We start from the raw sequence: 53,871 nt of genomic DNA, 5'->3' as shown, positions 1-53,871 counted from the left end.
GATTGTAAATATGACTACGGGGTCAACTTATACTCCTACTTCCGCATCGTGGACTATGGATGTGATGGATAAGGAAAACTGGAAGAGTTTGAAACATTCTACAACAAATTCTATATCTGTAACAACAACGGAAACTGACAGAAACGGGACTCAATATGATGTTGATGTTTTGGCAGAATGTCATTTTAATTAACATAAAAACAAAATAATATTATGGCAACTAAAGGATTAGGAAATGAAACATTGGTGACCTCCATTCTGCGTTCCAATACAGTATTGGTGGAAGTTGGTGGTAGTGTCAGACGCATTACCGTGGAAAACTTCATGAATGCTATTAATAATGGTGACGAACAAATGTTGAGGCAGGTGGCTTGGGGGATTCCAATCAAACAATCAACCCAAAGTAGCACGAACTATGGTGTGATAGGTAATACAGCCGCATGGACAGAATACAAGTTGTATTGTGGCCGTTATCTCGTAACGAATGATGGAAGGGCTGCTAAAATGTCCCCTACCAATAGTGCGGTGTTTGCTGATGGTACTGCGGTGGATGAAACCAAAGGGCATGTGATGTGGATAGGGCCACGTTTGTATTATCGTGTACAGACTGACAGTGTAAGTGGTGTACCAGTCTTATGGCTCTCGATGCTACCTATTGGCGGTGAGTTTATTGGTGGGGCAAATGGTGGAATGTATAACTGTATCGGTGCATACAAAGGCTCCATGTCAGGTAGCGCACTTGTTTCACGTTCAGGAGTTGCACCGGCAGGCAGCAAGACAATCAACGCATTTTGGAATGCTGCACAAGTGAACGGTAAGGAATGGGGACTGACCGATTACGATCAGAGAAAGCTTATTATGATGTTGGGGCTGTCCCAGTACGGAGATACCAATATTCAAGCCAAACTTGGTTATGGTGTGGGTGGTAGCTCCAGTAAAGACTTGTGGGCTGCTGCGGCAGCATTGCAAACTGGCGCAACAAAGAGTCTCGGTGACAATTGGGGCAAAATAGCTATTTCTGTGGTGAATGGAAGTAATACTGGAGTGGATTGTTCACGGGTGAACATGATGGGTATAGAAGATCCTTATGGGTGGCAGTGGGAATTTCTGCAAGGAGTATTTTGCGGTAGTTCCAACAATAGTGCTCAAAGTGGAACGGAAATTTTCATTTACAAAGGAAACCGTTTACCGACTACTGCTGAATTAGCTGCGCATCCAAATGGTGAATACAGACAAGCTACCCGTCAGACAGCTTCCGGTCAAGTGCAGGAAATAATTCTTGGGGAGCATTTTGATATTTTCCCGAAAAAGATTGGTGGAAACAGCACTTCTTATTGGGCTGATTATTCATGGGCAAACACTACTGGGCAGCTGGTTCTTTGGGGCGGTACTGCGAATACCGGTGCGGGTTGCGGCCTCGCTTGTGCGTACTCGTATCACGCTTGGTCGTCCTCGACTGCGAGTATCGGCTCTCGCCTTGCGTATTTTGGGAATTTAACATTTGTTAGCGGTGCATCTTTGATGGCTGCATAATAGATTTTGAAATATTAGTTCTTTGAATTTCAATTAATTAAAACCCGTCCACCTTCTCGTTTTACGGCAAAGGATAACGGGACGAAAGCCGAAAGGCGTGGACGGTTGGCAGAGGGGAACAAGAGCTGGTTCTTTGGGGCGGTAATGCGAATAACGGTGCGAATTGCGGCCTCGCTTATGCGAACTCGAATAACGATTGGTCGAACTCGAATGCGAATATCGGCTCTCGCCATACTTATTTATCGTAGAGTAATCTGCGAGTTCTCCGAGCCATGACCTTGCAGGATTTATATCGTTGCAACGTAGTAATCAATTGGTTACGATGTCAGAAAATCAAGAATGCGGAAAGGTTGCCCAATTTGCGAAAGGCAACAAGCGGTGTTAGTAGGTTGGTTCTCGAAAGCTCCGGGCGAATTATTCAAGCAAGTAAAAACAGCTTGCAGTTATCGGAATAATTAAAATAGTCTGAACAAGACAAAATTGGAAGTATGGTGTAAATTTTAAAACAAAGCAGCAGTGAATATTGGAAGAAGTGATATTGATTGGAAGAGTCTATCGCATAATGAAATTGATAGAATTATAGCGGAAAGGATAGAGGCTGACAATAAACGGATAGAAGCAGACGGTGGAAAGAAATCTAAAAGAGCCGGGTATATTCTTGAACGTATAGCAGAGATAAATAATTTACGTGAAGCGGACAAAGAAGCACAAGATGGGAAGGTTAAGAAAAACCGCTTTATCAGGCGGCATAATCTACACCCGGAAGAAGACCTCCGAGCTTTGCAGTTGATGATCCTGACATTGGATTTTCCGGCACCGGATTATAGCGTAATGAGAGTAAAAAGTGATGCAGGAAAGGTTCGAGATATTGTCAAACAGAAATATTTCCCGTGGCGTATATTACACCATGCAATTATGAGGGTGATTGAAGAAGATGTTTATAGAAATTTGATTTATGATACAAGTGCGTGTATCAAGGGAAAGGGATTACATTTTGGAGTAAGGAGAATGAAACGTTTTCTTCACCGGTACCCGGAATACAAATGGTTCGTAAAGACTGATTTCAAAAAGTTCTATCAAAGTATTCTTCATGAGCTTATTGTTGCTGCATTGAGAAGGAAATTCAAAGATGAACGATTTATTAAATTGATCGAGATAGCTGTTTTATCGTATGACAGCGGAACAGAGTTAGTTGACGTATTGGAGAATGAAGTTGAACGGAAGAAGAGGTGTTCCGATTGGAGCATTTACAAGCCAACCTATCGGGAATTTTGCGGCAAGCCGGATAGATCATACAATGAAGGAGAAATATCGTGTCAAATGCCTGCATAGATATTGCGATGATAATGTTATGCTGGCTCGTTCTAAGGCCGAAGCGTTGTTTCTTATTCGTGCGTATGAACGGGAAAGTGCAAAAGTTGGGTTGGTAGTTAAAGCAAACAGTTGTATTGCTCCGATAGGAACAGAAACAAAAAATGGGAACAAAAAGCATAGAAAGCGAAAACGTAGTAAGAGGAAGAAGGATTAACTTTTTGGGCTATTGCTTCACGAAAGATAATGTTCGGATGCGTAAAAATATGAAAAAGAACTTTGCCCGAAAGGTGAAACGAATAAAAAGCCGGAAACGTAACCGCGAGATACGAGCTTCATACTGGGGCTGGTGTAAGTGGGGAGATTGTAAGAATTTATGGAGAACAATAACAAATAATGATATGAGTTTTGCAGATAAAGGTATCAAACAGAGTGGTAGAACAAAGGACGGAAAGAAGTTCTTCGATGTAAAAGAGACAAGATTGATGGATATTCTCAATGTCCCTATAACAGTGGTGGACTTTGAAACGAATGTGAAGACAAAGCAAGGTGAAGGTAGATATTGTGTTCTTTTTGAACAGAACGGACAACGTAGCAAATTCATAACGAACTGTTACAATCTGAAAGATGTGTTGGATCAGGCTCGCGAAGCGGAGAATAACGGTCAGAAGATTTTTCCAGTGGAAAATGTGATTGTCAAGCGGCGTTCGTTAGGTGACGGGAAGAGTGCTTATTATTTTGAAGAATAATTATAAAAATGGAGGTAATTTATGAAAAGTTATGGAACTCTTGTAGGAGAACTGCCGACTGGTATTGAATTTGTAGTTGAAGGTGCGTTGCTACGCATTTACTTCGACTTTGAGAGAAGAGAAGCTGTTCAAAAGGCCGGTTCGGAAGATGTGGTGGTTGAAGACCAGTATGTCTGTGAAAACGTGGATGTTGAAGGGGAACATGATTATGACAGTATTGTAAGTGCCATTATCATGGAACGTTATGATGCGAATAAACGTGATGCCATTTTCGCCAACTTGGAAATGGCACGTGATATGGCTTCGGAACTTGACGAAGGTAAGCGTGCCGAATATCTGAAAGAATACACTGATTATCAGAGTTATCGTATCAAGGCTAAGGAGATCGCAAAAGAAGTATTAGCAAAATTGAAGTAATCCGGTATGGAGGCGCAAGGGCATATATTAATACGAAGAAAGGCCAAAAATGGAATTGACGGTACTAATGGGGAACCGGGGAAAAACGGGCTGCAAGGCTGTATTCTCCGGCAATCCGAATGGGCTAAAGGCATAGAGTATCGCAATGACGAGGCTTTGACTTCCGGTACCCGGTACTTGGATATTGTAATTGTGACTACCGGTGCTAATACGTTTAATGCGTATAAATGTCTGAAAACTCATACGTCCAGTGATTCCATTCCGGTGACAAATACAACTTATTGGCAGAAGTTTAATTCTTTGGTGCCAGTGTACACTCCGCTTATCATGGCTCAAAATGCTATTCTACGGTTCATGCAGGGTAATCAGCTTTTGATAATGAAGGGCGATAATAAAACGGTTGCAGCAGGTCTTGTTGGTGGTGACTATCCGTTATGGGTTGGAGCTACAACACCGACTGATGCGCCATATAAGGTGAGTATAGCAGGGAAACTCTATGCGGCTGGTGCGGTTATTTCAGGTGACAGCACTTTTGAAGGTACATTGAAAGGTGTATCAGGCTCTTTTACAAGGTTGAATTGCGTGAATGCTGCTGGTGATGCGGTTGGAGGAATCAGCTTTGGAAGTGATGGAAGAATGTGGTTTGATGGTGATATGTATCATCAAGGTACTAAGGATAACCGGTCATTACGTTTCTACACTTCTGACTTATGGTGTAGAGGCGTGTTTGGCGCAAGGGAAAGAAGCATTATGGTAGTTTACGGCTCCTATGCCTATGTGTACACAAAAGGTGCTGATAAAACCGGTACTTATATACCTTTGACTTCCGGGACTTCCTCTGCTAACGAAACTTATTATACAGTTCCTTGCTATTCGCCAAGATACGATTATAACGGTGAAACTTCGGGTTTTCCAGTTGATACGGTTATATTTAGAATAACATCGAATGTAACCTACCGTTATCTTTTGAGTCTTGCCGTCACCCAAAGGATATTCGTGGTTAATGCAAATGACAATTATAATAATGTTCAGATATATGCGAATGGAACAAAGCAAACATTGAATGGCGGTTCCATGCACCATTGTATGCAGTTGGTGGATTTTATGTATCCGTCACCGAACTCTGACTGGTTGGGAAGAGGACTGATGTTCGGTGCTTCAAATGATAATGATTGGAAGTGATTATGAAAAGGATAAATTTTGAAAGAATTGAGATATTTGTTGATATTGATAAGACGAGATGTTCCGTTGAGAACTACAAGAAGGATTTTGCCAATATCATTTATCAACTTGGCAGGGGAATAGAGGCTCATGCCCTCGCATTTAAAATATTCAACTCCAATGGAGAAATTGAGTATAACGATGAAGAGTGTAATATGATTAAGGAATACGCAAGTTTATGTTCCCCAGCCTTTATTGATGCTATCAACAAATTACTATTGGAATAAAAATAATAAACGCAAACACAAAAGGATATGAACGACATTATTGAAACATTCATTCACGACCATTTGTTTTTACATTTGGTTTTGATAGCGGTAAGTATGACAGCTATCATAATCGCAATGGGGATAGATTTTATTTCGGGGATTCAGAAGGCCAAACAGCGTGGGGAACTTCGTACCTCGAAGAAGTACAAAATGACAGCGACAAAAGCGAAGAAATATTTTAATCCGTTTCTGACACTGGTTATGATTGACCTTATATGTTGCATCGTCATTCCATTTCCAGTATTCGCTATGTTATGGGCGGTTTATTGCGTTTTCTGTGAGTTCAAATCGGTACGTGAGAAATCATGGGAAAAGGCCGAGCTTCGGAAAGCGGAAAAGACCATGAGTATAATCATTGAGAATAAGGACGATATAGCACGACTGGCCGCACAAATATTGTTTGAAACACAAAAAGAAAAGGAGGATAAAAATGACACGGGGACTACGGAATAATAATCCGTTAAATATACGGAGAAATAATACGAAATGGCAGGGGTTGTCTGCAACACAGACAGATAAAAGTTTCTTTCAGTTTAAAACTATGGCATACGGTTATCGTGCTGCTTTTAAAACTCTTCAAACTTATATTCTTAATAAGTATGATACTGACAAAGACGGCACGGCCAATGAACTTGAAGATGTTATTATGCGATGGGCACCGCCATGTGAGAACAATACTGAAGTGTATATTGCCACAGTCGAAAAGCGTTCAGGCATATCTCGTCATACAATTCTGAACAGAAACAACCGGGAACAACTTATTGCGGTGGTGGCTGCAATGAGTTATGTTGAGAATGGTGTTCCTGCAAACATGGATGAGGTAAGGAAAGGTTGGGAGTTGATATAGGAAACAAACATATAAACACATAGAAGATATGGCAAACTTGAATTTTACTCTTAAAGAAGAGGATTGGTACGAAAGCCAACCTATACAGTTATCTACTGGGAAATTTGCTATTAGCATCAATTTTGGAGATGCAGCAAACAACAGAGTTGTTGTGTACAAAAGTTCTAATGGAAAGGATTATGTACCTTACAAAACAGCACTTGGGGTTGGAGAGTTCTGTGATATGAATGTCGACGGGTTGATAGCCGGACAATATGTTATGGTAGGATGTAATGAACTTCCTATTTCATCTTCATTTTTGGAAAGTTCTGATGGTAGCAGCAGTGCGAGCAAATCGGATATTTTAGCAGAAAGCGGACGTGCTCAACTGGCAGAGTCCCAACTGGAACAGTCCATAAATGCGGTGAAGACCGCTTTGGATGAATTGGTTGGTACTGTTGATGCGACTACGGCCATTGACACCTTCAATGAAATTGAAACCTTCCTTGCAGGAGTAACCAATGAAAAAACTCTGACTGGAATGTTGGCTGTTACTGATGGAAAGGCCGTGACCGCACAAACAACGGCTGATGCTGCAAAAAGTACAGCTCAAACAGCTCTTAGCAAAGCCACTGCCAATGAAACAAAACTTAATACAATACCTGAAATGCCGGAGAATGACGGTAAGATATATGGTTTCTGTAATGGTGCATGGGTAGTTATTGCGGAAGTTGGTAAAAATGTATATACAGATTGATTATGAGATTGAAGATAGGTATAGGAGTAATCTTTGTGTTACTCCTTGCGGCAACCTTTTTGATGTACCGGTTGTGGCAGGAAGAGAAGAAGGAAAGTGCCCGACTTTCAGATAATATGAAAAGTCTCTGTACTGGGCTTGAAGAATATAAGATTAGGGATAGTCTAAATGTGGTTGAAAACCATGTTTTACGGCTTAACATAGAAGAATTGAAAGAGCTGCGGAGTGCGGATGCAAAACTAATAAAAGAATTGAATCTGCGTCCAAAAGAAGTCGAATATATCACAACCACAAAAGTTGTCACTAAAGACAGTATTGTATTTGTTCTGAAAGACAGCTGTTTCAATTATTCAGATAAATGGGTGGATTTTTATGCAAATATTCCTGACAGCACATTTACTTATGAAGTGAGAGACAGTCTTTCAAGTGCGATAAGCCGGATATATAAACACAGGTTCCTATGGTGGAGATGGGGGACAAAGGGGTATAAACAAACGATAGTCAATCATAACCCACGAAGCAAAATCGTTTATAATGAAATTGTAAAGGTGGAACATTAATTAATAAGAAGGGAGCCGAAATGCTCCCTTCTCCTTTTTCTTTAGAAAGGCAAATCGTCTTTTTGTTCCCCAAAATCCACTGGCGGTTGAGGTATGGCAGTTTGTACGGGTGCCGCGGTGGATGATGCCCCATGATAATAAGTTTGGGGCTGTTGCGCTGCGGTAGGCTGTCCTGGATTACGGAGTGTTGCTTTCCAGCAAGTAATGGAGTTAAACCATTTTCCTTGCCATTCATTCGCATTAATATCTATTTCAATATCAACGTCTTGCCCGACTGCTAATCCAAAATTCTGAATATTGCTATTCATTACTGAAAAAGCGACTTTTTTAGGGTATTGGCCGGGAATTTCCAAAACGAAATCTTGTCTTTGCCAGTTGTTACCATTTTTTGAGACACCCGATTGTATCGGTTGTGCCACAATAATTTTTCCTTCTAATTTCATTGTTCGCTTATAAATAGTTAAACACTATATGCCCGGCCTTTTCAAGTTTACGGGCATAATCTAACATTCTTTCTTTAGTGCTGAAACTTTCATCATTCCACCAAATGCCAAATCTTTTAATCTGACACTGATAGCGTTTGTCTCCTAATAGATTCTCGGATATTCCTATACGATATTTTGCCATTTTTATTCATCATCCCCAGCCGGATTTAACTTGTCTGACTCATTGATTGCGCGGCTGATAATATCACAATCAGTAAGTTTTCGTTGTATGATAGCCATCCCCCTTTTGCAATTATCACTTTGATTGAGGTCACAATACCCTCCCTTATATAAAATATCAGAAAGTTCGTCCAATACTTTAAGTGTGTCAGTGAGCCGGAGATATGTTATTCCGGTTACTTCTTTGTTGTATGGACGGACTTCTTCTATCCGTTTGTCAAGGGATAGACAAGCAAGCTCTGCCATACATCTTGTAAGTTCTACTTTGGCAAGTAAGGCACTGTTTTCAATCCGGCATTTGTCAAATTCCAGTTTAATGGAGTATTCCATTTTAAGCAGATCAGGTTGTACTTCATCTGCAATATACTGGTTAGCATCAGCCATGAAAAAAGCCCGGTGTCCAGCTATTTTATTGATTTTCTTTTCATATTGAAGCATCAACTGTTCCAGTTTATTTCCTTGCTGCTTTACGCGGAAACGACAAAGCCTTGATTTACGTAATTCACTTAACATTTCTACAATTAAGGAACAAACTATGTCATTGGTGAACAATATGTTATATATTGCTGCCAGTGTGATATTTTCAGCTTTTAACTTCTTGTCTTTTATATCACCTATTTTTCTTTCCATAAGTTCATGAAATCTTTATAGACACATGGTAGTGCAAAGATAAGGACAAACGTCTCAACAATCAACTTTATTAATTGTCCGGTTCCTATATCAATCCATTCTGTTTTTATTATAATTCATTTTGGCTTCAATGAGTGAATCAATGTCACATTTGAAATGATGTAGTGTACTTAGGGCAACAATGATTACATCTGCCAGTTCTTCTTCTACATCTAAATACTCTTTAATATGTGGAGATTTCTCACCCGTACACTCAAAGACTTCGGCAACTTCTTCAAGCAGATCGCGGTGAAGATTGTTGTTGCTATCATTGTCGGGATCAATCTTTCCACGTCTTACGGCACATTCATAAGCTTTCTGCGCGATCTCATTTAATTTTCCCATTATCAATATGTTTTATCCAGTTATTATCTTTCTCCAAAAACCATTGCCAGCCATTTTGGGGCTTGATTTTTCGTTTTATATACCGGCGAACTGTGGCATAATTCAGATTTAGCTTTTGGGCGGCTTGGGTTATTGAATCGAATCTATACCATTTGCCTTCGGGAGTGATTGCGATACACGCAAAGGCATGGGCGTTTCCATTAGACCAATATCTATGTCCTTTCAAAGCCTCGCTGTGTCTTTTTCTTATTTCAACAGCTCTCTCTTTGCCATAGTATTCTTCATAGGTTTTTCCTCTTAATCCGTGGTGATAGCCTTTATTGAAAACATTATGTCCGTTGACAACCCGTGTGACCGGTATTTCAGGGTCTAATCTTAATTCCATATTATTCCTTATTTTTGTAATTATCTCTTCTCATTTGGTGATAACGATAGTACATGGATAAGTCGAGTTTACGAATGAAATTATCATCCGCTTTCATGTCAGAAACTTTTTGGGCAGGCTTGACTACATCAAAGAAAATTCTCTTTACCGCATACCTTCCCTTTTCAAGAGAATAACATTGCACTGATCCTTCATAAGCATAAATAAGCCCGGCAAAATCAGGGACTTCATCGGGCTTTATCAAACTTTTTGGTACTATATAATAAAAATAATTGGTACGTTGGCCGGAAGTGACAACATCAAACTTGTTCTTGCCATATTTATCACTTTTCTTTTTATCCTTATGGAAATCACATCTGCTTACTTTTACTTCATATTCATAAGTCAGGCGTGACCGGGTAACTTCCAATAAGTCAGCTTCCCATTTCCCGACAAAAATATTGGGAAAGATGCGGTTTCCTTTTTTATCACGAAAAACATGATCGCAAAAGCCTTGTATAATATCAAGTGTTTTCATTTGATCTTTCCATGTTCCTTATCCAGTTCATACTCAAAAAATCCTTTTGCCTTATCATAAAGTCCGTCCTTTATATCAGAGAAATACATAGCGGCATTAAAGGCTTTCAATGCTGCCACACGAGCTTTCTTCTTATAATAGTCTGCCCGTTTGATCGTATTTTCTTCTTTTCTACGTTCTTGCTGTTCCAAATATCGGTCAACCGCTTCTCGTCCCCAACGGAACATGTCTTCTTTGTCGGCAAAGGTGGCAGATTCTTCACGGATCAGCCTTTTCTCCGAGGAAATGACATAAGCTGATATTCCTTTGTATCTACGAATGGAAACGGCTATGTCGAAACCTTTATAATTTTGCTGTTCAACATAGCCGCCAAGAGTATATGGGAAGTCTGTCTTTTCTATCATACAGCTTTGATATTGATTAGTGGCACAATTGTATCAATAATTTCTACCGTAGGTTCTATAAGCTCTTTTATTTCCTGAACATTTTTGTATGCCATAGGACTTTCATCCAATGTCCCTTCACATACGGAAGTGGAATACACTTTGCTCATTTGGGTTTTGAATGCGTCCATTGATAATCTTTCTTTAGCTTCGGAACGGGAGTATAAGCGTCCTGCACCATGTGGTGCAGAATAGTTCCAGTCTTTGTTTCCCTTACCACGACAAAGAAGAATACCGTCTGCCATATTCATAGGAATCACAACGTAATCATTGGCGTATGCGGCAATAGCCCCTTTACGGATTATCATATCATCAAAGCTGATATAGTTATGGACTGTCTCAACGGATATTGTAGCGTTCCAGCTCAAAGTTCTGATTATACGCTGTATAATCAACTTGCGGTTGAATGCGGCATATCCTTGTGCGATCACCATGTCACATAAATAGTGGAGCATTGCTTCATTTGTGAGATACCCGGAATATTCGGCAAATTTTTCCTTCAAACGTAGTATTTCAGTTTGCATGAATTGTGGCTCAACAGTGGACTTCAAGCGTTGAATTTCATTAGAAAAAGCCTTTTTATCAAATTTTGCTATTTCTGCATGGTATTTACAGACCTTCACACCAAAGTTGCGCGATCCGGTATGTATTGTAAGAAATATATTATTGGTTGACTCGGCACGCCCCAGTTCTATAAAGTGGTTTCCACCTCCCAATGTACCTAAAGAGTTGTAGAATGTGCCTTCATTTATCCCCACCTTCTTACAAAGTTGTGATACATATTCTTCATTAATAACTGGTTTGGTTAGTTGGTATTTAGAGCAGAACTGATCCATTCTGATAGATAAGAAGGTAAACAAATCTTCCTTTTCTTGTTTGGATAAGGGTTGTTGGTTAATCTCAAATCCCATAGGTATGATGGAACGGATTGCATGATTAATGTCCGGGAAAGACTCTTCTGTTATTGCATTTTCAATTTCTACACACAACATTCCACAACCAATATCCACTCCGATATGATTGGGGTTGACACGATCTGTAACTGGCATGGTGAATCCAATCACTATATCTACTCCCTGATGGGTATCAGGCATAATACGAACCGGAACACCAGTCGTAACCGGATTGTTCAAAATGTTTTGTATCGTTCCAATAGCTTCATTTTCTATTGCATTTGTAAATATTTTACAATCTTTGCCGAATTTTCCTTGTAATTCAATCATAATCAAATCTTTTCGTTAAGTTTTTCAAGAAGTTCATTCGCACAGTTCTTTGCGTATTCTTCATCTTCATCATGAAAGGACTTGACTGTTATCCAAATCCCTGCAAATTTAACTTGTACTTTGTAATCAAGAAGGAGGTATTTCTCTCTGTTTCCGCTGCAATTATCTTCTACGAAGGTAGTCGTTTTATTGATTCTGTACTGTTTCATCATTATTTATTTCTTTAGAGTGGCAATTTCTATCAAGTATCTTAATGCACTGTTTAATTCCAGTATCAAATCCTTCTTTATAGCCTTTGGTATGCTCACCTAAAACATATATAGTCATTGACAGCCAAAATAGAAGTATGCCAACGGATTTATACCAGCATGGTAAAGATACAGAAAAGGGTTTTAAGGTGATAGAGAAATCACCGATCCACAGAAGACCGGCAATGAGCATGAGTAAATATAAGACTTTCATCATTTATCATTGTTAAGTTCAACATATTTGCCTTGTAAAGAGCAGTTCCTTAAAATTTCGGCATTTTCCCGGCCAAATGCAATAAGAACACTACCGCAACCGGGGCTGTCCCCACGTGTTCCATCGGGACGGAAGAATTTTATTCGATTCCTCAAAAACATCATACCGGTTGCTTTCGTGAAGATGATGTCTTGAAACTTATTGCTGTCACACCGGTTAAAAAGTAGTGCTATACCATTGCCGTGTTCTGCCAATTTCTCTACAAACTGCCATATAAGCGGTTTGGAGTACGGAGGGTTAAGCCAAATTCGCCCCCCCAATTTTGTATAAGACCATTGTCCTGCTTGTTGTACATGGTTTTTGCGGTAGGCCAAAGAGGGTGCATGGGAGCACATGGATCAAGGTCAAATTCACCTAATGCTTCAATGATTTCTCGTGGTGTGTACCATTCATCGGAAGCGTTTGCAGATCGTTCAAAAGATGTATTCATGTATTACTTACATTTAGGATTTTACGAATTTCTATATGATCGCAATTTTCATCAGCCTTTTTCAGAATATAAGCAATTTCTTCTTCCTTACTCATGTTCTGTGGACGTTTCGTTGCTTCTGCTCTCAATTCAGAAATAATTTTATCTACTTCGGGATTAGGAGTTTCATATATTTTTTTAAATTCAGCGGCTCTACGTTTAATAAGTCGCTCTGTCTTTTTGTTTAATTTCATCTCACAATATTTTAAAGTATTCCTTACATAAAAAACCTTTTCTTGGTGAAAAGTCTTTGAAGTCGCAACTCATGTATATTTCCTTCCTATCAGCCCAATGTGCCATGTCTTTCTGCCACTGTGGAATAATTTGGTGTGGATTGTTCAGATCACGAAAGGGTTGACAATGTGGAAGAAAACGGCGGCTTTTAGATTTCCAGTAGTTGACGCGCGCAAACGATTCTTCAAAGTCCATAAGGATGCAATACAAGAAATATTCCCCTTTATATCCATACTTGTCTATTAAAGCGGAAGCACGTTCAACTTCTGCAATCTGTCCCGGTGTATCGCATCCAAAGCGAATACGTTTAATCCATTTTACTTTTGCAAGTAGCCGAGCGATTTCATCCGTGATTAAACGAGCATCCAGTCCTTGATTAAAATCCACTTTGATACCCAGTTTGATGATTTTCTCTATTTGCTGCAAGCCATAGTTTGAGGCCAGTATATTATTATCCATAAGGATAGCTTTCTTCCGTCCGGCTGTTATTTCCTCAATATCCATATAAGGTGAGATTTTTCCTTCTTTTTTAGGAACAACACACCATTTACACCGATTGGGACACCCACGTGTCAGAAATCCATAGGACAAATTGGAGTCAATATTGTAATCGAGTAATCAGGTTGAAGACGATCAACCTCAATTGGAAGAACTTTTTCAATATCATATCCAGTACCACCTTTTTCTATTTGGTTAGCATTGATATAATAGTTATAGTCGGGTGTGAAAGTGAAAACTTTAGCTGCATATACTTTATCATATTTACATAGTGGATTATACCATTCCACTTGATCGCCTCTTGCTTTGTGGTAAGCACTGATCTTCATAAGTGCTAAATTGGGGAAATTGCTATCAACGGCTAAAATTCCAATATTCATTATTCTTCAAATTTAGGTTTTGGCATCCATGCTATCGGTTCCCATGACGGAGGTATGCTACTCATTGAAGAGTAAATTGGGTTACCTTTGTACGTATCATAGATATAACCATCCATGCAAAACCATACATTGTTGCTATATGTACCGTTAAAAATCGCACCATGTTTACATAGAATGATGATGTCTTCATTTTCATCCGGCAACCGTTCTTTCACTGATACCCACGGAAGTTGTTTTGTCTGCCATCTGGCTCCTTCTTTAAATCCTATTCTAAAACAAGTTATTTTATCCCAGTCAGGATGTACGCCTCCAATTTCATTTACGGCTTCTTCTAATGTCTGCTTCATATTCTATGAATTTAGAATTTAAAATTATTCCATACACTTACGGTATTTAAAATCATAGGTCACATGACCTAAGGCACGGAGAATGCCTACGACATCTTGTTGAAAAGGATTTCCCCGACTATTTGCTACATGATTTTTTGCCATTTTATTTTTAATGCGTATATTTGAACCTCATTTGCAATGTCGCAAATGATTAATTTTTTTAATTATGAAAAATTTAATTAGAAAAAGCATTCTATAGCTTTACTACCGTACGGCTATGGCAATGCTTAAAATTGAATAGACGGTAGGTTGGGACTTTGTGCTAAACTGTGTTGATCTTTTGTAGTGGTTGATTGAAAAAATTATTTAGTACAGCTAAGTCCTTAATTTAGGTGGTTATAGCACAAGGGTTCCACCTCTTTCCATTCCGAACAGAGAAGTTAAGCCTTGTCACGCTGATGGTACTGCATAATTGTGGGAGAGTAGGTCGCTGCCATTTTCTTTTAAGCCTTGTTATCTTTATTGATAGCAAGGCTTAAAACATTTACATTAAAGGTTTATCACCAATAGTTATTTCTTTCATTTTATCAGATCACTTTAATTCATCTTCTAATATTAATCCTCCATTTAGAATATGATTACGCATACCTTCACTCAATGTACTTTTTTAAAGATAATGAAATAATAGATAAGTGTTATTATAAATGTTTTGATAAAACATTTATATCAGCTTTAGTTACAGCGGAAAGTATTGTTTTTGGGTTTTTATTGACAACGATGGTAACTTTGATGCAGTTAAACAATTCCGCTATTAAAAATTTAATTGATACTAATAGATTTCCAGAGTTAATACAATACAATAAGACAGCGGTAATATATTCTTTTTTATCTGTTATCTTAACCTGTGTGTTTTTATTAACATTAGAAATTCAAATACCTTATTACAATATATTTGTTGCAATATGGATATTTGTTATGAATATGGTCATATTCCTAAGTTATAGATTTTTGAATATATTTTACTCCTTTCTTAAACGCTGAATACTATCTACCACAGTAGAAACTTCTTTATAAAGTTTCATATAAACCGTATTAATACCATTTTTTCTATCCATAAATTGAAGGTTTGAAGCTATAATAGGTTCTTCTATTGAAAAACGAAAATCAATTTTGTTTAGTAAAAAATCTACAACATCCTCTATTTCAGCTCCATCTTCATCTAAGATATTTCCTTTAATTATAAGTTTATTACCTTTTTCTCGCCCTAATTCTGTTGCCTCTGAATGAATACGTCCAAAACTATCTATAATATTTAAGATTTCCCCTTTCTTTAAGCTTTTTACTTTATCCGCAGTAAAAGAACATTGCATGTATTTATCTGCATTAAGCTGATCGGATATACTTGCCAATCCTCTTAATGACCCTTTAGACAAATTATTTCTAAGAAGCCCGGTTGGTTTAGCTAATTTCAAATTTACATATTTTATTCTCACCATGTTTTCAACTCTTTCATACGCCTCTTTTTTTAAAAGAGGACTGATTTCAATCCAAAAAGTAGGAATAGAGTCCCTAATAGCCCTCGCCTCAAAATATGCACATATTTTTGACGGACTAACTCCCATTCTATTTGTCTCTAAATATAGTACTTTAAATTGGGGATCATATAAAAATACATTAGGATAGGCTAAGCCTTGTCCATCATCTAAGGGCAATGCTGTATAATCGTCTCCATTTCCAGGTTTATGAGCCGGTGGAATATTTTTTCGACTTGTAGTTACAAATAGACCAACAATACTTCCATTTTTCTGTATTTGAGTATATTTAAGTTCGATTGTTCTATATTGATCAAGAACAAAGGGTTTTAACGAAGATTCTTCGTTATCTAAAAGGAGTTGTACAAAATCCATGCTTTCTGGAATATTCACTGAATAGCATGTTACTTTTTTATTAACCATAGTATTATCGTCTTTTGTTACTTACAAAAGTATTACGTTACAACGAATTAAGCAAATTTTTAAATAGAAAATATTAATAATATACACAATCAAACTTGACCTTTATTCATTTTTTGATATGGCTAATAAGAACGCAAATTTATAAACGCCATTATATTGTTGGTTAATTTTCTAAAGTTCAAATGATTACAAAAATATTTTTTTTGTAAAAGTAGGGCACTACCCTTTTATTTACTCCTAATTTGCTTTGTATTCTTTCAATAATTCTATGGCAAACAGAGATTAAAAATCAATTCTGATACATTTTTCTATTAGCTTTTAGGGCTTTTTTGTTAGAATGTCCCTTTTTTACACCTATTATCAATCTAAGAAATCTTACTTTTGCCTGATAGTTAAGGCAAAATGGAGAAAATTCAAGTAATACAACCTACCAAATTGCTCGCTCCTTATATAAAGCAATATTGGTTTTTAAGGATAGATGATGTAAAGCAAGGCTTCCAACGTTCTATCCCGGCAGGTTGTGTAGCACTTGTTTTTCATAAAGGAAATAAAATTATTTCTTCTTTTCATAAGGGAACGCAGCCACAATCCTATATAAGTGGGCAAATCAGTACTTATTCAGACATAGAATTTTCCTTCTTGGATATGGTCATTATTTTATTCCAGCCTATCGGATGCAGGATGTTTTTTCCATATCCTATGGAAGAGTTTACTAATCAGAATATAAGCATTGATTTGTTAGATAATACCTATTTAGTAGAATTGGAAGAGAAAATAAATGAAGCATCAGATAATTATCAAATAGTCAGATTGATAGAAGAATATTTATTAAATAGACTATGCGAAAATATATCATGCAACGCCAATAGGATGATGGCTACTATACACAATATCAATGAAGGTGAAGGAAATATATCCGTTTTATCTCAAACGGCTTGTTTAGGATATAAGCAATTCAAACGGATATTCGCTGAATATGTAGGACTAAATCCAAAAGATTTTATCCAAATCACACGATTTAGAAAGGCATTCAATATTTTGCAATCAACTCCACAAATCAGTATAAGTAAGGTTGCCTATGATTGTGGATATTATGATAAATCACATTTAATAAAAGAGTTTAAAATGTTCACGGGTTATACCCCTACACAGTTACTTGATATTTGTGATATTTATACCGAAAATCTATCGGAATTCAATTCTGTATTTATCAACGACAACAAAGAACTTAATAATATCGCTTTATGAAAATATTGATATACGGTGCTGGCGTAGTGGGTTGTACTTATGGCTGGCAATTATCCAAAGCAGGATGTGACGTTACTGTATTGGTGCGTAAAGGGCAAAAAGAATTTGTACAAAAAAATGGTATTCACATTATTTGTTCTGACTTTAGAGAGAAAGTAAAAAAAGATACAGATATAATCTTTAAGCCTACAGTAATAGACGAACTTTCGTCAAATAATGATTTTGAATACATTATTGTCTCCACCAATAAATTGCAATTATCAACTATATTGCCAAGTCTTTCAAAGTCAGCAGGAAAAGCAAATGTTGTATTTTTCCAAAATAACTGGGATGTTTTTACTGAAATAGATAAATATCTAAAACCTGAACAATATTTTTTTGCCTTTCCCTTTATGGTCGGGGGCGGAAAAGAAGATAAAAGCATACATTGTGCCATTTCAGGTCTAAAATATTCCAATACTCCGTTAGGTGAAAAAGACGGGCGGATAACTCCACGAGTAGAAAAGCTTTCTATAATACTGGATAAAGCAAACTTAAAGCCTGTCATTTCTAATCAAATATTAGTATGGCTAATCACACATTATGCTGTCGCTGCCGGTCTTTCAGCGGGAATAATGAGTGCCGGAAGTGCCTCTAAATTTATAGAGAATACAGCTATTATCAAAACTACAATGAAAGCTATTCGGGAAGGCTTAGCTATTTGTGAAAGAATGGGCATCAATCCTAAAACAGAAAAAGCAAACAGATTATATCTTTTACCTCTATTTATCAGTGTGCCAATAGCTAAGAAAATTTATAGTAATGATGCTCTGCAACTTATGTTTGATGGACATATAAATCATTCTCCTGCTGAAATAAGGCAAATGATAGATGATATAATAGATAGTGGTGTAAAATATGCTGTTATAACTTCTAATTTGGCACAATTAAAAAGTTATATATCTTCTAACCAAACTAATAAAAGTAAGTGAATAAAGCTATCAATTCGATAGCCATTAAATATAAGTATATGAAAGATATATTACAAGAGAGATTTTTCCAATTATTATTGGAATGCTCGCAGCGTAAAGTTTCTGTAACAGAATTTACAGAAGCTATTGAGGAATTGGCTACACATTTAGCTGATTTCAGTTGCAACGAACAGGATTATAGCGTTTTACTTCGTTATTTCTCCTTTGGTTTGCATCGACTTAAATCGTATCGTGTGCGGTTTGAGCAAGAAAAAAATGCCCTACTTGCATTTAATTGAGGAAGCAATAGGATTACTAAATAATGAAATGCGTATTATCAAACTGCGCATAAAATATCCGGAACAGTTTCAGCAACACGCAAATAAACTATTCCTTTCCCCTCTCCATTTAGCAGACAAAACAAGCCTTATTAGTATCATGGAAATAGTCAGCGGTCTATTTCTCTCCCAGCGTATAATATATCAAAATGAAAAAACTGTTCACCTGACGGACTTAGGAAAAGCCTTTGAATGGCTCTTTAACATCAAATTAGGTGATTATCACCAAAAATACATGGATGTCATCAAGCGAAAACCAGCCAAACTAACGGAGTTCCTTAATGAACTGGCAAACCTTATCCGCAAAGAACACGAAAACAAAGGGTATAGATAATCAGGTGTTTAGCATCAATTTATACAGGGTAGCGTATGCTACCCTGTAATTTGTTTGCTTTCCTTTTCTGAACTTTGCTTCATCAATCGATTGAAAATCTTAATGTATAACCTGAAAAATGAAGCAATATGTATGTAGATAATTACGAGTTCAAAGACTGGATGCAAAAGTTACTTGATAAACTGCTTGAAGTAGGCAAAGACGTAAAGAGTTTGCAGACCAACCCCGAAGTGATGCCGGGTGATAAGTTATTGGATAATCAGGATTTATGCCTGTTGTTCAAAGTAAGTACCCGAACATTGCAGAGATTGAGAAGCAAGAAACTGCTGCCCTTTATGATGATTAGCGGGAAAGCCTACTATCGGGCTTCCGATGTGCGTGAGTTCATAAAGAAACGGTTCGATGTGGGTACGCTCCGAAAGTTCGAGAAAGAACACGGAACGGATAAGTAAGTATGAAATTCATCCCGAAACTGTACACGTGGCAGTTCCGGGATGTTTTTTCTTTTGACAAGCCTGTACTTATTTCTCTGCCGATATTATTCCCTCTTCCTTATAAGATGCTTCAAACTGTTTGGTAAGCGCAATAATCTGCTGGTTTGTCTTTACCAGTTCAACAGTGTATTGTTCCAGTTTGTAAAGCAGGGCAAGTGCTTTCTTTTCCGCAAAATTGGAATGGAGTTCTTTCACCGTTTGGTTATACAGTATGCCTATGCTCCTGAATTGTGAAAACAGTTGGGAGAGCTGGATGTAATAATCAACCTTGCTTTTATCAATCCTAAGTACTTTAAACGACTTTCCAAAGATACAGTTCTTGATGAAATGTGCCTTTACCTTATAGCCAGACTGGTCGTAAAAAGCTAAGAACTTGGCGTTCTCCACATCATCCAAATTCAGGGAATAACGGTGCGTTCGTGGGTCAAGTTTAGGCTTGCGCCCACCTTTGTTAAATGGCTTCCTTTTCTGTTCCATACTGATAATAATTTACTGGTTTTACGACTTCGGAGTAAAACCAACCACCTTCAAAGGTGGCAAGGTTTTGAGGCACAAAAAACGAAGTGCGGGCCTCAAAACACAACTTGCTATGTTCCAATGAACATAAAAATCTTCCCTACGATCAGATTGCCAAAGCAAGCGGTTCGGCTTCCTCCTATGTCTGTTTATCGGTTACAAAATTACAGACAGCTGTTTACCCCTGAAAGATGGGCTATTACGCCAAATTGCGACACAAACGGACAAAGTACCCCCATTTTTAAAAGCATCTGTTTTTACCCTTTTCTTTGCTGAAAATTGATTGAATGGTGGCAATATATAAGGCAGTCAAACAAGGTTTGAATATGGCTTTAAAACATGTTTGAAAGGCGTTTAACGATTTGGCAATACTGCCATAAAACTGGCTTACCATCTTTCAACATTATTAAAAATCAATCAACCTATTCATAAACCATTAAAAATTGAAAGTATGGAAGAAGTAAAACAATCATTACAGGAACCTGCAAGCAAGGAACGGGAAAACTATAAATCGGTGTTCTTTAAAAAGCGGGCGGTTTGCAACCGTCAAAGCGTGTACATAAGTGGAGAAATACAGAAACGTATCATGCAGATTGTAGGTGTGATTACAAACAAACAAGTAAGCATCGGAAGTTTCATTGATAACGTACTGGAAGAGCATTTGAATACGTACAATGATGTCCTTTCGGTTCTCTACCGGGAAGAAATGCAAAAAGGAATATTCAACCAGCCAAAAGAGAATAAAGAATGAATATAATAACTATTGAGGAACAGACCTTTAAACAGTTATGCAGTCGGTTCGCCAACTTTGCTAATCAGGTGGAACGCATTTGCAGGTTGAACAATCATCAGTCCGATAAATGGTTGTCAGGTCGTGAAGTGTGTGCCCTGCTCGGTATCAGCATCCGAAGTTTGCAGAACTACCGGGACAGTGGTAAACTGGGTTACTCCCAAATCGGGAATAAGCTGTACTATAAATCTGTCGATATTGAAACACTGGTTGCTGAATGTACAGTTAACCATCTTTCAGGAAAGAAAAACAACTATATACCAACCAATAAATAAGTATCGCCTTATGACAAGAAAACAAGATGACAATTCAGAAGCAAACCAATCTTTTACCCTCCCGGCTATTGTGGGTACATGGGAAAGTTTAAATCTTCATCCTACGGTGATGATATATCCAAGTAAGAAAAAGTATCTCCTTTCGATGCTTCATGTATCGGATAACGGACAGGCGCAACCCGCTACTTACGAGATACAGAAAGAAGATAGCCGTTACTTTATTGTTTCAGCCTTTAAGCGGCTTTATATCGGCTATGACAAGGCAAAAGACAGCCTTTCCATTTCTTACTATGGCAATTATCTGCGTAATTGAAAATGTATATACTAATCATTCAAGCTAACTATAAATCAATATGGAACTAATAAACAGCAACAGTGAAATGATAAAAGAGTTCTTTCAATCTATGGATAGAATGTTAGACGGTATCAGCCGACTGGCAAAGGAGAGCAGACCGCATTTGAACGGCGAGAAGTTTCTAAGCAACCGGGAAGCAGCCAAATATCTGAAAGTAAGCATCCGCACGCTGCAAGAATGGCGAGATACGGGCGTTATCCCTTACATTCAGATAAAAGGCAAAATAATCTACCGTCAAAGCGATATAGAACGGCTTTTGCAGACCTACTACAACAAGGAACGGCAGGAATAACCCACCGTCCTAAAAAACACATTTTTTCCGAAACTGACTAAGAACATTAACTCTATCAGTGTAGTATTCCGTCTGTGCAAGCCTTTGGAAGAAAATACTACCCGGAGCGTAGCGCAGGCGTGGAGATTTTCTTTCAAACCCGTAGGGCTTGGGCTTGAACGGACGGAATACGAAGCTTACCTTTGTTAATGTTTTATTCAGCTTTGGAAGAATCTTCGCTAATCAGTCTGTATTTACTCAAACTTCTTCTCTTGCTTATTGTCATTTTTCATGCCACTTTCACTCAATGATTGTGATATAGAAGATGTAATTGTTAATTGGGCATTTTTAAAATTAGCTTCTTGTTGATATTGAATGCTTAGCCATTGAGGGAAATAGAATGACTTTACATTTTCCCATTTTATGTTTGTATAATGTAAATCTTGCGCCATTGCTTCTATTAATAACAACTCTTTATCAAAAATCAAATTGGAATTTGGAGTAGGATGTTGCAATACAGAATAATAGTCACTCCATGCTTTTCGCACTTTCTTACTATCATAAAAAACAACATCAATAGAATTAAGCGCACGAACATATTCTATTGTACACCTATTATAACGTGTTGCCATTAATATCTTAAAAATTTCCATTTTATCTTTTTTCTTATCAGTTCTGATTGATAAATACCTTGTTATAAGAACTGCTATAATGGGTGATAAAACAATTGCTATTATATTTATAATATTCTGTATATCCATTTTTTACTTATTTTGAGACGAAAATAGAAATTATTTATCAAAAAAGCAATAAAATTCAGCTTATTGAAAAATTCTTTTTCACATTCACCATATCACGCATAATGGAGCTATCTAAAACCTTTGCATAATGCTGTGTCATTCTGATATTGGAATGTCCCAAAATCTTAGATACATTTTCCATTGATACATCATTAGCGAGAAAAACAACTGTAGCCGCAGTATGTCTTGCAACATGAGTAGTTAGGCGTTTGGTAATGCTGCACAAATCAGCGATTTCCTTTAGATAGGCATTCATGCGCTGATTACTAATTACAGGCAAAAGCACACCTTTCTTTATGCACTCTGCATTATCTTCATATTTCCTTAATATCCTTTGAGGAATAGATAAAACAGGAATATTGCACATTTGATTAGTTTTCTGTCTTGCCTTGCGTATCCATAAAGTACCGTTATTGTCTTTTATCAAGTGCTCACGGCTTAACTGCTGCACATCGACAAAAGCAAGTGCGGTAAAACAGCAAAAGACAAAAATATCCCTTACCTGCTCCAAACGTTTGATAGTAAATCCTTTGTTCATCAAAACATCCAATTCTTCACGTGAAAGGAACTCTACATTAACTTCTTCCTGCTTGAAGTGGATGCCGTAAAACGGGTCTTTCTTTATCCAGTCGTTAGCCAAAGCAATACGAACAACTTTTTTCAAGTTCTTCAAATGCTTCAATGCGGAATTGTTTTGGCAATGCTTATCCGTTTTCAGCCAAAAATCAAAATCACGGATAAATTGCCCGTCCAGTTCTGCCAGCATTATATCATCACGGTGGTAACAACTACGGATATATTCTTTCAAGCGGTTTATGGAAGTATCAAACTTGGTAACTGTGCTTTCCGTATATTCCTTACCAATCAGGGCACGGCATTTCTCGTTATGCTCCGCATACACTTCTAGCAAGCTGCGCTGCACCTTGTCCCGTCCGTAGAAACAATCCTTTATTGTATCGGCTGTTATCGGTTTGTTGTCTATTTCCAGTTCACGGTGTATCTGCAATACTTTGGCACGAATCGTATTGATATAGTGGTTCAGTTCTGTAGCTACACGGTCTTTTCCTTTGGAACATTCCTTTTTCTGATTCCATAAATCTACGGGAATGCTCCGTTTAATCATAACTTCGACTACTCGTTTGTTTACGGTGATGCGCATACAAATAGGAGCTTCACCGTTTTTCAAAAGTTTCGCTTTCTTGATAATGAACAATACGCTTAGTGTGTTTCTTTTCACTGCTCCCATAATTCTTTGTTTTTTAAGTGGTACAAAATTAGTTTGCTACACTCAAAAACCAGCTACGCAAAAAGCTGACAATCAAAGACAAAAGCGTCAATTCGTGGGAGCAAAAACAGTTTTCAAAAAGTCCCACGAATAAGCCACGTGAGAACTGCTTTAAACCGCTATTTTTTGCCTAAGCGGGGAAAAAGAAAAAGCTCTGAAATCCTTGAATTTCAGAGCTTTACTATTTGCTTTCGCGGTGCGTACGGGACTAACACATTTTGCTATTACACTGATAATCAATAAAATACTTATTAAAAATATATTAATGGTATCATATTTATATCATCTCCGCTTATTTTCTTCTATAATTTTATGCAGTGCTTCTATCTGCATCATCGCACCTTCATAAGCTGCTTTGTAGTTGACATTCGCATCAATATCCGTCTCAATCATATTCCCTTTGCCAGTACAAAGCCACTTCACATTCAATTCCGGGAACTTATCCACAATACGAGCTATTATATCAGTTCCAATAGCCCCCTTCCCGTTCCTTATGGAATTATAAATGTATCTATTTGATAATTCACAATAAGCCTCAAACGAGTTCTCACCTTTGACAACTCCCTTATCACGTGCATACCTTGCAAATTTTCGTAATCTGTCAATAGCCCTTTCTTCCATATCAAATAATCTTTTGACTTATTATGCGTAATGCTTGCCACATCCCCCTTATTTCTCTTCTCTCGACATCTAACTGGCCATGCTTGGGGTTATCAGCCTTTAAAGTCAGCACATTATCCAAGAAAAGACTGTTTTTCAATATCCGCTTGACTGAAAGTGTTTTCCCATACACAATACTCACAACTCCTGACGCGCTTTCCCACAAACCTTCTTCTATTTTGCGAGCAAGAATTTTAGCTCCGTCCGGTATAGTTGGCTCCATGCTGTCACCACGTACTTGAAAGACCATATAAGAATCATCAAGCACTTCACCTTCTTCCGGCATGACACCATAAGAATCAATTTCATAAGCTGTGTTATATAAGCTTTCGACAAATGAAGCCGCAGCATCTATCGGAACATATTTTACTTTTACAAGAATATCTTGAAGATAAGGAGCTACTTTACTAATCGTAGAGTCTGATTGCATTCTCGCATTTTTCAGAGCATCCCTAATATCCTTCTCCGAAGGTTCTATCTGTCCTGATGGAGTCTTTGCAAACAAACCTTCTCCAGTATATAGCCATGCTCTGCTCACATCATACTTCTCACAAAAAGCATCAATTGTTTTTTTACTTGGTAACTGAATCCCTTTTTTTATACTGGTAAGAGTTGATTCACTGGATATAATATTGTCTTTCTTCAATTTATACCCACTCAAACCACAATATGAAATTGCTTGCAAAAACCTTTTTGAGAGATCACTCAATTTTTTATCGTCAACTTCTTGCATACTTCACAAATTAAGTAGTATATTTGCATCCGTAATAGTAGCAGTATTACCACATAAATTGATTAAACATCCTATTTGGAGTTTATATATAGAAATCCGTAAATAGCTGCTACCTATTTGCGGATTTTCTTTTTCTCCACATTGTGTAATCGGCGGTAGGCCGCATAGCGGAGAGACAGAGGGTTACACTCTTACAACTCAATACTGCGAAAGGCGTGCGATATTGAGAGGCAAACGAAACCGGGATGCCTGCACAGCTACAAGTAAGCGAAAAATCCGGGAAGTCGGGTAACTTGTTAATGCCCGGCCAGCTAAGAACGGCGTACTTATACGAACGAGACATTTCTTATGCTGCATATAGCAAAAACGGGAAACCGTCTAAGGGCTAACTATGCAGCAATCCAGCACCTTACCGAATGAGATCGTCTTTTACTTCTTCAATTATTACAATACTAATAGAACGACATTACTTTTTTTTCAGAAAGCTTTCTTTTTACGCAAGCCTCACTTGTATAACATTTTATAAACCAGCAACTTATATTAAAACATGTTTTATAACATACGATATACTACAAATTTTATGAAGTATTTTATTGTACTTCTGAAAATATAAAGTATATTTGCAACGTCAAACAAACAAAGAGTGTAAGTTTGAACAACAAGAAAGCTGGCGACTTCAAAAGCCACTTACTACATATCTCATTGGCAAATGTAGTTGTTAGCTTTCTTTTATGCAAATTTTTTTGTGGAAAATTTAAGTATAAAATAGAAAATAATATGAAAGTAACAAAGAAAGATATTCTAAGTATTAAAGCTGGTTCTTCCAAAGTAATGCAGCTGGATTCTTACAAGGATTGCGTCAATGCAAGAAGCTACGCCTATCAATTAGCTTTTACTGATCCCCGTGAAGACGTTGAAAGATATTCAACATCCATCGACAAAGATAAAAATCAGATAACCATCGAAGCGATAAAGAAATGAACCGTTCAGATGCCAGAATGATTGCAGAAGAACTGCACAAGTTTATTCGCAATGATGTGAGAAAGGCTGTAACTGAAATGGCGACTGTTGAAACCGAAGAGTATTTGAATGCCAAACAAGCAGCTGTATTTCTTGGATGGAAGTTGCAAACCTTATACAATCGAATACATGATATTCCTCACACCAAAAATGGCAAGAGTCTCATTTTTACCAAATCAGCTTTGAGAAAATTCATGGAAAGAAAATAATCCCGGACGGATTTGGCCGTCTTTCCGGGAACTAACAAAACGTTCTTTGACATATTGTATAGTCTGAACAAATAAAGACTTAAAACAAGGTTTACTGCTTATCTAAAGGGCGAAATAGACCGACAAAGTAGCCAAAGCGGATTAGTGAAAAGAGTGTGAATACGGACTGCCAATAAGAAGATGCAGCACACGAATCACTAAGTTATCAAAAACAACTTATATTATGACAAAGTAAACGTAGGGCGTTTATAAATACATTCTTAACTGAATAGATACTTTAAATGATATATATACCCGTGCTTCGCAAGAAGCGGTCACCGCTAAAAAGCTACGGCCAACAATCCATCGGAACGCGGACGGGAACACATTTTAAATGCTAAAAGTATGAAAGGAATTACAGAAATGACCGAGCAAGAGATTCTTGCGTTAACGGAGGAAGATGTACAGAAATTGATTAAACTCCGCATGATGGAGGAAGGTATCAAAATTATGGATAAGCCGGAGGTTCCCGAATTGTTTGAGATTGAACCTGCTGATTTGAAAGTGTTCACGATCCCATTCTTTGAAGGTTACGCTTTTACAGACATGGAAGAAGCGAATGCGGTAGCAGAAGTATTACGTAATGCGAAAACCCTTCGCAAAGTTGAATACGATTGGAACAAACTCGGAAGCGACTACAAATATCTCGTCAAGAAAGATAAATACAATTACTCTATCAAGCCAGACTTTGAGGTTAACTGTGGCTTTGTATATTCAAGTGAACTATACGAAAAGATTTCAAACTTTGCCGCACAGAACAAGGTTATGAAAGAACAAGCAGCGAAAGACCAAAAAGAATATGACGAAAAGATGCAAGAAGCGTCCGGTATTATCTCGGAAATAAGCGGACGGGTTAAAGAGGTCAAAGTTAAGTATGAGCGATTGAATAGGCTTACTTACAAATTCGCTACTGGCTATTATCCCCTTTCCGATCACAATGAGGATATGGCAATGAAATTTATGGCTAAAGCCTATTCTTTTACAGATAAAGAAAAAGAATACATATTACAGAATTACAAAGAATTACTATCTACAAGTGATGAATAAGTTTTTTAGTTAGTTATTGGCTCCTTGCTTGCGAAAGTAGGGAGTTTTTTGTAAAACTCCAAATTCATTATATGAGTAATATAGAAGATACAATTTACAATCTGCCAAATGAAGAATACCACCGTGGAGAAAGATTCAAAGATTTCCTAAGTAGTACGCAGATTAAAGATTATATGGTGTCCCCAAAGTTTGCCCGATACAAGGCATTGCACCCTGAAATGTTCGAGATCAGTATTGAAGCTTCTGAAAAAGGCTCGCTGTACCATGATGCAATGGAAAGTCTTGTTAATACTGGAACACTTGACAAATGGAGAAACAATCTTCTTGTATTTGAGCCACCTATAAATCCTAAAACTGGCTGTCCGTATGGACGAGACACCCAAAAATATCAGATTGCACTAATAGAGGCCAAAGAATCAAATCCCGGTAAAACATTGACAAGCACAACCGATATACAATTGGTTGAAACAATGGTTTATGAGCTTCTTAATAATTGCCGGGACACCTCCAAACAGATTAGGCAGATATTAAAATGGGGAAAAGCCGAAGTTAGCCATTTCGTTGAATACGAAGGATGCAAGTTCAAATATCGCCCTGATGTGGAAACGGCCAAAAAAATTGTTGACTGGAAAACATTGGCGGTTGATGATCTTCATGAAGAAACAGTTAACCGGACTATCGCCAAATTTCATTACGGTATTTCGGCAGCCTTCTACCAGTTTTTTGAACATGAACGTACTGGAGTATGGAAGGAGTTCTACTGGGTTATGCAACAAAAGACAGCTCCCTATGACGCAGTATTTGTCAGTGCAGCTAACTGGGCTTTCCATTTGGAAGACGGAATTGTGAAAATGGGGGCAAGCGCATTGGCATTCAAGAAATTGTTAGACCAGCATGTTTACTGTACACAAAACAATGATTTTGACGGTGCACAGATATTTATTCAGCCGGGATTCAAAGGACGAAGAATAATGATACCAGACACACCTGCATTTGAAAAGAACAAGATGTTTAACTTTTATAATAATCAAGAACAATGAGTAAAACAGAGAATCAATCCCCCCAACAAGGGAACTTGGGAATGGAACAACACAATGCTCCTTCACCAACAAAAACAGAACCGGTCTCCCCAACACCTTCCACACCACAACCGCCCGTTCCTTCTGCCCCACCAGCCTTTCCAGTACAACTGAAAGGATTGGAAAGCTGTTTTATCTCCCCTAAAAAGGCATTTATAGCAGCTGGTGGCACAGAACAGCAATTTGCCCGTGAAGTCAATTTCGCTATGCAGGCAATGTTGAATAATCCTTATTTGATTGACTGTGCCCGGCAATATCCCGATCATCTTGTCGAAGCAATCAAAAACGTTTCTCTTACCGGTCTGACGCTCAATCCTGAACTAAGGTTGGGGTATCTTGTACCGTACAAAGGCAAAGTGAAGTTCCAAGCTTCATACATGGGTAAAGTTGATATTTTGATCCGCACCGGTGTTGTAAAAGATATTTATTCTGATTTGGTTTATGCTAATGACGAGTTCAGCATGACAAAAGGTACCGGTGGCACTATCATCCACAAACCCAATGTATTCGGAGAACGTGGTGATCTTCTTGGAGGCTACTATTTTGCAGTCTTGATTTCCGGTGTTGTAAAATTCGATGCAATGCCCAAAGCACGTATTGAAGAAATAAAAAGTCGTAGTGAGGCTGTCAAGAAAGGCAAGCAATCCCCGTGGGACACAGACTTTGAAGAAATGGCTCGAAAAACAATCGTGAACTGGGCTTTCAAATTCCTGCCCAAAACCGGCATTTCAGATTCCATGATTAAAGTTCTTGAAACAGAGAGCCAGTTGGATGATGAAATGTTTGAAGACTGGAAAAAGGCACAAGGTCAGAAACCGGACGATTTTGAGGAAGACGATACTCCATACGCAGAAGAAGTCAAGTAATGGATTCATGTGAAAAAATTAGTAACAGTATCACAGCGGCTAAAGAACTGATCGAAAATGAAACACGTTCTTTGGCTGCTTTACATAAAGCAAAACAGCTTGAAAAAGAGCTTCATAAATCCGGCAAGTTGTTTCGTATTCCTACAATGAACGGAATTATAGAAACAACCTGCCCGAAAAAATACATAGAATACAATAACCAGTTTAAAATCAAATTAAAATGAGAACAGTAACAGTTGAAGTGCCCGAAGGACACATGGTAAAAATCGTGAAAGAAGAAAGTATGCAATCTACCCAAAAAGTTATGGGGGGGGGTAAATTTGAGTTTGAAGGTGAGACATTCATCCCCGGTGACGTAATTATCAATCCAAATCGCGGAGGGGGCAGCATGATGATTCTCTCTGAAATTAGAGAAGAAAGGCCGCTTCCTTTTTTACCAGCAATAAAAGTACCTTTCGGCCTTGTCGCTTATGTTCCTTCCAACGATGAAGGTGACAGAGTTTTTGTAAAACTCACACCCGAAGCTGGTATCGGAGGCATGAAGGGATTCCGTAAAGCTACAGAAGAGGAAAAGGCAAAGATGCTTGCCGCCATGAAGGAAGAAAAACATTACTCCTTCAATTTTGAGAAGTTACAGCCTGAATATATCCCGACTGTCGGCGATGTTGTTATCGTATGGGATGATAACAACAAAGAAAATGCGGTAGTCGGTATTATGAATGAAGTGGATGAAACGAGCAACCCATACAAAATAAATGATGGCACTTGGTATAAGAACTGCGACAAGTTCGTTTCAGAAAAACAATATAAAAATTTGATTGATGGGAAAGAGTAAATCTAAATCGGGGGGGGCGAGAAATTACACTCCCCTTCTCACAGCTCGTCCCAAAGGAATGAGCTACCAAGAGTATCGTGAACGCAGAGCCTATCAGAACGCATGGTTGAAAGAGCGACTGAAAGGCTTTATTTGTTATGTATCGTCTGAACTGGTTGTATATGACAAAATAACGGGATTACCCCGATTATTCAATCATCGTACAGATGATATACACAAAGCAAACATAAGGACTAACCCACAGCCATTTGTCGGTTCTGCCCGATATGGCTTAAAACCGTTATGATATGGATAAAGAACTATTTAAAGACAAGAATCCATTGCTTCGCAGACAAATGTTGGAAGACAATTGCGCAGCAGTTGAAAGAATCACCTATACCTCTCCTTTCAGTGAGGAAGAAATGGGTGAACGGAAAACGGAGTTGGCAAATATTGATCTTGATATGGCCGCACTGGAAGAAGAAAAGAAAGCTTTCATGCAGGCATACAAAGACAAGATGAAACCTAAAAAAGAGCGTAAAAAAACGTTGCTTACCGATATAAAGCGTGGTTATGAGGAAATTACGGATGAATGCTTTAAGTTCATGGAACGTAGCACCCGTACTACCGGATATTACAATGGTAATGGTGACTTGGTTAAAGAACGTCCGATGGAAGCACAAGAGATGCAGAAAACAGTCTTCGAGGACATGGAATCTACTGGTACGGAGGGATAAGCTATGAGGAAAGAAGAACTTATCAAGCAAGTAGCCGAATCAACCGGTATCGCTATTTGTGAAGTCCGAACTGTCATAGAGGCAGCACTGAAAGAGACCGTGGATGCAGTAGCTAATGGAAAGACTCTTTATATCAGAGGTTTTGGCACACTGTCACCCAAACACTATAAACGAAAAGTTGCTCGTAACATACACAAAAACGAGACTATTGTCATAGCGGAGCATTATACTCCACATTTCAAACCTGCCAAATCATTTAAAAACAGAACTAAAAATTTGTAGAACAGCATGGGAAACGAAAAGATGCAAGTGAACTTTGCTCCGGGTATGACCGAAGCAACCCTTAGAGTTATTGAACTTCACGAAGAAAATGAGTTACCGGTACTGGAGCCTGATAAGGTAGAATTAGCCGGAACAATTGGAAGTGTTCATGAATTTCTCTTGAAAAGAATCTCTGAAAAAGAGCAGATCAATCAGAAACGTTGCTATATTCTTGTTGATCGGGAGAAAATGACACTTAAACTTGTCACCAATGAAACTGACAGTAGGAATAAAGCTACTGTAAGAGGTGAGTTGAAATACTATCCCAAGTTTCTTGAATTTGGTATTAACACAAGCAAGACATGGGAACCGGTGCAGCTTTCAAAGTTCTTCAAAATGAATCGTGCCTTCTTCAAGGATGCACAATACAACATGGAACTGGTAACAGTCTTGAAGAACTTCAAAGCCAGCATTGACTCAAAAGTGGAAAACTCCCGACAAGACAACGGTAGTCGCACTGACAATTACAGCCAAGTTGTCAACTCCAATCTTCCGGCCTCATTCAATCTTATTGTTCCGATTTTCAAAGGTCGCCCGGCAGAAGAAATTGAAGTGGAAATCATTGCAGATGTGGATGGGCGTAACATTCGATTATCCCTTTGCTCTCCCGGTGCAGAAGTAATAGTGGAAGAAGAGCGTAATAAGGCCATTGACGAGCAATTGTTGTTAATTCGTAAATTGGCACCGGATATTGCCATTATCGAACAATAACAATGAAGTCTGTAAAGAAATACTGGAAGCCGGTACTTGTCGTATCGGCTTTCTTCATTGGCAACCGCGTATTCAATCACATAAATGCGTGGCTTGGAATTTCAATAATCATGCTGACTGTAGCATTTATAGTTTATAATATCATTAAAAAAGTAGAAAATGAAAAGAAAGATTGATTTTTTGATTGTGGCATTATTTGCCGTTGTTTTGTTTGCTTCATGCGAAAGAGTTGCTCCCAATTATGCCGGTGTCCTTATGGAGAACTACGGCAAACAAGGGAAAGAAGATTTTAAAATCGTTTCCGGTAAGGTATCTACATGGGAATTAGGCACAGAGCTTTTTCAAGTTCCGCTATTCGATCAGCGTGGAGAATTTGCCGAAGCTGTCACACTGAAAGCAGCCGATAATACAGAGTTCAAGGCACGTCCCACATATAGCTATAAAGTTATCAAGAACCGTGCCATTGATGTTGTCTTTGACAACAAGCATATTGGCCGTGGAAGTGATTTCATGTCTTCGTTAGAAGATAACATTTTGGAGCCACGTATATATGATTTGATAAAAGAGGAAAGTCGGAAACATAAGACTGACAGTTTAATGGCTGATGGAGGTTCATTAGTGTTTGAGAAACGATTGGAACAGATAGTTGACAAAGAGTTTGAAAAAAGAGGTCTGCAATTACTCACATTCTCTGCCCAGTTGGAGTTCTCCGATAAAGTTCGCGAAAAAATTGATAGTAGAAATGAAGTGAATACCAATATCTCCGTGTTGGATCAACAAATTGAGGAACAGAAGAAGCGCAATGAACTGGAACAGTTAAAAACCGAGCAGGCTCTAATTCAGTCAAGAGGTCTGACAAAAGAAATATTATATAAACAGTTCATTGACAAATGGGATGGAACAAGCCCTTTGTATGGTATTGCTCCTGAATTTCTAAAAATAACAAAATAGTATGCCGACATTTCAACAAAGAAGAGATACAATATTGTCTCAATTTGCACAAGCAAAAGCCGATTTGGAAACACTTAATAGTGATATTGATACAGAAATCGAAAAGAATAAATCTGTTATTTCTACGCTAACTTCTAAAAATACAGAATTGGCCTCTTTAAAAAGTAATAATGAAAGCTCAATCAAGACTTTTGCTAAATTCTTAAAACAATAATCATTAACCCGATTAATAATCAGCTTCTCCCGGTGTGGCTTGGCCGCCTATCCGGGAACTATCATGCCTCACCTTTTTTCTTCTCTTTGCAAGTCGAGCCGAGTACGCTGCATACGCTCCACGGCGGTAGATACTACAAAGAGTCTTTTTGTTCATATAAGAATGCCTCTATTGTGGAGGCAAACGAATAAGTGGCGGAATTGGAAGACGCTTAGTTTCTGTGGTAAAAATGCACGAATAGCATCACGAGTCAGGTAATCATGCTATTAACACTTGACATACGTACAAACGGAAGCAGAAACGAAAATCCTGATTGCAACAGTTCCCGGTTCGAGTCCGGGCTTATTCTCATAAATCAATCATTATGAAAGTTGAAATTCCCGACTATTTCCTAAAATCCTTTATCCGACATTTTGAAAGGATAACCGAGAATTGTAAAGCTTCACCTTCTGACATCAAGACCAGTGAAGCACTAAGGCTTGGAAAGAAAGATGTAATTAAGCTCAAAAGATTTATAAACAAAAAAGTATAATTTATGAAACGAAGGATCATAGGTATAGATGTTGGCAAAAACGGTGGTATTGTAGTGTACGACACCGAGAATAACAAATTATTGGAGTGTATCAAAATGCCACCAACTCCCAAAGACTTATTAGATTTTCTCTCCATATACAAAGAAAATAGCGTTTGTTATTTGGAACGAGTGAATGGCATGACCGGACAAAGTGCTTCTGCCTCTTTTGTTTTTGGAGAAGGTTACGGACAGCTGACTATGGGATTGATAGCTTGTGGGATTCCGACAGTAACAGTATCTCCACAAACTTGGCAAAAAACTATAGGATTACGAAATACAGACAAATTGGGTAAGACAGAATGGAAAAACATCTTAAAGAAGAAAGCCCAACAGCTGTTCCCGTATGCAAAAGTTACATTGGCAACTTCGGATGCTTTACTAATATGTGAATATGGTAGAATTAAAGAAAAGGAATAATGGAAAAATTAAAAAAATGTAGCAAATGTGGCCGGGAACTTCCGGTCAGTGAGTTTTGGAAAAATGCTTCAACCGAAGATGGATTGCAGACATATTGTAAAGAGTGCGGTAATGTTTATGCCAGAAACCGTAAGAAAACTCCGGGAGGGGGGGGGAATTTGAAGAAAATATATTCCAATCCTGAATTGGCAAAATTTTCTCCACGGGAACTTATCGCAGAATTGAAAGCACGTGGATATACCGGAGAATTGAAATACACCCAAACAATATCATTATAAATGGAAAAGTTACGTCTATTGGTTACAACCAAATGTCCGAACAAATGTCCTATGTGTTGCAACAACTCATGGGATTTTTCAAAATTACCAGTTGTTGAGCACTTTAATTACAAAGAGATCATGATAACTGGTGGAGAACCACTTTTGTTTCCTGAAAAACTGGCAAATTTGGCTGAAAGTATCAAAACCGTTCAAAAATTGGCCTATGGCAATAAAGGAAAATTATTTCTATATACGGCACTGGCTGATATGCTCCCCAATTATATCAGATACTTCGATGGAGTTGTTTACACTCCACATTCTGTTAATGATGTTCATAGTTTATTGGAGGCCAATAATTTTTTGTTGGATTACAAAGATGAACTTATGGAAAGTAAATCTCTTCGGCTCAATCTTTTTCCTGATATTAAAAAGCATATTCCTGACAACACAGACCTTTCGTTATGGAAAGTAAAAGATATGCAATGGATCAAAGATTGCCCGGTTCCGGCTGATGAAGAGTTCAAAAGAGTAGCTGAATTATGGGAGGTGGAATGATGAAAGATGTAATTACCCCCCCATACACAACATCTCTATCCTTATCGCTGGTCTTTAGAAGATGCTGTTTTTACTAAAGATAAAGGAAAGGTATTTTCTTGTTTTGCATGTGGCGGTGGCTCTACTATGGGTTACAAAATAGCAGGTTACGATGTTATTGGCTGTAATGAGATTGATCCACGAATGATGAAATGCTATGAAACAAACCATCATCCCCAGTATAGTTATTTGGAAGATATTCGTGATTTAGTGAAAAGGAATAATCTTCCCGAGGAACTGTACCATTTAGATATATTGGACGGATCACCACCTTGCAGTACATTTAGCATGTCGGGATTACGTGAAGATGCGTGGGGTAAAGAAAAGAAATTCAAGGAAGGTCAAAAGACACAAGTTTTAGACACGCTCTTTTTTGATTTTATTGCACTTGCCAAACGCTTAAAACCTAAAGTCGTTATTGCTGAAAATGTGAAAGGACTTCTTTTAGGGAATGCGATTGATTATGTCAGACGTATATACAAAGACTTTGAGGAAGCTGGTTATTATTGTCAGCATTTTCTTCTTGATGCTTCTAAAATGGGAGTACCTCAAAAAAGAGAACGTGTATTCTTTATATGTATCAGGCATGATTTGGGAGTCCATTTCCTAAAAGTTTCAGACCTCTTCAATGTTGAGCCATACATCGACATGGAATTTAATGAATCGGAAATATATTATGGGGAATATGCGGATTACAAGGGAAAGCCTATTGGTGTAAAAATGAGAAAGTTATTTGAGCAGAGAGTGGCAGGAGATATTGCTTTGGCAGAGGCCTATAAGAAACAAACTGGAAAACGAGGCTTTTTTAATCAACAATATCTATATGAGAACAAAGTAAGCTACACCCTAACAACTCATGCAGACTCAATTATTCCTTTTAAGCAGCCTATATATTTATCACGGTCAGAAGTATGTAATATATCCACATTTCCACAAGATTATCATTTCCTCAACCAATCCCCACATTATATCTGTGGAATGAGTGTACCACCCGTTATGATGGCGCACGTAGCCTCACGAATATGGAAATATTGGTTATCTAAATTATAAATCAAATGAAATCAGAAGAATTAGCAACCCAGTGGTGTCGGGATCATCCTGATGCAACATTGGAACAAGCATTCATGGCCGGATTAGGCCATAAGATGAATATGAATAAGGATTCTCTTTCTGCAAGGAAAGACAAATTCAGAAGTGAAGTCCTCATGTATAGAGGGAAATATCCTGATGATATGTTGAAGGACTTTTTCGAGTATTGGACTGAATGCGGAGGACGGAAAATGCGCTTTGAGAAGGAACGTACATTTGAAGTTTCCAAACGTTTAGTCAGATGGTCTAATAATGATTTTAACAAGTATGGGAAACAACTTAATTCAAGTCAACAGCAATCTCCCGGCAACCGAAAAGAAAGCGTTGAAAGACTTGCTGACCTTGCAAGCGGAGTATTACAAGGGATTGCACGTAAGTTCGATTAAAGAAGCTGTTCTCAACACTCCTAACCTACCACTCTCCGTTATAAGAAAAGAAATCACATTGGCTGGCGCAAGAGCCATACTGGTAATTGCGATTAACGAGCTTGTGTCTTTTTTCAATGTTGGAAAAACGATGAATGATGTTCAAGTGGCACTTACCGCTGATCTAATAATAGACAGATTCTATTATCTCAAATTGGAGGAAATCAAATTGTGTTTCCGTAATGCTATGGCTTCCGGTAAGATTTACGATAGACTGGACGGTAATATCATTCTCGGCTGGTTAAATGAATACGATGCACAGCGTGATGAAATTGTTTCTTCTCTTTCAATTAATGAAGCCCATGAACAAAATAATAACAGCACTGGAATGTTCTACGGAGAATATATCAAACATCTAACTGAAAGATCGGAAAATGGAGATGAAGAGGCCAAAGAATTATTGGAATCCCATCAATCATTCATACAAAGGATGAAATCAAATGATAAAGAAGCCGCTTTCAAAAAATGGAAAGAAGAATATTATGGAAGAACTAAGAGACAAACTACTTGACTGGGCGAAACAATTTGAAACACCTGATTTTATAAAAGATGATCCTATATTTTTTCCACATAAGTACAATGATAAAAAGGACATAGAAATCAGTGCCTTTCTTACTTCATGGATAGCTTTCGGGAATCGCAAACTGATAATGCAGCAAGCAGAAATTTTGGATAATCTAATGGGTAATTCTCCTTATGCCTTCATTATGAACAAAGTATGGGAACAATACAAAGAAAATACAAATACCTTCTACCGTATGTTCACCTACCATGACTTCTTCTGCATTTGCCAGCGGTTGTACAACATATATCAGGAATGGGATGATTTGGAAGTATTTTATGAGGGTTACAACAATGTTATCCGTGAAATACAAACAGATTTTGGTGGCGTAAAAGGTATTCCAAAATTGGAGCGTGATTCTCCATGCAAGCGTATTTGTCTGTTTCTACGGTGGGTAGTACGAAAATCGCCGGTGGATTTAGGTATTTGGAATATTATTCACCCGACAGAATTATACATACCATTGGATGCACATGTTGCAAAAATGGCACACCAGCTTGGGATAACAACACGCAAAACAGAGGACTGGAAAATGGTTCAACAAGTAACCAATTACATGAAAACAATTTTCCCGGATGATCCGTGCCGGGGAGATTTTGCATTATTCGGATATAGTATTAACAATAAATAATTTACATTATGTCAGAACTTAAAATCACACAAGAAAAGGTAACAGCCGCTTTTAGTGAAGCAAACGACTGTCCTAAAGCAATTAGTATTCTAACAGCCCTATTCGGAAAGCAAAAGCCGGATTATACAGATTATCACAATATTAAAACCTACGAAGATGCTTGTGAAGCAATAGGTGTAAAACCTATTGTTCGCCTACTTGTTGAGGATGAAGACGGACACAAAGAAGAAGTGGCTGATATTGCACACCTCGCCTACATCAAACTATGCACAATTGCTCGTGCATTGAACAACGATCCTGATTTTCCACGATTTACTAAAGATGAATACCGTTATACGCCGTGGTTTTATCTTTATAATCAGAAAGAAATTGATGAAATGGACGAAGAGGATCGTAATCAGCTGGTTCTTTGGGGCGGTGATGCGGGTGCCGGTGCGTATTGCGGCCTCGCGTTTGCGTACTCGAATCTCGATTGGTCGGCCTCGTATGCGGCTTTCGGCTCTCGCCTTGCTGTAAAATCAAGTGAAATCGCAATTTACTTTGGAGAACAATTCAAAGAATTGTGGAAAGACTTTCTGATTGGAAAAAAGTAATCACACTGGGGAGGCCGCATCAAAGCGGCCTTTTCCATACCTTTTAAATCTATGACTCCAAAAGAATTTTTCGACAAAGTGGTGGAAATGCGCCGTTGCCAAAAAGAATATTTAAAAAATAAGAGACAGATAGATTTACGAATAAGTAAACAAATTGAGCGTGAAGTAGATGAAGAAATTGAACGTGTTCAAAAAATCCTTCACGACAAACAGAATCCGCAACTCTTTTAGACTATGGTTAATATGAAAATCCTTGACCTGCCATTAAAAGCAAAATGGTATGAAATGATCGAATCCGGAAATAAGAAAGAAGAATACAGAGAGATCAAGAAATACTGGATCGGAAGATTAGCAAAATGTGGAGGTCGCAATTCCTATGAAAAGACAGGTTTCTATTGTAAGAAAGGTATTTGTTTTTCTTGTATTACACGTGGAAACGGCTTTCACCCCAAAGAATACACTCATGTTCGCTTCCGTTTTGGCTACACCAAACGGACAATGCTTTTTGAACTTGAATCTATAACCATCGGAGTTGGTAACACCAATTGGGGAGCACCGGATAACGAATGTGTATTTATACTTAAACTGGGAAAATGTATCAAAAAAAATGAAAGTAAGGACTCAACAGAATTTCAACCGAAAAACTCGTGAAACAGTATTCGGTATCAGCATCATGCCTGACGGTGGCAGAAGATATTGTAAATACCCAATAGGCCACCAAGAATACAAAGACTATACCCAAGCACACCAAGCTATGAAAGATGTACAAAAGATATTGGATAATGGAGGCCGATTAGTGTATTCTCCCAAAGGTAGTGCCGGGATTAATAAAAATGAATATGTAAAAATTGAAATGACATAAAAATGAAAATATTAGTAAGTTTTTCAGGTGGTAAGGATTCACAAGCATGTTTGATCCAAGCTTTCAAACAATATGGGGGGGGGAATTTAACCGCTGTGTTTTGTGACACCGGCTGGGAACACCCTGACACATATAAACATGTGAATGATGTTTGTCTGCAAATGGGAGTAAGACTTATAACTCTCAAATCAAAATACGATTTTGTGTCTTTGGCAGTTCACAAGAAAAGATTTCCTTCCACGAATGCACGGTTTTGTACCAGTGAACTAAAAATGAAGCCAATGATTGATTATGTACTTTCTTTGAAAGAAAGCTGCATTATTATACAAGGTATCAGAGCCGGAGAAAGTACAGCACGTGCGGCAATGGAAGAGGAATGTATGTACTTCAAATCGTATTTTCAACCTAATAAGAAAGGAAGAACTGAAAACTACCGAAGTAAGGATGTCAAAGAATGGTGTTCCCAATTTGACGCTTCTGTTCTAAGACCGATCTTCAAATGGAGTGCACAGCAAGTTATAGATTGCATACTGGATGCAGGGCAGAAACCGAATCCATTGTATTATCGTGGATTCTCACGTGTTGGATGTTTCCCGTGTATCATGTGTCGGCATAAAGAAATTGAACTTATAGCCAAAAACCGAACAGAAATGAAGAAGATACTAATAATCTGCGTACTTTTCGCTCTGATAGCGGGATGCGCATCACCAAGAAATTCAGTTGAGAATCATCCGGCAAAGAATTCACCTCAACCGGATGCACTGCCAGATAATAAAGAAAACCGCTTTACGAAACAGTTTCAACAAGCGGATTCAATGTTTAATCAAAAATATAGATTAAATGAGTAAAAATAATATAGCTCAACAATACAATAGTATGGTTGCAAGTATTGAAGATGCTAAAATTTATGATGGCCGGGGAGAATATAACCTATATGAATGTAATAAATGCAATAATTATAAGGTAACTCTATACAAAGACAAAGGTGTAACTCCCTTCATCATGAGATGTAAATGCGGAGGGGATATGATGCATACGAAATCTTCAAAGCAGGCTCCACCGTCATACGTGAAAGTTTATAATTGGGTACGTCCCAATTTGGAGCAAACAATGTCATCCCCAGTATTTGCAACCGATTATTACTCAATATTTTGCAAGTAATAAGTCAGAAATATGGCCTTAATCTTTAATGGTACATTCTAAAGGACGAAGATTTAACGCTTTTATTGATTCTTAACTCATTAAAGTGTCAATACTGACACCTTCTCCTTCTCTCGATACAGCTTGTTCCAAAATTCCACTTCTTTTTTCATTCATTTAAACCATCACAAATGGTACTATATTTCTTTAAAAGTTGTGATGTTGTTTCGGAGGACATAATGATGAACTACATCCACCATTATGTCAAATAAGAAAATGCGCCAAGCACTGACTTTTTGTCAGTTTTTGATTGTAGAAAGACATTCGGCATATAGTTTGCCATTTTAAGTATAAACATTTTAAATTAAATTAGCATGTCCATAGTAAAGTCTTATTCATTCCCAGAGGGAGATATTCGAGGGGATATGTTCTATATCAAACATGGTTCCCGAAATTTTACTGTTATTGATTGCTATCTAAAAGATGGTGATGGGAATAATGCCCGCAAAGATGAAATTATAAAAGAGATCAAAAATGAGTCTGCTGGCAGAGTTTGTCGTTTTATATCAACACATCCGGACAACGATCATATAGCAGGCATAGAATATTTGGATGATAGTTGGGAAATTACAAATTTTTACGCGGTAGATAATAATCGTCCGACAGATGATAACGATGATAGTTTAACTCGCTACCATTGGCTACTTGCTAATAAAAATTTTGCCATAAAGCGTGGCATTAGACGTGCTTGGCTCAATGAAACAAATGACGAGAATGGGTGTTCTGGAATAAATTTCATGTGGCCCGATTTAGAAAACGAAAAATTTAAGCAGGCACTTAAACTTGTTTCCGAAGGCAAAGAGGTAAATAATATTTGCCCAATTTTCACATATAGCATAGAAAATGGTGCTACTTATATGTGGATGGGGGATTTGGAAACAGAAATGCAACAAGCATACTACGATGAATACAAAAATAATATTCCACAAGTTGACATATTGTTTCAGCCACATCATGGTCGCAAATCAGGAGCTGTTCCTAATGATTTGTTAGAGGCATTAAACCCTAAATTAATCATCATAGGTAATGCGCCATCCGAGCATATTGACTACGGTGATTCAAGGCAGACTATTACTCAAAATGCAGCTGGAGATATACGTTTTGAAAATGATGGCAAAGAAGTGCATATTTACACTAAAAATAAAATTAATAATAAGCCCACATGCCTAAAAGCTAAACAAGGAAAAGGAAATATTACGCGAACCGTTTATGGATTTTCTATTGTAGATTGGTATTATGCGGGAACGTTAGTAGTTTAAAGATGAAATACTTATGGATATAAAATACTACGATTTATTATCAAATACCATAATAGGTGTAACTATTGTGGCCACCATTAATTATCTTTTTATCGGAAATATAGAAATAGATGGTGTTGTATATCTGGCATTAGGATATTTAGCTGGATATTTTATTAATGCTATCGGAAGCCTGCTTGAAGGCTTTTATTACAAAACAATAAATGGTATGCCATCAGATAAACTGCTTACATTAGTGAATGGACAAAATTGGACAGGATGTAAGCGTGTTAAATTCTATGAAGCCGAAAAAGCAATAGCAACGTTGAAAAAAGAATTGAATGACCAACATGCCTCTGAACGGAAAATGTTCGGATGTGCCATGAGAAAAGTCAATGGATGTGAGGATTGTAGAGTTCCAGCTTTTAATGCCCAATATGCTTGGGCACGAACAATGCTTACAACAATATTGATTGCAGACACTCTGTGTGCTTTTCGTTTTTATAACGAATGGCAGTTTTGGCCGATTGCAATGATACTGTTGATTATATCATGGAATAGATTCAAAGAAAGAGGCTATTATTATGCAAGAGAAGTTCTTAATGAATATTTGAAGCGAACTGACAAAAAAGAATGATTTTCACACATAGGGCTAAGGCTGATTTCTGTTATTTCACTGCAATGTATGGCAATGTTTGGTAATCTTATTATGATAATATTAGTCGGTAATTTGTCTCTGTTGTCGAATACATCATTGATGTTAAGTTAATGAAACGTGAGGTTCAAATAATAGTTATTTCTGGATTATGCAAGAAAATCCACGAAAAGGCATTACCTTTGTGACTGAAAAAGCAACTGCGCTAATGACCTGAAGAATAAGAATAAATAACATACGAAACTCCTTCGCTGTCTTATAGGCTTTGGTCTGCCTCGCAGGGATAGTGATGGAGTTTTGCTTTTATATACGACCATGGCAAAAAAAGCAAAAACAAAAGATGTAGCAAAGAAAACCATCGAGCAGACGTTATGGGATTCCGCAAACGAATTGCGTGGCAACCTTGATGCTGCCGAGTATAAAAGTGTTGTACTCGGACTTGTTTTTCTAAAATATATCAACGACTGCTTCAAAGTCAAACACGATGAACTGATTGCAGAGGGTGCTGGCTTTGAGGAAGACCCGGATGAATATATTGGCGATAACATATTTTTTGTTCCTGTTGATGCCCGTTGGGACAAAATTGTTAAAGCCTCACTTACTGCTGAAATTGGAGTTGTTGTGGATGTGGCAATGGAAGCATTGGAGAAAGAGAATAAGCAACTTAAAGGTATTCTTCCCAAAAACTATGCCCGACCGGAGCTTGATAAACGCCGCTTGGGTAATGTAATTGATATATTTGAAAACAACCTGCATTTTACCGGTTCTGAAGCTCGCGATGTACTTGGGCGTGTATATGAGTATTTCCTTGGAGAATTTGCCCGCGAAGAAGGTAAGAAAGGCGGTGAGTTCTATACGCCTTCCTGTGTTGTCCGTACCATAGTTGAAGTTATCCAACCTTACAAGGGTAAAATTTTTGACCCTGCCTGTGGTTCGGGAGGTATGTTTGTGCAGAGTAGTAAGTTTATCGAACGACATCGGGGTAATATCAATCAAATATCTGTTTATGGGCAGGAACTCAACAGCAACACGTGGAGGTTGGCACAAATGAACCTTGCCATTTGTGGTATTGAAGCCAACTTTGGTGATAGTTCCGGTGATTCTTTCCACGATGACAAGCACCCGTTTCTCAAAGCGGACTTCGTAATGGCTAATCCACCGTTCAATATTTCTAAATGGGGTGGCGACCAATTACGAGATGACCCACGCTGGCAATATGGAATACCACCGGAGGGTAATGCCAACTTTGCATGGATGCAGCATATGCTATACCACTTGGCAGACAATGGACGTATCGGTCTGGTTCTTGCTAACGGTTCGTTATCATCACAGCAAGGCACAGAGGGAGAAATCCGTAAAAATATTGTCAAAGCCGATTTAGTGGAAAGCATTATTGCCATGCCATCGCAATTATTTTACAATGTGCAGATACCTTGTTGTCTGTGGTTCTTGACAAAGAAGAAGGCACAACCGGGCAAAACGCTTTTTATAGATGCCCGTAACATGGGTTATATGAAAGACCGTACGCACCGTGAACTTTCTTGTGGAGAAGAAACAGAAGACCATGGCAATGATATTGCACGCATAGCAGATACCTTTGAACAGTTTCGTGCCGGGACGCTTGAAACTGAAAAAGGTTTTTCTGCTATTGCCACTATTCAAGATATAGAAAAGCAAGACTTTATTCTTACTCCCGGACGTTATGTCGGTATTGCTGAAGTGGAGGAAGACGGAGAACCTTTCCAAGAAAAGATGGAACGCCTTACTTCCGAACTTTCGGATTTGTTTGCCCAATCACATACGCTTGAAGATGAAATTCGTAAACGGTTGGCAAGTATCGGTTTTACCGTCAAATGAAACGACTTCTACTCTTCGTTAGATTCACATTAATAACGAGGATATGAAAGAAAAATTAATTCAGGAAATCAGCACCGCAATGGCAGAAGTATTAAGTTTTGAACAAGTAGCTCACCTTAATAGTGTGTTGCTTCAAGTTGTAAGCAAATACACTATTACAGAGGATGGCGAGACCCTGCACGAAAATGCAGCGTCTAACGACCGTTTGCTTGATATATTTCTGTCGGCAAAACAAGTGGAGGGTTGCACTACTCCGACAATCAAATACTACGGTTCTACCATTCGGCAACTATTCAAAAAGATGCCTAAGAAGATAACCGACTACACGACAGAAGACATCAGAGCCTACCTCGCTGTATTCCAAAGAAAGAACAAATCAAGCAAAGTGACCATTGATAATATCCGTCGGATATTTTCGTCATTCTTCGCTTGGCTTGAAGAAGAAGACTATATTGTCAAAAGTCCTGTCCGCAGGATACACAAGGTAAAAACTGGGACACAGGTGAAAGAGGTGTTGAGTGATGAGAATATCGAACAGCTACGGGATAGTTGTACCAAAATTCGCGACCTTGCCATTATTGATTTGTTGGCTTCTACGGGTATGCGTGTGGGTGAACTGGTGAAGCTCAATCGTGAAGACATCAATTTTTCCGAGCGCGAATGTATTGTTTTCGGCAAAGGCAACAAGGAACGTATTGTTTACTTCAACGCCCGTGCAAAAATTCATTTGCAACAATATTTGACTTCTCGTAAAGACCGGAACAAAGCACTTTTTGTTTCGTTGGCAAAACCGCATAAACGGCTTGAGATTTCGGGCGTGGAAACCCGTTTGCGCAAAATCGGTCGTTTGGCAAAAATCGTACGTGTTCACCCTCATAAGTTCCGCCGTACCTTGGCTACTATGGCTATAGACAAAGGTATGCCTGTGGAGCAAGTGCAACGCTTGCTTGGTCATGTCAAGATTGACACCACCATGCACTATGCGATGGTTAATCAAAATAATGTCAAACTCTCTCACCGTAAATTTATAAATTAGCATGTGGTATTGTTCGACATATGGTAGAAGCACACCTTTTTTCCAAAATAGACACGGAAATGATAATTTAGAGCAGCAGGCACAGGCGTTGTTCAAGGCTTGGTTTGTGGATTTCGAGCCGTTCAGGGACGGTGAATTTGTCAATTCTGTATTGGGGAGTACTCCTAAAGAGCTACCAATAACATATATTGAAAATATACCTCATAATATAGAAAGCGGGAAAAGACCGAAAGGTGGAGCTACATTGATAGGCGTTCCGAGCATTGGAGCAGAAAACATTAAGGGGCTGGGATATTATGATTACTCTAAGACAAAATATATCCCCGAAGAATATGCTCAAACGATAAAAAAAGGAAAAATTAATGGATATGAACTATTGATTTACAAAGACGGGGGCAAGCCGGGGTATTTTATTCCAAATTTCACTATTTTTGGAGAAGGATTCCCTTTCAATGAAATGTATATCAATGAACACGTTTTTCTTTTGGACTTAATGGACTGTGGCTATAATGTGTTTGCTTATTTTTATATGCAAACACCATACATTATGAACCAATTAAATTCAATTGGAGGTAAGGCTGCGATTCCCGGAATTAATACTAAAGATGTTGAATGTTTGCCCATATACTCAAATGAAAGCCCTTATGTGAAAAAGTTTGGCGAAATAGTTCTACCTTTCATCAAAACGATACTTTCTAACAGCCTTGAAAATGCAAAACAGGCAAAAGTGCGTGACACACTTTTACCAAAGCTAATGTCAGGTGAGTTGAAAATTAATGAAATAGAAACCGAAAAATAATTATGGATAAATCAATCGGCATATTAGATAAGGATTACTCTTTATGGGTTGATGAGCTTGTAAAGCGTTATCGTGGTAGCCAAATCAAGGCAGCAATAAAGGTGAATAAAGAACTGCTGCGCTATTATTGGGAGCTTGGTAAAGATATTGAGGAGAAACAAGCAGATAACAAGTATGGCAGTAAGTTTTACGCTACATTAAGCCGTGACTTGCGTCATGAAATGCCTGATGTTGAAGGACTGTCCGAAACTTCAATTCGATACGCAAAGCGATTTTATACCCTTTATAACCAACAGGTTGCAATTCTTCCACAAGTTGTGGAAGAATCTGAAAAGGAAAATCTTCCACAACTTGTGGAAAGATTATACTCCGATTTGTTTTCAATACCTTGGGGGCATCACCGCTATATCATAGACAAATGTTCCAATGATTCAAGTAAGGCTTTGTTCTATGTACGCCAAACATTGGAAAATGGTTGGAGTAGAGATATATTGCTGAATATGTTGGGTACAAATCTGTATGAGCGAAGTGGTAAGGCTCTGACAAATTTTAAGAATACACTTCCAGATGTGGATAGCGATTTGGCACAGGAATTAACACGCGACCCCTACGATTTCTCTTTCACTGGTTTGCGTGGGAAATACAATGAACGCAAACTGAAAGATACACTGCTGACCAATATCACTAATTTTTTGTTGGAACTTGGTACCGGATTCGCCTATGTAGGCAAAGAGTATCGCTTGCAAATAGCTGAGAAGGAAAAATTTATAGACCTGCTTTTCTATAATCTCAGATTATCTTGCTATGTCGTAGTTGAAGTAAAAATCGGAGAATTCGATTTTGCTGACGCAGGTCAGTTGGGTGGTTACGTTGTCGCTTGTAATCATCTACTTCGCAAAGAGGGACGAGACAATCCCACAATCGGATTGCTTATTTGTAAGCAGAAGAACAACACATTGGCTCAATATGCGCTGGAATCAAGCAGCCAGCCTCTCGGAATATCCGAATATGAGCTTGAAAAGCTCTATCCTGAAAAGGTTGAAGGTACAATGCCATCAATCAAAGAGATAGAAGATAAATTGGATGGTCAAACTAACTGCTAAATTCTCATTTATGGAGCTAAAGAAAATACACATATCAGATATTGGCAAAGTTGTTACTGGGAAAACTCCCAGAACATCTATTGTTGAAAACTATGGCGGTGATATTCCTTTTCTTACCCCATCAGATGACTTATCTTATAAGTCCGTTCCTAAAACAGGTAAGACCCTTACAGAACAAGGATTGAACGAAGTGAAAAATTGTTTGCTCCCTCCGCACTCTGTGTGCGTAAGTTGTATTGGTACTGATTTGGGTAAGGTCGTAATGACATCAGAACCAACTATAACCAACCAACAGTTTAATTCTATTATCCCCAATCGGCGGTTTGATGCTGATTTTGTGTATTATCTCATGACATTGGTCGGTAAGGAATTGAATTATCTTAGTAAAACTTCCACTGCCGTACCTATTATAAATAAAAGTTCATTCTCCAACTATGAGGTTGAAGTACCAGATTTGGAAACGCAAGAAAAGATAGCTTCAATTCTTTCTTCACTTGATAGCAAAATCGAGTTGAACCGCCGTATAAATGATAATTTAGAGCAGCAGGCACAAGCGTTGTTCAAGTCGTGGTTCGTGGATAATTCCAATCCTAATTGGGAAGAAACGTCATTGTCGGAAGTGGCTTCTTTCGTTGGTGGATATTCATATACAGGCGAAGAATTGACCGATTGCTCAAATATAGCCATGGCAACCATAAAAAACTTTGGGCGAAATGGAGGCTTTAAAGCTGATGGTTTTAAGGAAATTAATCCTTCTGCGAAACTTAAAGAATGCCATTATGCTAATTTATTCGATATTTTAGTTGCGCATACCGACCTTACCCAAAATGCAGATGTGATCGGTAATGCTGAATTATTGCTTACTTACGGTAAATATAATAGCATTATTTTCTCAATGGACTTGGTAAAAGTCCTACCCAAAGAAACATTCCCGTATAGGTTTTTACTTGCAGCAATGCTTAAAAACGAGCTATTTAAGGGGCATAGCCTTGGGTATGTAAACGGAACGACTGTACTTCATCTTAGCAAGAAAGCATTACCTGATTTTGAGATAAGAAAACCATCCGATAGTGAATCCAAAATGATGGATGAGGTACTTGCCTCTTATTATAAACGGATGGCAGAGTTACTACAAGAAAATGACAGGCTTATTAGCCTTCGCGATACACTTATCCCGAAATTAATGTCGGGGGAACTGAAAATTAATGATTTAAACTGCTAAATTCTCATTTATGGAAGAATATAAATTATCAGATATTGCAGAGGTACGGACTGGTCCTTTTGGCAGTCAATTACATAATGAAGACTATGTTTCGACTGGAACTCCTATAGTAACAGTTGAGCACTTAGGGAATAGGCGATTTTCAAAACAAAATCTGCCATTGGTCTCTGATGATGATAAAAAGAGGCTTTCTAAATATTTGCTACAAGAGGGGGATATAGTATTTAGTCGCGTTGGCTCTGTAGATAGATGCTCATATGTAACTTCGGCTGAAAATGATTGGCTTTTTTCTGGTAGATGCTTGCGCGTTAGATGTGGCAATAATTGCCATCCATTATTTTTATATTACTATTTCTGCAAAGAGTCTGTTAAGCAATATATTAAGAGTATAGCAGTTGGTGCAACAATGCCTTCTATTAACACAAAGCTAATGGCTGAAATACCTATTTTATTGCCAAAACTTGAAGAGCAGAGATGTATTGCTGATATTCTTTCATCCTTCGATGATAAAATTGAACTGAACCGCCGTATAAATGATAATTTAATTCCAATCTATTATGCCTAATACGTTCCATTTTACAGAAGATTCATATGAGCAATCAATAATCTCATTGTTCAAGGGAATGGGCTATGAATATCATTATGGTCCGGAACTTGAAGCCGAAACAGGTAGGGAACTTACTGATGCAACCATACCGGGAGTATTGCGTAAGGCAATGTTGGTCATCAATGGAACAGACAAAGCCGCAGCCGTAGATGAAGCCATCCGTCAAATACGCGAACAATTCAGTTTACCTTTGGTTGGTGCGAATATTACTCTTACCGATTGGATACAAAACGGTTTGGATGTGACTTTTAAGACTGCTCAAGGCACATTACGCAGCGACCATATCAAGATAATCGAAACGAACCCTGACCATATAGACAATAACTCTTTTGTTGTAGCTAATCAATGGACTGTAGTAAATGGCAAATCTACCAAACGTGCTGACATCGTGGTATTCATCAACGGTTTGCCTATCTCCGTCTTTGAATTGAAGTCTCCTTCTCGTGAAGTTACTAATTCGGAGGAAGCCCACCAACAGTTGCAAAACTATATGCGTATTGTTCCACAGCTCTTTACTGCTTGTCAAATGCTCGTAATAAGTGATATGGCAGACACTCGGGTGGGTACGATTACTGCACCACTCGACCGATATATGGAGTGGAAAACCACAGACGGAAGTTATGAAAGCACGGCATTTGCCGATTTTGAAACTTTCTTCAATGGTATCTTTGTCAAACATCGTTTCATTGATATTATTGCTGATTTTACTCTCACGATGGGAGTGGATAAAAAAGCCCGTATTCTTGCAGGCTATCATCAATATTTTGCTGTAAAGAAAGCTCTCGAATGTACCAAGCAAGCCCTGCAACGTAAAGACGGAAAAATCGGTGTATTTTGGCATACACAGGGCTCAGGTAAAAGTCTTTCGATGGTGTTCTATGCCCACCAGCTTTTAAAGAATCTGTTGAGTGCAACCCTGCTTGTACTAACTGACCGTCTTGACTTGAATGATCAACTGCACAGTACCTTTGCAGCTTGCAGCGATTATTTACGTCAAAAGCCTGTCAAGGCTACCGATGGAGAACATTTATATGAATTGCTTGAAAAGCGTAAAAGTCACGGTATTATCTTTGCCAATATCCAGAAATTCAAAGACCGTGAAAAATTAATCACCAACCGTTCTGATGTGATTGTGATTAGTGATGAAGCCCACCGTACACAATCAAACACCAAAACAAAAATAGATACTGAAACAGGAGAGTTGAAACTCGGTTTTGCAGCTATTGTGCGTAAACTTTTGCCTCATGCCGCATTTATCGGCTTTACGGGTACTCCCATCGAACAAGACGATAACGATACAAGGGAGGTTTTCGGCAACTATATCGACATTTACGATATGACCCAAGCTGTGGAAGATGGGGCAACTGTTCCTGTCTATTATGAAAGCCGCCTGCTGAAATTGGATTTGGATGATGACACACTCAGATTGCTTGACAGCGAGTATGACAAACTTGCTGAAGAGGGGGCGGAGGAGCAGGACATTAAACGCTCCAAGGATGAAAATGCACGGCTTCATGCCCTGCTTTCAGCCCCGCAGACTATTGACACATTATGCAAGGACATCATAGACCATTACGAGAATAACCGTGCCGACCTGCTTACAGGAAAAGCCATGATTGTAGCGATTGACCGAGCCACCGGGATAGACATCTATAAAAAACTGATAGAACTTCGTCCACAGTGGAAAGAGATTATCGCTGTGGTTATGACGCAAGGAAACCAAGACCCCGTAGAATGGAACGATATTATCGGCTCGGGCGCAAGGAAGGAGGAGCTGGCTCGCCAGTTTAAGGATAACAACTCATCCCTGAAAATCGCTATTGTCGTGGATATGTGGCTCACGGGATTTGATGTGCCCTCGCTTGCAACAATGTATGTTTACAAGCCGATGAAAGGACATAATCTGATGCAGGCTATCGCTCGGGTAAACCGTGTATTTCCTGAAAAAAGCGGCGGTTTGGTGGTGGATTATATCGGTATTGCCAAAGCTCTGAAAAAAGCCATGCACGATTATACAGGACGCGACAAAAAACGCTTCGGAGACCCAAATATCAAGACAACCGCTTATCAGCAGTTTGTTTCAGCTTTAAAGCGATGTCGGGAATGTCTGAACGGCTATGATTATTCTGCTTTTTCTGATTGTTCAAATCTGCAACGAGCCAACCTCATTAGAGGTGGTGTAAATGTGTTACTTGATAAGAATAATCTTGTCCCATCAGAACCTGCTGCTCAAGATAAAGTTTCTTCTGAAGCTCAAAAAGTCTTTATGGAAGAAAGCAAGCGTTTGTCGCAAGCGGCTTCACTTTGTCGCAGTTTGCTGACTCCTGCTGAGCGTTTTGAAGAGGCATATTTTGAAGCTGTAAGGACATTACTGTCACGTCTTTCCGGGAATAAGCAGATTACTCGAAAAATCATAGATGAGCGTATTACGCAGTTGCTCAAAGTCGCAATCAAAGCAGATGGCGTGGTGGAAATACTCAATACCAAAGGCTCTGAATTTTCTCTTTTTGATGAGAATTTCCTGAAAGAAATTGCCGAGATGAAAGAGAAAAACTTTGCACTCGAACTGCTCAAACGCTTGCTTGAAGAGCATATAAAAAAGCACGCTAAAAAGAGAATGGTTGAAGCCGAGAAATTCAGCGAAATGCTCGATGCCCGTCTTGCCGAATATTTGCGTGGATTGATTTCCAACGAGGAAGTTATCAAGGAACTGCTTAAAATGGCACAAGAGTTGAAAGCTAATGCAGAACAAGCGTCTGAATTGGGGCTGACCGAAGAAGAACAAGCTTTTTATGATGCCTTGACAAAACCGCAAGCTGTACGGGATTTCTATGAAAACGACCAACTTGTTGCTATGGCAAAGGAATTGACTGAAGCCTTACGCAGTAGTAAAACCATTGATTGGCGACAGAAAGAATCAGCTCGTGCCAAGATGCGCTCTCTGGTAAAACGATTGCTCAAAAAGTACAAGTACCCGCCTGAAGAACAAGAAGCAGCCCTCGAAACCGTTATCCGTCAATGCGAACTTTATGCGGATTCAGATGACGAAAGTTAGCGTAAAATAGAACAAGATAGCCTAATGGAATCCTAAAACTCTATTAGGCTATTCTTATTGCAAAAAGTTATTATACAAATTAAGAGAATTATCTTCTCATAGAAAAACCTCTTTTCTGCTGTTGGTCATAATGTCCCTCTACCACATTATCTACTTCCCGTCTGGCTTTGATTTGCTCCCGATTGTCAAACCCGCCCTTTTGCTTGGCTGTGAAATACAGGAAATCACCTGCCGCCCGATGTGATTGCCTGTCCTCCCCAAACAGGTTAAGGGCACTTTTGATGTCCGACACCTGTTCCGTATCAAAACGGGGCTTGTAATAATCACGGGCAAAATGAACAATACAGTGAACAGCCTTGCGGAAGATGTCGTTTGTTTTTAGCAGCAGGAAACTGAGGCAGCCGATGATATGGCTTTGCCATGCAATCCGGTTTTTAAGCCTTGTGGTTTCCTGTGCATGTTCTGCTTCCTTGCGGCTCAACTCTGATTGATGCCTACTTTCCAGTTTCATCAGTTCCCGGTGGTGGTCACTCTGTATGGTCTGGATTTTATCCTGTAACCGCTCAATGGTTTCCTCGTGCGTGGAAATTTCGCTGCGCAAATCCTCTATTTCATTTTTCAGGGCTTTCGATTTCCCGGTAGCCCAGCCGACAGCGGCATTCAGAAGTTCGCTCCCTTTTTCCCTGTTCAGCTTGGAGCGTTTCTCGCTGATAGCCCTGTCAAGGTATTCACTCTGCCGTTCCTTTTCATTTGCCTTTTCGATAAGGGCGTTGGTTATGGTTTCCGTTTCCTGCATTTTCTTATTCGCTATTTCCAACTGATGCTCCCTGTACTGCCTTGTAGCGTCAAGACGCTTCATTTCCTCTTTCTGCTTCTCAATGATGAAATCGTTTCGCTCTAAATGTATCTTGCCTGTAACAGCCTTTGACTGCCCACGCTCCATCAGGAGAATGTCGGATGCCAGACTTTGCATTTCGGTCATATCCTCGTCATTGAGCTTGCGGCTCTTGCCTGTGTCATGGTTCATCCAGTCGAACACGATATGCGCATGGTAATTTGGCTTGAACCATTTTTCGCCCACCTTGAAACTTTCTTTGTCTTCTTGGGTGGGTTGTCCGCCCAGCCAATGCCCCTCGTCTTTGTGCAGGAAGATTTGGAGCGGTGTGATGCCCCAACGTCTTTGGCATTCCTCGCCAAACTTGTGCACGTCTGCCAGTGTCGTGTCCGGTCGGATGAGCAACACGCCCTCACGGATTGGCGAGCATCCCGCCACCTTGATTATCTTTCCGTTCTTTCTCTTGCGTTCACGCTCCTTTTCCTGCATGGCACGACCTGTCTTTTCCTTGACCATCTGCTTGATGTAGTCATAGTGCGCCTGCAGGTCGGGATTGCCGAAGCCGGGATTTATCCACTGCTCATTATTGGCAGTGAGTTCGGGCACGATGTAGATTTTGGACTTGCCGATATTGCGCATATACTCGGCAGTCCTTCGGTTATGAGCCTCGCTTGACGAGGTCTTGCAAGGCTTGATGTGTATGCTGCTTTTTGTAGCCATATTCTCAAAATTTGATTTGGGTTGTTGATTAAACTTATTGCTGTCCGCTCATAACCGCACGGGGTTCTTAGGGGTGCAACCCATAAGCGAAGATTGCAAAGAGAGGGTCACTCTTTGCTCTGGGTTCTCAGGGGTGAAACGCCCTGAGTGGGTTATTAGGGCAAAGCCTTAATCCCCTCGGGAGAGCCCACAACTACGAAAGC

Annotated in this window: 75 protein-coding genes, 1 rRNA gene and 2 pseudogenes (1 of these 78 only partly in view); 57 read left to right on the top strand and 21 right to left on the bottom strand. The window is 38.6% G+C overall.

Annotation, left to right across the window (positions count from 1 at the left end; all coding sequences use genetic code 11):
- The 11 genes from HMPREF2794_RS09490 to HMPREF2794_RS09440 form a co-directional block, all read left to right on the top strand.
- Positions 1-193 carry the 3' portion of a hypothetical protein gene (locus HMPREF2794_RS09490; RefSeq protein ID WP_005794381.1) on the top strand. It extends 830 nt beyond the left edge of the window, so the window shows 193 of its 1,023 coding nt (coding positions 831-1,023); its start codon lies beyond the left edge, outside the window; its stop codon occupies positions 191-193.
- Positions 194-213: 20 nt separating this feature from the next.
- Positions 214-1,533 carry a hypothetical protein gene (locus HMPREF2794_RS09485; RefSeq protein WP_070751421.1) on the top strand — a complete coding sequence of 440 codons (1,320 nt, stop codon included), beginning with the start codon at positions 214-216 and terminating at the stop codon, positions 1,531-1,533.
- A 516-nt stretch (positions 1,534-2,049) separates the two neighbouring features.
- Positions 2,050-2,865: an RNA-dependent RNA polymerase family protein gene (locus tag HMPREF2794_RS09480; RefSeq protein WP_070751420.1), complete on the top strand. Its 816-nt coding sequence runs from the start codon at positions 2,050-2,052 to the stop codon at positions 2,863-2,865.
- Between the two features lie 245 nt (positions 2,866-3,110).
- Positions 3,111-3,593, top strand: a complete 483-nt coding sequence (locus HMPREF2794_RS09475; RefSeq protein ID WP_224205385.1) for a hypothetical protein — start codon at positions 3,111-3,113, stop codon at positions 3,591-3,593.
- Positions 3,594-3,614: 21 nt separating this feature from the next.
- Positions 3,615-4,010, top strand: coding sequence for a hypothetical protein (locus HMPREF2794_RS09470; protein ID WP_005794372.1), 396 nt, complete (start codon positions 3,615-3,617; stop codon positions 4,008-4,010).
- A 6-nt stretch (positions 4,011-4,016) separates the two neighbouring features.
- The gene (locus HMPREF2794_RS09465; RefSeq protein WP_007846606.1) at positions 4,017-5,192 is read left to right on the top strand and encodes a hypothetical protein; all 1,176 of its coding nucleotides are present in this window, start codon (positions 4,017-4,019) and stop codon (positions 5,190-5,192) included.
- A 2-nt stretch (positions 5,193-5,194) separates the two neighbouring features.
- Positions 5,195-5,458 carry a hypothetical protein gene (locus HMPREF2794_RS09460; RefSeq protein WP_004326738.1) on the top strand — a complete coding sequence of 88 codons (264 nt, stop codon included), beginning with the start codon at positions 5,195-5,197 and terminating at the stop codon, positions 5,456-5,458.
- 27 nt (positions 5,459-5,485) lie between these two features.
- Entirely contained in the window at positions 5,486-5,953 is a 468-nt protein-coding gene (locus HMPREF2794_RS09455) for a hypothetical protein (RefSeq protein ID WP_005794369.1), read from the top strand.
- Positions 5,931-6,347, top strand: coding sequence for a hypothetical protein (locus HMPREF2794_RS09450; protein ID WP_005794367.1), 417 nt, complete (start codon positions 5,931-5,933; stop codon positions 6,345-6,347). The genes HMPREF2794_RS09455 and HMPREF2794_RS09450 overlap by 23 nt, the downstream gene beginning before the upstream one ends.
- 28 nt (positions 6,348-6,375) lie before the next feature.
- A complete protein-coding gene (locus tag HMPREF2794_RS09445) occupies positions 6,376-7,083 on the top strand; it encodes a hypothetical protein (protein ID WP_005794365.1) in 708 nt (235 codons plus the stop codon).
- Entirely contained in the window at positions 7,080-7,643 is a 564-nt protein-coding gene (locus HMPREF2794_RS09440) for a DUF6549 family protein (RefSeq protein ID WP_005794364.1), read from the top strand. Before HMPREF2794_RS09445 ends, HMPREF2794_RS09440 begins: the two co-directional genes overlap by 4 nt.
- A 41-nt stretch (positions 7,644-7,684) precedes the next feature.
- Here the strand turns inward: HMPREF2794_RS09440 and HMPREF2794_RS09435 are convergent, their stop codons facing one another.
- The 13 genes and pseudogenes from HMPREF2794_RS09435 to HMPREF2794_RS09375 form a co-directional block, all read right to left on the bottom strand.
- The gene (locus HMPREF2794_RS09435) at positions 7,685-8,086 is read right to left on the bottom strand and encodes a DUF3127 domain-containing protein (RefSeq protein ID WP_007846608.1); all 402 of its coding nucleotides are present in this window, start codon (positions 8,084-8,086) and stop codon (positions 7,685-7,687) included.
- A 186-nt stretch (positions 8,087-8,272) separates the two neighbouring features.
- The gene (locus HMPREF2794_RS09430; RefSeq protein ID WP_004326734.1) at positions 8,273-8,938 is read right to left on the bottom strand and encodes a hypothetical protein; all 666 of its coding nucleotides are present in this window, start codon (positions 8,936-8,938) and stop codon (positions 8,273-8,275) included.
- Positions 8,939-9,028: 90 nt separating this feature from the next.
- Positions 9,029-9,322: a nucleoside triphosphate pyrophosphohydrolase family protein gene (locus HMPREF2794_RS09425; RefSeq protein ID WP_004326733.1), complete on the bottom strand. Its 294-nt coding sequence runs from the start codon at positions 9,320-9,322 to the stop codon at positions 9,029-9,031.
- Complete coding sequence (locus tag HMPREF2794_RS09420) at positions 9,306-9,707, bottom strand: hypothetical protein (RefSeq protein ID WP_005794355.1); 402 nt, start codon at positions 9,705-9,707, stop codon at positions 9,306-9,308. The genes HMPREF2794_RS09425 and HMPREF2794_RS09420 overlap by 17 nt, the downstream gene beginning before the upstream one ends.
- A 1-nt stretch (position 9,708) precedes the next feature.
- Positions 9,709-10,224: a hypothetical protein gene (locus tag HMPREF2794_RS09415; protein ID WP_007846609.1), complete on the bottom strand. Its 516-nt coding sequence runs from the start codon at positions 10,222-10,224 to the stop codon at positions 9,709-9,711.
- Positions 10,221-10,628 (bottom strand): hypothetical protein, encoded by a 408-nt coding sequence (locus tag HMPREF2794_RS09410; protein WP_005794352.1) that lies wholly within the window; start codon positions 10,626-10,628, stop codon positions 10,221-10,223. Before HMPREF2794_RS09410 ends, HMPREF2794_RS09415 begins: the two co-directional genes overlap by 4 nt.
- Entirely contained in the window at positions 10,625-11,890 is a 1,266-nt protein-coding gene (locus tag HMPREF2794_RS09405; protein ID WP_007846611.1) for an RtcB family protein, read from the bottom strand. The genes HMPREF2794_RS09410 and HMPREF2794_RS09405 overlap by 4 nt, the downstream gene beginning before the upstream one ends.
- A gap of 2 nt (positions 11,891-11,892) precedes the next feature.
- Positions 11,893-12,102: a hypothetical protein gene (locus HMPREF2794_RS09400; protein WP_007857030.1), complete on the bottom strand. Its 210-nt coding sequence runs from the start codon at positions 12,100-12,102 to the stop codon at positions 11,893-11,895.
- On the bottom strand, positions 12,077-12,352 hold the full coding sequence (locus HMPREF2794_RS29910) for a hypothetical protein (RefSeq protein ID WP_007846615.1): 276 nt from the start codon (positions 12,350-12,352) through the stop codon (positions 12,077-12,079). The genes HMPREF2794_RS09400 and HMPREF2794_RS29910 overlap by 26 nt, the downstream gene beginning before the upstream one ends.
- Positions 12,352-12,842: pseudogene (locus HMPREF2794_RS09390) on the bottom strand (DNA N-6-adenine-methyltransferase). The gene HMPREF2794_RS29910 and the pseudogene HMPREF2794_RS09390 overlap by 1 nt, the downstream one beginning before the upstream one ends.
- Positions 12,839-13,075 carry a hypothetical protein gene (locus tag HMPREF2794_RS09385; RefSeq protein ID WP_070751419.1) on the bottom strand — a complete coding sequence of 79 codons (237 nt, stop codon included), beginning with the start codon at positions 13,073-13,075 and terminating at the stop codon, positions 12,839-12,841. The pseudogene HMPREF2794_RS09390 and the gene HMPREF2794_RS09385 overlap by 4 nt, the downstream one beginning before the upstream one ends.
- A 1-nt stretch (position 13,076) precedes the next feature.
- Positions 13,077-13,993, bottom strand: a pseudogene (locus HMPREF2794_RS09380) (radical SAM protein).
- Positions 13,993-14,340, bottom strand: coding sequence for a DUF551 domain-containing protein (locus tag HMPREF2794_RS09375; RefSeq protein WP_007846625.1), 348 nt, complete (start codon positions 14,338-14,340; stop codon positions 13,993-13,995). The pseudogene HMPREF2794_RS09380 and the gene HMPREF2794_RS09375 overlap by 1 nt, the downstream one beginning before the upstream one ends.
- A gap of 370 nt (positions 14,341-14,710) precedes the next feature.
- Here HMPREF2794_RS09375 and rrf point away from each other — a divergent pair.
- Positions 14,711-14,821, top strand: a 5S ribosomal RNA gene (gene rrf / locus HMPREF2794_RS09370).
- A 520-nt stretch (positions 14,822-15,341) separates the two neighbouring features.
- Here rrf and HMPREF2794_RS09360 read toward each other — a convergent pair.
- Positions 15,342-16,277 carry a DUF6731 family protein gene (locus HMPREF2794_RS09360; RefSeq protein WP_132040146.1) on the bottom strand — a complete coding sequence of 312 codons (936 nt, stop codon included), beginning with the start codon at positions 16,275-16,277 and terminating at the stop codon, positions 15,342-15,344.
- Between the two features lie 402 nt (positions 16,278-16,679).
- Between HMPREF2794_RS09360 and HMPREF2794_RS09355 the strand changes: the two genes are divergently transcribed.
- The 5 genes from HMPREF2794_RS09355 to HMPREF2794_RS09335 all read left to right on the top strand — a co-directional run bounded on the left by HMPREF2794_RS09355 (position 16,680) and on the right by HMPREF2794_RS09335 (position 19,599).
- On the top strand, positions 16,680-17,525 hold the full coding sequence (locus HMPREF2794_RS09355; RefSeq protein ID WP_055268971.1) for a helix-turn-helix domain-containing protein: 846 nt from the start codon (positions 16,680-16,682) through the stop codon (positions 17,523-17,525).
- Positions 17,522-18,496: a ketopantoate reductase family protein gene (locus HMPREF2794_RS09350; protein ID WP_055268970.1), complete on the top strand. Its 975-nt coding sequence runs from the start codon at positions 17,522-17,524 to the stop codon at positions 18,494-18,496. Before HMPREF2794_RS09355 ends, HMPREF2794_RS09350 begins: the two co-directional genes overlap by 4 nt.
- Before the next feature lie 38 nt (positions 18,497-18,534).
- On the top strand, positions 18,535-18,774 hold the full coding sequence (locus HMPREF2794_RS09345; RefSeq protein WP_044154245.1) for a hypothetical protein: 240 nt from the start codon (positions 18,535-18,537) through the stop codon (positions 18,772-18,774).
- On the top strand, positions 18,728-19,147 hold the full coding sequence (locus tag HMPREF2794_RS09340; RefSeq protein ID WP_044154150.1) for an RteC domain-containing protein: 420 nt from the start codon (positions 18,728-18,730) through the stop codon (positions 19,145-19,147). Before HMPREF2794_RS09345 ends, HMPREF2794_RS09340 begins: the two co-directional genes overlap by 47 nt.
- 128 nt (positions 19,148-19,275) lie before the next feature.
- On the top strand, positions 19,276-19,599 hold the full coding sequence (locus HMPREF2794_RS09335; protein WP_055268969.1) for a helix-turn-helix domain-containing protein: 324 nt from the start codon (positions 19,276-19,278) through the stop codon (positions 19,597-19,599).
- A 69-nt stretch (positions 19,600-19,668) separates the two neighbouring features.
- Here HMPREF2794_RS09335 and mobA read toward each other — a convergent pair whose 3' ends face one another.
- A complete protein-coding gene (mobA, locus tag HMPREF2794_RS09330) occupies positions 19,669-20,118 on the bottom strand; it encodes a conjugal transfer protein MobA (protein ID WP_055268968.1) in 450 nt (149 codons plus the stop codon).
- Between the two features lie 490 nt (positions 20,119-20,608).
- Between mobA and HMPREF2794_RS09325 the strand changes: the two genes are divergently transcribed.
- From HMPREF2794_RS09325 to HMPREF2794_RS09310, 4 genes are read left to right on the top strand one after another with little or no spacing between them, the layout of a single operon-like run.
- Complete coding sequence (locus tag HMPREF2794_RS09325; protein ID WP_055268967.1) at positions 20,609-20,908, top strand: DUF3408 domain-containing protein; 300 nt, start codon at positions 20,609-20,611, stop codon at positions 20,906-20,908.
- Positions 20,905-21,222, top strand: a complete 318-nt coding sequence (locus HMPREF2794_RS09320) for a helix-turn-helix domain-containing protein (protein ID WP_010538628.1) — start codon at positions 20,905-20,907, stop codon at positions 21,220-21,222. The genes HMPREF2794_RS09325 and HMPREF2794_RS09320 overlap by 4 nt, the downstream gene beginning before the upstream one ends.
- Positions 21,223-21,232: 10 nt before the next feature.
- A complete protein-coding gene (locus HMPREF2794_RS09315) occupies positions 21,233-21,535 on the top strand; it encodes a DUF3876 domain-containing protein (RefSeq protein ID WP_010538627.1) in 303 nt (100 codons plus the stop codon).
- Positions 21,536-21,575: 40 nt separating this feature from the next.
- On the top strand, positions 21,576-21,869 hold the full coding sequence (locus HMPREF2794_RS09310) for a helix-turn-helix domain-containing protein (RefSeq protein ID WP_010538626.1): 294 nt from the start codon (positions 21,576-21,578) through the stop codon (positions 21,867-21,869).
- Positions 21,870-22,102: 233 nt separating this feature from the next.
- On the opposite strand, the gene HMPREF2794_RS09305 is transcribed toward HMPREF2794_RS09310, so the two are convergent.
- From HMPREF2794_RS09305 to HMPREF2794_RS09290, 4 genes are all read right to left on the bottom strand, one after another.
- Positions 22,103-22,609 (bottom strand): DUF6680 family protein, encoded by a 507-nt coding sequence (locus tag HMPREF2794_RS09305; RefSeq protein WP_055268966.1) that lies wholly within the window; start codon positions 22,607-22,609, stop codon positions 22,103-22,105.
- 55 nt (positions 22,610-22,664) lie between these two features.
- Positions 22,665-23,894 carry a site-specific integrase gene (locus HMPREF2794_RS09300; RefSeq protein ID WP_070751417.1) on the bottom strand — a complete coding sequence of 410 codons (1,230 nt, stop codon included), beginning with the start codon at positions 23,892-23,894 and terminating at the stop codon, positions 22,665-22,667.
- A 321-nt stretch (positions 23,895-24,215) separates the two neighbouring features.
- Positions 24,216-24,554, bottom strand: coding sequence for a hypothetical protein (locus tag HMPREF2794_RS09295; protein ID WP_004326694.1), 339 nt, complete (start codon positions 24,552-24,554; stop codon positions 24,216-24,218).
- A gap of 1 nt (position 24,555) precedes the next feature.
- A complete protein-coding gene (locus tag HMPREF2794_RS09290) occupies positions 24,556-25,326 on the bottom strand; it encodes a S24 family peptidase (protein ID WP_004326695.1) in 771 nt (256 codons plus the stop codon).
- Positions 25,327-26,103: 777 nt separating this feature from the next.
- Between HMPREF2794_RS09290 and HMPREF2794_RS09285 the strand changes: the two genes are divergently transcribed.
- From HMPREF2794_RS09285 to HMPREF2794_RS09225, 14 genes are all read left to right on the top strand, one after another.
- Positions 26,104-26,307, top strand: coding sequence for a hypothetical protein (locus HMPREF2794_RS09285; RefSeq protein WP_005794293.1), 204 nt, complete (start codon positions 26,104-26,106; stop codon positions 26,305-26,307).
- Positions 26,304-26,555: a helix-turn-helix domain-containing protein gene (locus HMPREF2794_RS09280; protein WP_009132293.1), complete on the top strand. Its 252-nt coding sequence runs from the start codon at positions 26,304-26,306 to the stop codon at positions 26,553-26,555. The genes HMPREF2794_RS09285 and HMPREF2794_RS09280 overlap by 4 nt, the downstream gene beginning before the upstream one ends.
- A 384-nt stretch (positions 26,556-26,939) precedes the next feature.
- Positions 26,940-27,641 (top strand): hypothetical protein, encoded by a 702-nt coding sequence (locus tag HMPREF2794_RS09275; protein WP_070751415.1) that lies wholly within the window; start codon positions 26,940-26,942, stop codon positions 27,639-27,641.
- A gap of 71 nt (positions 27,642-27,712) precedes the next feature.
- Positions 27,713-28,681, top strand: coding sequence for a PD-(D/E)XK nuclease-like domain-containing protein (locus HMPREF2794_RS09270; protein ID WP_009132291.1), 969 nt, complete (start codon positions 27,713-27,715; stop codon positions 28,679-28,681).
- Positions 28,678-29,586, top strand: coding sequence for a recombinase RecT (locus HMPREF2794_RS09265; protein ID WP_070751413.1), 909 nt, complete (start codon positions 28,678-28,680; stop codon positions 29,584-29,586). Before HMPREF2794_RS09270 ends, HMPREF2794_RS09265 begins: the two co-directional genes overlap by 4 nt.
- Positions 29,586-29,810: a hypothetical protein gene (locus HMPREF2794_RS09260; RefSeq protein WP_009132290.1), complete on the top strand. Its 225-nt coding sequence runs from the start codon at positions 29,586-29,588 to the stop codon at positions 29,808-29,810. Before HMPREF2794_RS09265 ends, HMPREF2794_RS09260 begins: the two co-directional genes overlap by 1 nt.
- Complete coding sequence (locus tag HMPREF2794_RS09255; protein ID WP_009132289.1) at positions 29,807-30,421, top strand: hypothetical protein; 615 nt, start codon at positions 29,807-29,809, stop codon at positions 30,419-30,421. Before HMPREF2794_RS09260 ends, HMPREF2794_RS09255 begins: the two co-directional genes overlap by 4 nt.
- Positions 30,408-30,707, top strand: coding sequence for a hypothetical protein (locus HMPREF2794_RS09250; protein ID WP_007854448.1), 300 nt, complete (start codon positions 30,408-30,410; stop codon positions 30,705-30,707). Before HMPREF2794_RS09255 ends, HMPREF2794_RS09250 begins: the two co-directional genes overlap by 14 nt.
- Position 30,708: 1 nt before the next feature.
- On the top strand, positions 30,709-31,137 hold the full coding sequence (locus HMPREF2794_RS09245) for a hypothetical protein (RefSeq protein WP_009132288.1): 429 nt from the start codon (positions 30,709-30,711) through the stop codon (positions 31,135-31,137).
- A 3-nt stretch (positions 31,138-31,140) separates the two neighbouring features.
- Positions 31,141-31,419 (top strand): HU family DNA-binding protein, encoded by a 279-nt coding sequence (locus HMPREF2794_RS09240; RefSeq protein WP_009132287.1) that lies wholly within the window; start codon positions 31,141-31,143, stop codon positions 31,417-31,419.
- A 6-nt stretch (positions 31,420-31,425) separates the two neighbouring features.
- Positions 31,426-32,169, top strand: coding sequence for a hypothetical protein (locus tag HMPREF2794_RS09235; RefSeq protein WP_009132286.1), 744 nt, complete (start codon positions 31,426-31,428; stop codon positions 32,167-32,169).
- Between the two features lie 2 nt (positions 32,170-32,171).
- Positions 32,172-32,345, top strand: coding sequence for a hypothetical protein (locus HMPREF2794_RS28905; RefSeq protein ID WP_168166595.1), 174 nt, complete (start codon positions 32,172-32,174; stop codon positions 32,343-32,345).
- Positions 32,329-33,120, top strand: coding sequence for a hypothetical protein (locus HMPREF2794_RS09230; protein ID WP_009132285.1), 792 nt, complete (start codon positions 32,329-32,331; stop codon positions 33,118-33,120). The genes HMPREF2794_RS28905 and HMPREF2794_RS09230 overlap by 17 nt, the downstream gene beginning before the upstream one ends.
- A 1-nt stretch (position 33,121) precedes the next feature.
- The gene (locus HMPREF2794_RS09225) at positions 33,122-33,334 is read left to right on the top strand and encodes a hypothetical protein (RefSeq protein WP_009132284.1); all 213 of its coding nucleotides are present in this window, start codon (positions 33,122-33,124) and stop codon (positions 33,332-33,334) included.
- Positions 33,335-33,346: 12 nt separating this feature from the next.
- On the opposite strand, the gene HMPREF2794_RS29260 is transcribed toward HMPREF2794_RS09225, so the two are convergent.
- A complete protein-coding gene (locus tag HMPREF2794_RS29260; RefSeq protein ID WP_153877579.1) occupies positions 33,347-33,490 on the bottom strand; it encodes a hypothetical protein in 144 nt (47 codons plus the stop codon).
- Between the two features lie 379 nt (positions 33,491-33,869).
- Between HMPREF2794_RS29260 and HMPREF2794_RS09215 the strand changes: the two genes are divergently transcribed.
- The 22 genes from HMPREF2794_RS09215 to HMPREF2794_RS09105 all read left to right on the top strand — a co-directional run bounded on the left by HMPREF2794_RS09215 (position 33,870) and on the right by HMPREF2794_RS09105 (position 52,113).
- On the top strand, positions 33,870-34,325 hold the full coding sequence (locus HMPREF2794_RS09215) for a RuvC family protein (protein WP_005794319.1): 456 nt from the start codon (positions 33,870-33,872) through the stop codon (positions 34,323-34,325).
- Positions 34,325-34,603 (top strand): hypothetical protein, encoded by a 279-nt coding sequence (locus HMPREF2794_RS09210; RefSeq protein ID WP_070751411.1) that lies wholly within the window; start codon positions 34,325-34,327, stop codon positions 34,601-34,603. The genes HMPREF2794_RS09215 and HMPREF2794_RS09210 overlap by 1 nt, the downstream gene beginning before the upstream one ends.
- Positions 34,604-35,140, top strand: coding sequence for a hypothetical protein (locus tag HMPREF2794_RS09205; protein WP_005794323.1), 537 nt, complete (start codon positions 34,604-34,606; stop codon positions 35,138-35,140).
- 126 nt (positions 35,141-35,266) lie between these two features.
- Positions 35,267-36,229, top strand: a complete 963-nt coding sequence (locus HMPREF2794_RS09200) for a DNA cytosine methyltransferase (RefSeq protein WP_007846641.1) — start codon at positions 35,267-35,269, stop codon at positions 36,227-36,229.
- Positions 36,230-36,234: 5 nt separating this feature from the next.
- Positions 36,235-36,654 carry a hypothetical protein gene (locus HMPREF2794_RS09195; protein ID WP_007846640.1) on the top strand — a complete coding sequence of 140 codons (420 nt, stop codon included), beginning with the start codon at positions 36,235-36,237 and terminating at the stop codon, positions 36,652-36,654.
- The gene (locus tag HMPREF2794_RS09190) at positions 36,536-37,204 is read left to right on the top strand and encodes a hypothetical protein (protein WP_117700611.1); all 669 of its coding nucleotides are present in this window, start codon (positions 36,536-36,538) and stop codon (positions 37,202-37,204) included. Before HMPREF2794_RS09195 ends, HMPREF2794_RS09190 begins: the two co-directional genes overlap by 119 nt.
- Positions 37,176-37,886 carry a TIGR02757 family protein gene (locus HMPREF2794_RS09185; RefSeq protein ID WP_007846638.1) on the top strand — a complete coding sequence of 237 codons (711 nt, stop codon included), beginning with the start codon at positions 37,176-37,178 and terminating at the stop codon, positions 37,884-37,886. Before HMPREF2794_RS09190 ends, HMPREF2794_RS09185 begins: the two co-directional genes overlap by 29 nt.
- 8 nt (positions 37,887-37,894) lie before the next feature.
- A complete protein-coding gene (locus HMPREF2794_RS09180) occupies positions 37,895-38,479 on the top strand; it encodes a hypothetical protein (protein WP_070751409.1) in 585 nt (194 codons plus the stop codon).
- Between the two features lie 51 nt (positions 38,480-38,530).
- A complete protein-coding gene (locus tag HMPREF2794_RS09175) occupies positions 38,531-38,710 on the top strand; it encodes a hypothetical protein (protein WP_007846636.1) in 180 nt (59 codons plus the stop codon).
- 54 nt (positions 38,711-38,764) lie between these two features.
- Positions 38,765-39,130: a hypothetical protein gene (locus tag HMPREF2794_RS09170; RefSeq protein ID WP_007846634.1), complete on the top strand. Its 366-nt coding sequence runs from the start codon at positions 38,765-38,767 to the stop codon at positions 39,128-39,130.
- Positions 39,087-39,341, top strand: a complete 255-nt coding sequence (locus tag HMPREF2794_RS09165) for a hypothetical protein (RefSeq protein ID WP_007846633.1) — start codon at positions 39,087-39,089, stop codon at positions 39,339-39,341. The genes HMPREF2794_RS09170 and HMPREF2794_RS09165 overlap by 44 nt, the downstream gene beginning before the upstream one ends.
- Before the next feature lie 2 nt (positions 39,342-39,343).
- The gene (locus HMPREF2794_RS09160) at positions 39,344-40,189 is read left to right on the top strand and encodes a phosphoadenosine phosphosulfate reductase family protein (RefSeq protein ID WP_229098483.1); all 846 of its coding nucleotides are present in this window, start codon (positions 39,344-39,346) and stop codon (positions 40,187-40,189) included.
- Entirely contained in the window at positions 40,182-40,502 is a 321-nt protein-coding gene (locus HMPREF2794_RS09155; protein ID WP_070751407.1) for a hypothetical protein, read from the top strand. The genes HMPREF2794_RS09160 and HMPREF2794_RS09155 overlap by 8 nt, the downstream gene beginning before the upstream one ends.
- Before the next feature lie 353 nt (positions 40,503-40,855).
- On the top strand, positions 40,856-41,800 hold the full coding sequence (locus HMPREF2794_RS09150) for a ComEC/Rec2 family competence protein (RefSeq protein WP_070751405.1): 945 nt from the start codon (positions 40,856-40,858) through the stop codon (positions 41,798-41,800).
- A gap of 13 nt (positions 41,801-41,813) precedes the next feature.
- Positions 41,814-42,416, top strand: coding sequence for a hypothetical protein (locus tag HMPREF2794_RS09145; protein WP_070751403.1), 603 nt, complete (start codon positions 41,814-41,816; stop codon positions 42,414-42,416).
- Positions 42,417-42,749: 333 nt separating this feature from the next.
- Complete coding sequence (locus HMPREF2794_RS09140) at positions 42,750-44,291, top strand: type I restriction-modification system subunit M (protein ID WP_070751401.1); 1,542 nt, start codon at positions 42,750-42,752, stop codon at positions 44,289-44,291.
- 43 nt (positions 44,292-44,334) lie between these two features.
- Positions 44,335-45,327, top strand: coding sequence for a site-specific tyrosine recombinase/integron integrase (xerA, locus tag HMPREF2794_RS09135; protein WP_070751399.1), 993 nt, complete (start codon positions 44,335-44,337; stop codon positions 45,325-45,327).
- Position 45,328: 1 nt separating this feature from the next.
- Entirely contained in the window at positions 45,329-46,126 is a 798-nt protein-coding gene (locus HMPREF2794_RS29490) for a restriction endonuclease subunit S (protein WP_070751397.1), read from the top strand.
- A 2-nt stretch (positions 46,127-46,128) separates the two neighbouring features.
- Positions 46,129-47,229: a PDDEXK nuclease domain-containing protein gene (locus HMPREF2794_RS09125; protein ID WP_070751395.1), complete on the top strand. Its 1,101-nt coding sequence runs from the start codon at positions 46,129-46,131 to the stop codon at positions 47,227-47,229.
- A complete protein-coding gene (locus HMPREF2794_RS27695) occupies positions 47,210-48,451 on the top strand; it encodes a restriction endonuclease subunit S (protein ID WP_246839597.1) in 1,242 nt (413 codons plus the stop codon). The genes HMPREF2794_RS09125 and HMPREF2794_RS27695 overlap by 20 nt, the downstream gene beginning before the upstream one ends.
- Before the next feature lie 10 nt (positions 48,452-48,461).
- Positions 48,462-49,016, top strand: coding sequence for a restriction endonuclease subunit S (locus HMPREF2794_RS09110; RefSeq protein WP_070751393.1), 555 nt, complete (start codon positions 48,462-48,464; stop codon positions 49,014-49,016).
- A complete protein-coding gene (locus tag HMPREF2794_RS09105) occupies positions 49,009-52,113 on the top strand; it encodes a type I restriction endonuclease subunit R (RefSeq protein ID WP_070751392.1) in 3,105 nt (1,034 codons plus the stop codon). Before HMPREF2794_RS09110 ends, HMPREF2794_RS09105 begins: the two co-directional genes overlap by 8 nt.
- An 88-nt stretch (positions 52,114-52,201) precedes the next feature.
- On the opposite strand, the gene HMPREF2794_RS09100 is transcribed toward HMPREF2794_RS09105, so the two are convergent.
- Complete coding sequence (locus tag HMPREF2794_RS09100; protein ID WP_070751390.1) at positions 52,202-53,668, bottom strand: mobilization protein; 1,467 nt, start codon at positions 53,666-53,668, stop codon at positions 52,202-52,204.
- Between the last annotated feature and the right edge of the window lie 203 nt (positions 53,669-53,871).

The sequence above is a fragment of the Bacteroides sp. HMSC067B03 genome, from assembly GCF_001811315.1.
GTDB lineage: Bacteria > Bacteroidota > Bacteroidia > Bacteroidales > Bacteroidaceae > Bacteroides > Bacteroides faecis.
This window is presented reverse-complemented; position numbering and strand designations above follow the sequence as displayed.

Bases quoted from the DNA above. Each gene is read 5' to 3' on its own strand.
- HMPREF2794_RS09335 (WP_055268969.1), top strand. From the start codon at position 19,276: ATGTATGTAGATAATTACGAGTTCAAAGACTGGATGCAAAAGTTACTT.
- HMPREF2794_RS09290 (WP_004326695.1), bottom strand. From the start codon at position 25,326: ATGCAAGAAGTTGACGATAAAAAATTGAGTGATCTCTCAAAAAGGTTT.
- HMPREF2794_RS09405 (WP_007846611.1), bottom strand. From the start codon at position 11,890: ATGATTGAATTACAAGGAAAATTCGGCAAAGATTGTAAAATATTTACA.
- HMPREF2794_RS09230 (WP_009132285.1), top strand. From the start codon at position 32,329: ATGAAAAGAAAGATTGATTTTTTGATTGTGGCATTATTTGCCGTTGTT.
- HMPREF2794_RS09470 (WP_005794372.1), top strand. From the start codon at position 3,615: ATGAAAAGTTATGGAACTCTTGTAGGAGAACTGCCGACTGGTATTGAA.
- HMPREF2794_RS09240 (WP_009132287.1), top strand. From the start codon at position 31,141: ATGAGGAAAGAAGAACTTATCAAGCAAGTAGCCGAATCAACCGGTATC.
- HMPREF2794_RS09185 (WP_007846638.1), top strand. From the start codon at position 37,176: ATGGAAGAACTAAGAGACAAACTACTTGACTGGGCGAAACAATTTGAA.
- HMPREF2794_RS09485 (WP_070751421.1), top strand. From the start codon at position 214: ATGGCAACTAAAGGATTAGGAAATGAAACATTGGTGACCTCCATTCTG.
- HMPREF2794_RS09195 (WP_007846640.1), top strand. From the start codon at position 36,235: ATGAAATCAGAAGAATTAGCAACCCAGTGGTGTCGGGATCATCCTGAT.
- HMPREF2794_RS09205 (WP_005794323.1), top strand. From the start codon at position 34,604: ATGGAAAAGTTACGTCTATTGGTTACAACCAAATGTCCGAACAAATGT.
- HMPREF2794_RS09170 (WP_007846634.1), top strand. From the start codon at position 38,765: ATGATCGAATCCGGAAATAAGAAAGAAGAATACAGAGAGATCAAGAAA.
- HMPREF2794_RS09265 (WP_070751413.1), top strand. From the start codon at position 28,678: ATGAGTAAAACAGAGAATCAATCCCCCCAACAAGGGAACTTGGGAATG.
- HMPREF2794_RS09215 (WP_005794319.1), top strand. From the start codon at position 33,870: ATGAAACGAAGGATCATAGGTATAGATGTTGGCAAAAACGGTGGTATT.
- HMPREF2794_RS09375 (WP_007846625.1), bottom strand. From the start codon at position 14,340: ATGAAGCAGACATTAGAAGAAGCCGTAAATGAAATTGGAGGCGTACAT.
- HMPREF2794_RS09425 (WP_004326733.1), bottom strand. From the start codon at position 9,322: ATGGGAAAATTAAATGAGATCGCGCAGAAAGCTTATGAATGTGCCGTA.
- HMPREF2794_RS09235 (WP_009132286.1), top strand. From the start codon at position 31,426: ATGGGAAACGAAAAGATGCAAGTGAACTTTGCTCCGGGTATGACCGAA.
- HMPREF2794_RS09420 (WP_005794355.1), bottom strand. From the start codon at position 9,707: ATGGAATTAAGATTAGACCCTGAAATACCGGTCACACGGGTTGTCAAC.
- mobA (WP_055268968.1), bottom strand. From the start codon at position 20,118: ATGGAACAGAAAAGGAAGCCATTTAACAAAGGTGGGCGCAAGCCTAAA.
- HMPREF2794_RS09435 (WP_007846608.1), bottom strand. From the start codon at position 8,086: ATGAAATTAGAAGGAAAAATTATTGTGGCACAACCGATACAATCGGGT.
- HMPREF2794_RS09355 (WP_055268971.1), top strand. From the start codon at position 16,680: ATGGAGAAAATTCAAGTAATACAACCTACCAAATTGCTCGCTCCTTAT.
- HMPREF2794_RS09210 (WP_070751411.1), top strand. From the start codon at position 34,325: ATGGAAAAATTAAAAAAATGTAGCAAATGTGGCCGGGAACTTCCGGTC.
- HMPREF2794_RS09250 (WP_007854448.1), top strand. From the start codon at position 30,408: ATGGGAAAGAGTAAATCTAAATCGGGGGGGGCGAGAAATTACACTCCC.
- HMPREF2794_RS29910 (WP_007846615.1), bottom strand. From the start codon at position 12,352: ATGAAAGTCTTATATTTACTCATGCTCATTGCCGGTCTTCTGTGGATC.
- HMPREF2794_RS09285 (WP_005794293.1), top strand. From the start codon at position 26,104: ATGAAAGTAACAAAGAAAGATATTCTAAGTATTAAAGCTGGTTCTTCC.
- HMPREF2794_RS09460 (WP_004326738.1), top strand. From the start codon at position 5,195: ATGAAAAGGATAAATTTTGAAAGAATTGAGATATTTGTTGATATTGAT.
- HMPREF2794_RS09455 (WP_005794369.1), top strand. From the start codon at position 5,486: ATGAACGACATTATTGAAACATTCATTCACGACCATTTGTTTTTACAT.
- HMPREF2794_RS09430 (WP_004326734.1), bottom strand. From the start codon at position 8,938: ATGGAAAGAAAAATAGGTGATATAAAAGACAAGAAGTTAAAAGCTGAA.
- HMPREF2794_RS09345 (WP_044154245.1), top strand. From the start codon at position 18,535: ATGAAAGATATATTACAAGAGAGATTTTTCCAATTATTATTGGAATGC.
- HMPREF2794_RS09410 (WP_005794352.1), bottom strand. From the start codon at position 10,628: ATGATAGAAAAGACAGACTTCCCATATACTCTTGGCGGCTATGTTGAA.
- HMPREF2794_RS09100 (WP_070751390.1), bottom strand. From the start codon at position 53,668: ATGGCTACAAAAAGCAGCATACACATCAAGCCTTGCAAGACCTCGTCA.
- HMPREF2794_RS09180 (WP_070751409.1), top strand. From the start codon at position 37,895: ATGTCAGAACTTAAAATCACACAAGAAAAGGTAACAGCCGCTTTTAGT.
- HMPREF2794_RS09155 (WP_070751407.1), top strand. From the start codon at position 40,182: ATGAGTAAAAATAATATAGCTCAACAATACAATAGTATGGTTGCAAGT.
- HMPREF2794_RS09160 (WP_229098483.1), top strand. From the start codon at position 39,344: ATGAAAATATTAGTAAGTTTTTCAGGTGGTAAGGATTCACAAGCATGT.
- HMPREF2794_RS29260 (WP_153877579.1), bottom strand. From the start codon at position 33,490: ATGAACAAAAAGACTCTTTGTAGTATCTACCGCCGTGGAGCGTATGCA.
- HMPREF2794_RS09165 (WP_007846633.1), top strand. From the start codon at position 39,087: ATGAAAGTAAGGACTCAACAGAATTTCAACCGAAAAACTCGTGAAACA.
- HMPREF2794_RS09200 (WP_007846641.1), top strand. From the start codon at position 35,267: ATGGGTTACAAAATAGCAGGTTACGATGTTATTGGCTGTAATGAGATT.
- HMPREF2794_RS09275 (WP_070751415.1), top strand. From the start codon at position 26,940: ATGAAAGGAATTACAGAAATGACCGAGCAAGAGATTCTTGCGTTAACG.
- HMPREF2794_RS09305 (WP_055268966.1), bottom strand. From the start codon at position 22,609: ATGGATATACAGAATATTATAAATATAATAGCAATTGTTTTATCACCC.
- HMPREF2794_RS09145 (WP_070751403.1), top strand. From the start codon at position 41,814: ATGGATATAAAATACTACGATTTATTATCAAATACCATAATAGGTGTA.
- HMPREF2794_RS09310 (WP_010538626.1), top strand. From the start codon at position 21,576: ATGGAACTAATAAACAGCAACAGTGAAATGATAAAAGAGTTCTTTCAA.
- HMPREF2794_RS09360 (WP_132040146.1), bottom strand. From the start codon at position 16,277: ATGGTTAATAAAAAAGTAACATGCTATTCAGTGAATATTCCAGAAAGC.
- HMPREF2794_RS09400 (WP_007857030.1), bottom strand. From the start codon at position 12,102: ATGATGAAACAGTACAGAATCAATAAAACGACTACCTTCGTAGAAGAT.
- HMPREF2794_RS09105 (WP_070751392.1), top strand. From the start codon at position 49,009: ATGCCTAATACGTTCCATTTTACAGAAGATTCATATGAGCAATCAATA.
- HMPREF2794_RS09190 (WP_117700611.1), top strand. From the start codon at position 36,536: ATGGGAAACAACTTAATTCAAGTCAACAGCAATCTCCCGGCAACCGAA.
- HMPREF2794_RS28905 (WP_168166595.1), top strand. From the start codon at position 32,172: ATGAAGTCTGTAAAGAAATACTGGAAGCCGGTACTTGTCGTATCGGCT.
- HMPREF2794_RS09260 (WP_009132290.1), top strand. From the start codon at position 29,586: ATGGATTCATGTGAAAAAATTAGTAACAGTATCACAGCGGCTAAAGAA.
- HMPREF2794_RS09445 (WP_005794365.1), top strand. From the start codon at position 6,376: ATGGCAAACTTGAATTTTACTCTTAAAGAAGAGGATTGGTACGAAAGC.
- HMPREF2794_RS09140 (WP_070751401.1), top strand. From the start codon at position 42,750: ATGGCAAAAAAAGCAAAAACAAAAGATGTAGCAAAGAAAACCATCGAG.
- HMPREF2794_RS09255 (WP_009132289.1), top strand. From the start codon at position 29,807: ATGAGAACAGTAACAGTTGAAGTGCCCGAAGGACACATGGTAAAAATC.
- HMPREF2794_RS09125 (WP_070751395.1), top strand. From the start codon at position 46,129: ATGGATAAATCAATCGGCATATTAGATAAGGATTACTCTTTATGGGTT.
- HMPREF2794_RS29490 (WP_070751397.1), top strand. From the start codon at position 45,329: ATGTGGTATTGTTCGACATATGGTAGAAGCACACCTTTTTTCCAAAAT.
- HMPREF2794_RS09350 (WP_055268970.1), top strand. From the start codon at position 17,522: ATGAAAATATTGATATACGGTGCTGGCGTAGTGGGTTGTACTTATGGC.
- HMPREF2794_RS09280 (WP_009132293.1), top strand. From the start codon at position 26,304: ATGAACCGTTCAGATGCCAGAATGATTGCAGAAGAACTGCACAAGTTT.
- HMPREF2794_RS27695 (WP_246839597.1), top strand. From the start codon at position 47,210: ATGGTCAAACTAACTGCTAAATTCTCATTTATGGAGCTAAAGAAAATA.
- HMPREF2794_RS09450 (WP_005794367.1), top strand. From the start codon at position 5,931: ATGACACGGGGACTACGGAATAATAATCCGTTAAATATACGGAGAAAT.
- HMPREF2794_RS09320 (WP_010538628.1), top strand. From the start codon at position 20,905: ATGAATATAATAACTATTGAGGAACAGACCTTTAAACAGTTATGCAGT.
- HMPREF2794_RS09475 (WP_224205385.1), top strand. From the start codon at position 3,111: ATGAAAAAGAACTTTGCCCGAAAGGTGAAACGAATAAAAAGCCGGAAA.
- HMPREF2794_RS09175 (WP_007846636.1), top strand. From the start codon at position 38,531: ATGACTCCAAAAGAATTTTTCGACAAAGTGGTGGAAATGCGCCGTTGC.
- HMPREF2794_RS09270 (WP_009132291.1), top strand. From the start codon at position 27,713: ATGAGTAATATAGAAGATACAATTTACAATCTGCCAAATGAAGAATAC.
- HMPREF2794_RS09385 (WP_070751419.1), bottom strand. From the start codon at position 13,075: ATGAAATTAAACAAAAAGACAGAGCGACTTATTAAACGTAGAGCCGCT.
- HMPREF2794_RS09465 (WP_007846606.1), top strand. From the start codon at position 4,017: ATGGAGGCGCAAGGGCATATATTAATACGAAGAAAGGCCAAAAATGGA.
- HMPREF2794_RS09110 (WP_070751393.1), top strand. From the start codon at position 48,462: ATGGAAGAATATAAATTATCAGATATTGCAGAGGTACGGACTGGTCCT.
- HMPREF2794_RS09300 (WP_070751417.1), bottom strand. From the start codon at position 23,894: ATGGGAGCAGTGAAAAGAAACACACTAAGCGTATTGTTCATTATCAAG.
- HMPREF2794_RS09415 (WP_007846609.1), bottom strand. From the start codon at position 10,224: ATGAAAACACTTGATATTATACAAGGCTTTTGCGATCATGTTTTTCGT.
- HMPREF2794_RS09225 (WP_009132284.1), top strand. From the start codon at position 33,122: ATGCCGACATTTCAACAAAGAAGAGATACAATATTGTCTCAATTTGCA.
- xerA (WP_070751399.1), top strand. From the start codon at position 44,335: ATGAAAGAAAAATTAATTCAGGAAATCAGCACCGCAATGGCAGAAGTA.
- HMPREF2794_RS09325 (WP_055268967.1), top strand. From the start codon at position 20,609: ATGGAAGAAGTAAAACAATCATTACAGGAACCTGCAAGCAAGGAACGG.
- HMPREF2794_RS09315 (WP_010538627.1), top strand. From the start codon at position 21,233: ATGACAAGAAAACAAGATGACAATTCAGAAGCAAACCAATCTTTTACC.
- HMPREF2794_RS09150 (WP_070751405.1), top strand. From the start codon at position 40,856: ATGTCCATAGTAAAGTCTTATTCATTCCCAGAGGGAGATATTCGAGGG.
- HMPREF2794_RS09245 (WP_009132288.1), top strand. From the start codon at position 30,709: ATGGATAAAGAACTATTTAAAGACAAGAATCCATTGCTTCGCAGACAA.
- HMPREF2794_RS09295 (WP_004326694.1), bottom strand. From the start codon at position 24,554: ATGGAAGAAAGGGCTATTGACAGATTACGAAAATTTGCAAGGTATGCA.